General features: G+C 38.3%; 40 protein-coding genes, 5 pseudogenes and 3 CRISPR repeat arrays (1 of these 48 running past the window's edge). Of the genes and pseudogenes, 36 read left to right on the forward strand and 9 right to left on the reverse strand.

Annotated features, from left to right (window positions below):
* The first annotated feature begins 331 nt into the window (after positions 1–331).
* From IPO27_07630 to cas2, 4 genes are all read left to right on the forward strand, one after another.
* Complete coding sequence (locus IPO27_07630; protein ID MBK8846404.1) at positions 332–829, forward strand: hypothetical protein; 498 nt, start codon at positions 332–334, stop codon at positions 827–829.
* Between the two features lie 122 nt (positions 830–951).
* The gene (locus IPO27_07635) at positions 952–1,557 is read left to right on the forward strand and encodes a hypothetical protein (protein MBK8846405.1); all 606 of its coding nucleotides are present in this window, start codon (positions 952–954) and stop codon (positions 1,555–1,557) included.
* A 72-nt stretch (positions 1,558–1,629) separates the two neighbouring features.
* Entirely contained in the window at positions 1,630–2,559 is a 930-nt protein-coding gene (cas1, locus tag IPO27_07640) for a type II CRISPR-associated endonuclease Cas1 (protein ID MBK8846406.1), read from the forward strand.
* A gap of 260 nt (positions 2,560–2,819) precedes the next feature.
* Positions 2,820–3,158 (forward strand): CRISPR-associated endonuclease Cas2, encoded by a 339-nt coding sequence (cas2, locus tag IPO27_07645; protein ID MBK8846407.1) that lies wholly within the window; start codon positions 2,820–2,822, stop codon positions 3,156–3,158.
* Positions 3,159–3,712: 554 nt separating this feature from the next.
* Positions 3,713–4,137: direct repeats of the CRISPR family, unit length 46 nt; unit sequence ACTGTTGATGATATTTCAAAGATACAAACTGAAAGCAAATCACAAC.
* A gap of 95 nt (positions 4,138–4,232) precedes the next feature.
* A CRISPR array of direct repeats spans positions 4,233–4,882; the repeat unit is 46 nt; unit sequence ACTGTTGATGATATTTCAAAGATACAAACTGAAAGCAAATCACAAC.
* 270 nt (positions 4,883–5,152) lie between these two features.
* A CRISPR array of direct repeats spans positions 5,153–5,719; the repeat unit is 46 nt; unit sequence ACTGTTGATGATATTTCAAAGATACAAACTGAAAGCAAATCACAAC.
* Positions 5,720–5,943: 224 nt separating this feature from the next.
* On the opposite strand, the gene IPO27_07650 is transcribed toward cas2, so the two are convergent.
* Positions 5,944–7,299 (reverse strand): peptidoglycan synthetase, encoded by a 1,356-nt coding sequence (locus IPO27_07650; protein ID MBK8846408.1) that lies wholly within the window; start codon positions 7,297–7,299, stop codon positions 5,944–5,946.
* A gap of 131 nt (positions 7,300–7,430) precedes the next feature.
* Here IPO27_07650 and IPO27_07655 point away from each other — a divergent pair.
* The 4 genes and pseudogenes from IPO27_07655 to IPO27_07670 all read left to right on the forward strand — a co-directional run bounded on the left by IPO27_07655 (position 7,431) and on the right by IPO27_07670 (position 11,906).
* Positions 7,431–8,272 (forward strand): annotated as a pseudogene (locus IPO27_07655) (MBL fold metallo-hydrolase).
* Between the two features lie 42 nt (positions 8,273–8,314).
* A complete protein-coding gene (locus IPO27_07660) occupies positions 8,315–8,845 on the forward strand; it encodes an RNA polymerase sigma factor (GenBank protein MBK8846409.1) in 531 nt (176 codons plus the stop codon).
* Positions 8,846–8,859: 14 nt separating this feature from the next.
* A complete protein-coding gene (locus IPO27_07665; GenBank protein MBK8846410.1) occupies positions 8,860–9,462 on the forward strand; it encodes a hypothetical protein in 603 nt (200 codons plus the stop codon).
* A 368-nt stretch (positions 9,463–9,830) separates the two neighbouring features.
* Positions 9,831–11,906: a T9SS type A sorting domain-containing protein gene (locus IPO27_07670; protein ID MBK8846411.1), complete on the forward strand. Its 2,076-nt coding sequence runs from the start codon at positions 9,831–9,833 to the stop codon at positions 11,904–11,906.
* A gap of 448 nt (positions 11,907–12,354) precedes the next feature.
* Here the strand turns inward: IPO27_07670 and IPO27_07675 are convergent, their stop codons facing one another.
* The 3 genes and pseudogenes from IPO27_07675 to IPO27_07685 form a co-directional block, all read right to left on the reverse strand.
* Positions 12,355–13,335 carry an NAD(P)-dependent alcohol dehydrogenase gene (locus IPO27_07675; protein MBK8846412.1) on the reverse strand — a complete coding sequence of 327 codons (981 nt, stop codon included), beginning with the start codon at positions 13,333–13,335 and terminating at the stop codon, positions 12,355–12,357.
* Positions 13,336–13,609: 274 nt separating this feature from the next.
* Positions 13,610–15,718, reverse strand: coding sequence for a T9SS type A sorting domain-containing protein (locus tag IPO27_07680; protein MBK8846413.1), 2,109 nt, complete (start codon positions 15,716–15,718; stop codon positions 13,610–13,612).
* 201 nt (positions 15,719–15,919) lie between these two features.
* Positions 15,920–16,947, reverse strand: a pseudogene (locus IPO27_07685) (fumarylacetoacetate hydrolase family protein).
* Between the two features lie 158 nt (positions 16,948–17,105).
* Here IPO27_07685 and IPO27_07690 point away from each other — a divergent pair.
* From IPO27_07690 to priA, 24 genes and pseudogenes are all read left to right on the forward strand, one after another.
* Positions 17,106–18,998 carry an ABC-F family ATP-binding cassette domain-containing protein gene (locus tag IPO27_07690; GenBank protein ID MBK8846414.1) on the forward strand — a complete coding sequence of 631 codons (1,893 nt, stop codon included), beginning with the start codon at positions 17,106–17,108 and terminating at the stop codon, positions 18,996–18,998.
* A 5-nt stretch (positions 18,999–19,003) separates the two neighbouring features.
* Positions 19,004–19,600, forward strand: a complete 597-nt coding sequence (locus IPO27_07695; GenBank protein MBK8846415.1) for a sugar transferase — start codon at positions 19,004–19,006, stop codon at positions 19,598–19,600.
* A gap of 2 nt (positions 19,601–19,602) precedes the next feature.
* Positions 19,603–20,496 carry a diacylglycerol kinase family lipid kinase gene (locus IPO27_07700; protein MBK8846416.1) on the forward strand — a complete coding sequence of 298 codons (894 nt, stop codon included), beginning with the start codon at positions 19,603–19,605 and terminating at the stop codon, positions 20,494–20,496.
* The gene (locus IPO27_07705; GenBank protein MBK8846417.1) at positions 20,493–20,846 is read left to right on the forward strand and encodes a translation initiation factor; all 354 of its coding nucleotides are present in this window, start codon (positions 20,493–20,495) and stop codon (positions 20,844–20,846) included. The genes IPO27_07700 and IPO27_07705 overlap by 4 nt, the downstream gene beginning before the upstream one ends.
* Positions 20,847–20,955: 109 nt before the next feature.
* Positions 20,956–21,528, forward strand: a complete 573-nt coding sequence (locus tag IPO27_07710; protein ID MBK8846418.1) for a hypothetical protein — start codon at positions 20,956–20,958, stop codon at positions 21,526–21,528.
* 89 nt (positions 21,529–21,617) lie between these two features.
* A complete protein-coding gene (locus tag IPO27_07715) occupies positions 21,618–23,702 on the forward strand; it encodes a hypothetical protein (GenBank protein MBK8846419.1) in 2,085 nt (694 codons plus the stop codon).
* 27 nt (positions 23,703–23,729) lie between these two features.
* Positions 23,730–24,974, forward strand: coding sequence for a M48 family metallopeptidase (locus IPO27_07720; GenBank protein MBK8846420.1), 1,245 nt, complete (start codon positions 23,730–23,732; stop codon positions 24,972–24,974).
* Positions 24,975–25,156: 182 nt separating this feature from the next.
* Positions 25,157–26,646, forward strand: a pseudogene (gene atpD / locus IPO27_07725) (F0F1 ATP synthase subunit beta).
* A gap of 39 nt (positions 26,647–26,685) precedes the next feature.
* The gene (gene atpC, locus IPO27_07730; GenBank protein ID MBK8846421.1) at positions 26,686–26,931 is read left to right on the forward strand and encodes an ATP synthase F1 subunit epsilon; all 246 of its coding nucleotides are present in this window, start codon (positions 26,686–26,688) and stop codon (positions 26,929–26,931) included.
* A gap of 181 nt (positions 26,932–27,112) precedes the next feature.
* On the forward strand, positions 27,113–28,285 hold the full coding sequence (locus IPO27_07735; GenBank protein MBK8846422.1) for a formimidoylglutamase: 1,173 nt from the start codon (positions 27,113–27,115) through the stop codon (positions 28,283–28,285).
* A 344-nt stretch (positions 28,286–28,629) separates the two neighbouring features.
* Entirely contained in the window at positions 28,630–29,556 is a 927-nt protein-coding gene (locus IPO27_07740; protein ID MBK8846423.1) for a type IX secretion system membrane protein PorP/SprF, read from the forward strand.
* A 151-nt stretch (positions 29,557–29,707) separates the two neighbouring features.
* Positions 29,708–30,973: an SUMF1/EgtB/PvdO family nonheme iron enzyme gene (locus IPO27_07745; protein MBK8846424.1), complete on the forward strand. Its 1,266-nt coding sequence runs from the start codon at positions 29,708–29,710 to the stop codon at positions 30,971–30,973.
* 171 nt (positions 30,974–31,144) lie between these two features.
* Positions 31,145–31,906: a gliding motility protein GldL gene (gene gldL, locus IPO27_07750; GenBank protein ID MBK8846425.1), complete on the forward strand. Its 762-nt coding sequence runs from the start codon at positions 31,145–31,147 to the stop codon at positions 31,904–31,906.
* A 53-nt stretch (positions 31,907–31,959) separates the two neighbouring features.
* The gene (gene gldM, locus IPO27_07755; protein ID MBK8846426.1) at positions 31,960–33,567 is read left to right on the forward strand and encodes a gliding motility protein GldM; all 1,608 of its coding nucleotides are present in this window, start codon (positions 31,960–31,962) and stop codon (positions 33,565–33,567) included.
* A gap of 13 nt (positions 33,568–33,580) precedes the next feature.
* Positions 33,581–34,429 (forward strand): gliding motility protein GldN, encoded by an 849-nt coding sequence (gldN, locus tag IPO27_07760; GenBank protein ID MBK8846427.1) that lies wholly within the window; start codon positions 33,581–33,583, stop codon positions 34,427–34,429.
* A 150-nt stretch (positions 34,430–34,579) separates the two neighbouring features.
* Positions 34,580–35,398: a 3-methyl-2-oxobutanoate hydroxymethyltransferase gene (gene panB / locus IPO27_07765; GenBank protein MBK8846428.1), complete on the forward strand. Its 819-nt coding sequence runs from the start codon at positions 34,580–34,582 to the stop codon at positions 35,396–35,398.
* A gap of 33 nt (positions 35,399–35,431) precedes the next feature.
* Positions 35,432–36,133, forward strand: a complete 702-nt coding sequence (locus tag IPO27_07770) for an RNA pseudouridine synthase (protein MBK8846429.1) — start codon at positions 35,432–35,434, stop codon at positions 36,131–36,133.
* 59 nt (positions 36,134–36,192) lie between these two features.
* Positions 36,193–36,615 (forward strand): azurin, encoded by a 423-nt coding sequence (locus tag IPO27_07775; protein MBK8846430.1) that lies wholly within the window; start codon positions 36,193–36,195, stop codon positions 36,613–36,615.
* Between the two features lie 171 nt (positions 36,616–36,786).
* Entirely contained in the window at positions 36,787–37,128 is a 342-nt protein-coding gene (locus tag IPO27_07780; GenBank protein ID MBK8846431.1) for a hypothetical protein, read from the forward strand.
* On the forward strand, positions 37,073–38,323 hold the full coding sequence (locus IPO27_07785; GenBank protein MBK8846432.1) for a hypothetical protein: 1,251 nt from the start codon (positions 37,073–37,075) through the stop codon (positions 38,321–38,323). The genes IPO27_07780 and IPO27_07785 overlap by 56 nt, the downstream gene beginning before the upstream one ends.
* Before the next feature lie 8 nt (positions 38,324–38,331).
* Positions 38,332–39,072 carry a T9SS type A sorting domain-containing protein gene (locus IPO27_07790; protein ID MBK8846433.1) on the forward strand — a complete coding sequence of 247 codons (741 nt, stop codon included), beginning with the start codon at positions 38,332–38,334 and terminating at the stop codon, positions 39,070–39,072.
* A 517-nt stretch (positions 39,073–39,589) separates the two neighbouring features.
* Positions 39,590–41,080, forward strand: coding sequence for a hypothetical protein (locus IPO27_07795; GenBank protein ID MBK8846434.1), 1,491 nt, complete (start codon positions 39,590–39,592; stop codon positions 41,078–41,080).
* 100 nt (positions 41,081–41,180) lie between these two features.
* Positions 41,181–41,612, forward strand: coding sequence for a hypothetical protein (locus IPO27_07800; GenBank protein MBK8846435.1), 432 nt, complete (start codon positions 41,181–41,183; stop codon positions 41,610–41,612).
* 53 nt (positions 41,613–41,665) lie between these two features.
* Positions 41,666–43,657, forward strand: coding sequence for a primosomal protein N' (priA, locus tag IPO27_07805; protein MBK8846436.1), 1,992 nt, complete (start codon positions 41,666–41,668; stop codon positions 43,655–43,657).
* A gap of 70 nt (positions 43,658–43,727) precedes the next feature.
* On the opposite strand, the gene IPO27_07810 is transcribed toward priA, so the two are convergent.
* Positions 43,728–45,056 (reverse strand): amino acid permease, encoded by a 1,329-nt coding sequence (locus tag IPO27_07810; protein ID MBK8846437.1) that lies wholly within the window; start codon positions 45,054–45,056, stop codon positions 43,728–43,730.
* 368 nt (positions 45,057–45,424) lie between these two features.
* Here IPO27_07810 and IPO27_07815 point away from each other — a divergent pair, with 368 nt between their 5' ends.
* Positions 45,425–46,756, forward strand: a complete 1,332-nt coding sequence (locus IPO27_07815) for an MATE family efflux transporter (GenBank protein MBK8846438.1) — start codon at positions 45,425–45,427, stop codon at positions 46,754–46,756.
* Between the two features lie 40 nt (positions 46,757–46,796).
* A pseudogene (locus IPO27_07820) lies at positions 46,797–47,746 on the forward strand (methionyl-tRNA formyltransferase).
* A gap of 64 nt (positions 47,747–47,810) precedes the next feature.
* On the opposite strand, the gene IPO27_07825 reads toward IPO27_07820, so the two are convergent.
* The 4 genes from IPO27_07825 to der all read right to left on the reverse strand — a co-directional run bounded on the left by IPO27_07825 (position 47,811) and on the right by der (position 55,272).
* Complete coding sequence (locus IPO27_07825) at positions 47,811–48,461, reverse strand: NAD(P)-binding domain-containing protein (protein MBK8846439.1); 651 nt, start codon at positions 48,459–48,461, stop codon at positions 47,811–47,813.
* A gap of 8 nt (positions 48,462–48,469) precedes the next feature.
* Entirely contained in the window at positions 48,470–51,907 is a 3,438-nt protein-coding gene (locus IPO27_07830) for a PQQ-dependent sugar dehydrogenase (GenBank protein ID MBK8846440.1), read from the reverse strand.
* Between the two features lie 97 nt (positions 51,908–52,004).
* Complete coding sequence (locus IPO27_07835) at positions 52,005–53,870, reverse strand: M1 family metallopeptidase (protein MBK8846441.1); 1,866 nt, start codon at positions 53,868–53,870, stop codon at positions 52,005–52,007.
* A 73-nt stretch (positions 53,871–53,943) separates the two neighbouring features.
* A complete protein-coding gene (gene der, locus IPO27_07840; GenBank protein MBK8846442.1) occupies positions 53,944–55,272 on the reverse strand; it encodes a ribosome biogenesis GTPase Der in 1,329 nt (442 codons plus the stop codon).
* A 157-nt stretch (positions 55,273–55,429) separates the two neighbouring features.
* On the opposite strand from der, the pseudogene asnS reads away from it, so the two are divergent.
* Positions 55,430–56,815 (forward strand): annotated as a pseudogene (gene asnS / locus IPO27_07845) (asparagine--tRNA ligase).
* Positions 56,816–57,299: 484 nt separating this feature from the next.
* A protein-coding gene (locus tag IPO27_07850; protein ID MBK8846443.1) for a serine hydrolase crosses the window boundary here: on the forward strand, positions 57,300–57,671 show its beginning. 654 nt of this gene lie beyond the right edge of the window; only the first 372 of its 1,026 coding nucleotides appear in the window; its start codon is at positions 57,300–57,302; the stop codon falls past the right edge of the window.

Genomic DNA, 57,671 nt, shown 5'->3' on the forward strand with positions numbered 1-57,671 from the left:
TTTGATAAAATCCAATTTATTTAGATAAACATCAGTCTTATAAAATTTCTGATAAAGCAAAAAATTTTTCTGCTTGAACCAGTATATACTATTCGAAAAGATGTTACACCTGAACTAAAATTAGAAAAGGTGATTGACCTCGAATTAAATTAGCTTTAGAATTACGATTAAAAGAGTTTAATAATGATGCAAAGGCAGCATTCTCAAATCTTGCCGATAATCCAATTTGGCTGAATAAAGAAAAAGGTATCTCGATTAAGCGAGTAACTATTGAACCTGAGATTAAGCAATTCCTTTAAGAGACAAGAAGGATCATAATGGTAATTTTATTTTGGATCTTAATGGTAATACAATTCCTGTAGATTTTGTTAAAACTGGAAACAACCATCATGTAGCAATTTACAAAAATGAAATTGGCGATTTACAAGAAATGGTTGTTTCTTTTTATGAAGCAGTCGAGCGGGTTAATCAAGGACTATCGGCAATAGATAAAAGCTTTAAAAGAGAAGCAGGCTGGGAGTTTCAGTTTACTATGAAACAAAATGAGTGCTTTGTTTTTCATGATGAAAAGACAGGATTTAATCCACATGAAATTGATTTACATAATCCTGATAACTATCATTTGATAAGCCCATATTTGTTTAGAGTCCAGAAATTGGCAAGCAAGAACTATATGTTTAGGCATCATTTAGAAACCAACGTGATTGACAGGAATGAGTTAAAGGAGGTTGCTTTTATAAATATTAGAAGCCTTTCCCCAATGTCAAAAACTATAAAAGTTCGAATTAATCATTTGGGTAAAATTGTTACAGTTGGAGAAGAAGATTAATTGCTGTAGCAAACCTCCGAGGTTTAAAAAACCTCGGAGGTTTATCAAGAGGAGGATTAGAACGATTAGGTTTAGAACAAGGAACTTTATAATTGAAGTAACAAATTGAAAAACATTCTACCATGCCACAAAAACTTGAACCCTTATTGCCCGGCTGTTATTACCACATTTATAATCATGCTAATGGTAACGAAAATTTATTTAATAGCGAGGCCAATTATTTGTATTTTTTGGAAAAATATGTTGAGTACATCCATCCAATTGCCGATACATTTGCTTACTGTTCAATGCCAAATCATTTTCATTTTTTTGTTCGTATAAAGGATGATATAGTTGTCGAGCAGCAGCAAACCTCCGAGGTTTTAAAAACCTCGGAGGTTTTTGTATCGCAGCAGTTTTCGAATTTTTTTAACGCTTATTCTAAAGCAATTAATAAAGAGCGTGGTCGAATGGGTAGTTTATTCAATCACCGCTATAAACGCAAACAAGTTTTTACAACCGATTACTTTATCAACCTTATTCATTACATACATCTAAATCCAATTGCGCATGGTTTTGTAAAAAGTGCCCATGACTGGAAATATTCTTCGTATCATTCCTTTCTTACCAACCATCCTACAAAAATAAATCGCGATGAAGCATTGAAGTGGTTTGATGATTTAAATAATTTTAAAGCATTACATCAATCACCTGTTAGCGAAAGATTTATACTTGATTTAGAGTTGTAGATGCAGTATATCCCTTCAAGGGTTTCAAACCCTGAAAGGATTAATCAATGGTACAGATTAAATAAAACCGTTATGATAAAACGAACATTGTATTTTGGCAATCCAGCTTATTTAAGCATAAGCAAAGCGCAATTGGTTGTACAAGTACCACCCACTGCACAAAAGGAAAGCGCAAGCCAATTGCTAACCTTTGTAACTGCTGCATCTATACCTGTTGAAGATATTGGCGTGGTGGTATTCGACAATTATCAAATTACATTATCGCATGCAGTATTGCAATACCTGCTCGATAATAATGTGGCAGTAGTATCGTGCGATGCCCGGCATCACCCGGTAGGATTGTTGTTGGCATTGCAAAGCAATACCATACAAAACGAACGCTACCGCACACAATTGGAAGCAAGCGAGCCATTGAAAAAACAATTGTGGGCGCAAACCATAGGGCAAAAAATAAAAAATCAGGCAGCATTGTTAACGCAATTGGGTGTCGATAACGGCTACCTTATACCATTGTACCGCAATGTAAAAAGTGGCGATAGCGATAATGTGGAAGCAACAGCGGCCGCCTATTACTGGCAACACATTTTGCAGCATGTGATGGGCTTTAGACGACACCGCGAAGGCATACCACCCAACAATTATTTCAATTATGCCTATGCTATATTGCGCGCCACCATGGCACGCAGCATAGTAGCCGCAGGTCTGTTACCTACATTAGGCATACACCACGCCAACCGCTACAATGCCTATTGCCTTGCCGATGATTTGATGGAACCCTACAGGCCATTTGCCGATATACTAGTAATGCAATGGATAGCAGCCAACGGAATAAAAGAAGAATTGGAAAAAAGCGATAAAGCCGAACTGCTAAAAGTTCCGGTGATGGATGTAATAATTGATGGCGAAAAAAGCCCACTCATGATAGCAACACAACGCACAGCCGTAAGCCTTGTAAAATGCTTCGAAGGCGAATGGCGCAAATTGCTTTATCCAGAAATGTAGTTGGGGAAGTTTTCAGTTTTAAATGCTGTTTTCAGTTGAGGAAGTTTTCAGTTTGGAATACAGTTGTCAGTTTTAATTTCAGTTTACAGTTGAGGAAGTTTTCAGTTTGGAATATAGTTTTCAGTTTTAAATACAGATTTTAGTTAACGACTTATAAACAAATAAATGCTCAAACTTCGCCAGGCATCCATACCTTAGTGTCTGGACTATTAAACTTTCTCAACCTTCAAAACCTTCTCAACCTTCAAAACTAAATAAAAATGAACCTCGAACGCCTAAACGCCTATCGCATTATGTGGACATTTGTAATGTACGATTTGCCAACCGAAACCAAGGCAGAACGTAAAGCTGCAGCAAAATTCCGTAAAGATTTGTTGCAAGATGGTTTCAGCATGTTTCAATTTAGCTCATACATTCGCCACAGTGCAAGCAGCGAAAATGCCAATGTGCACAAAAAACGTGTAACCAAAAGCCTGCCCGAACATGGCAAGGTGGGCATACTGCAAATTACCGATAAACAGTTTGGTGACATGGAAATATTTTATGGAAAAAAACCTGCAAAGTTGCCCAACATACCACAGCAGTTAGAATTGTTTTAGAAATAAAAAATCCCGCACAGGGCGGGATAATTTTACTCAACAGCTACCATTTTTTTAATCCTAATTATCATCAAAAACGCCTACAATAAAGGGTTTAAGCCAATATATACTGTTGATGATATTTCAAAGATACAAACTGAAAGCAAATCACAACATATCAAGCAAAAGGAAGCGGAACAAGGTTACTGTTGATGATATTTCAAAGATACAAACTGAAAGCAAATCACAACCAACTTCAACCCCAACCCAAACGCGTTGATGATATTTCAAAGATACAAACTGAAAGCAAATCACAACCATGTATATTCAATTGGATAACCTACAAACTGTTGATGATATTTCAAAGATACAAACTGAAAGCAAATCACAACAACTTATCTGTGCGTGAAGTGCGAAGTTGCGACTGTTGATGATATTTCAAAGATACAAACTGAAAGCAAATCACAACCAACGTAAGGCAGATATGCCACATTGAATTACTGTTGATGATATTTCAAAGATACAAACTGAAAGCAAATCACAACAACTGGTTTAGTAATATCAAGACCATTATAACTGTTGATGATATTTCAAAGATACAAACTGAAAGCAAATCACAACACAAGGCTGGTTACTTGGTAATGTGAAACTGTTGATGATATTTCAAAGATACAAACTGAAAGCAAATCACAACTAATTTTTGGAAATAGATAATTTTGCCACAAACTGTTGATGATATTTCAAAGATACAAACTGAAAGCAAATCACAACCAATAATTGGAGTGATCAGGAGCGAGTTATACTGTTGATGATATTTCAAAGATACAAACTGAAAGCAAATCACAACATAGAATAATTTATATCCTCTCTTAAAAAATACTGTTGATGATATTTCAAAGATACAAACTGAAAGCAAATCACAACTAATGTCTTGTAGGAAGAACGTTGCTGTGGACTGTTGATGATATTTCAAAGATACAAACTGAAAGCAAATCACAACTCAGGATTTAGCCAAGTTTGAAAATGTAATACTGTTGATGATATTTCAAAGATACAAACTGAAAGCAAATCACAACCACTGAATGGAATACCGTTACTGTTGATGATATTTCAAAGATACAAACTGAAAGCAAATCACAACACTGATGGCTAGCTGCTCCGATCAGACTGTTGATGATATTTCAAAGATACAAACTGAAAGCAAATCACAACGTAGATAGTTACGTCATTAAATATTTTTCGACTGTTGATGATATTTCAAAGATACAAACTGAAAGCAAATCACAACAGCATCCTACACTGCCCAAACATTAAAAAAACTGTTGATGATATTTCAAAGATACAAACTGAAAGCAAATCACAACACTTCTGTTCTAATTATAGGCGGTGCCTTAACTGTTGATGATATTTCAAAGATACAAACTGAAAGCAAATCACAACAAAGAATAATTTAATCCTCTCTCCTTAAATACTGTTGATGATATTTCAAAGATACAAACTGAAAGCAAATCACAACCCCGAGCGGGCCCCTCAGCGGGCCCCTCAGAAACTGTTGATGATATTTCAAAGATACAAACTGAAAGCAAATCACAACCTAAAGATGCAAGTTGACTTTATTTATTTACTGTTGATGATATTTCAAAGATACAAACTGAAAGCAAATCACAACCGGTATACCATTTTTTAATTTCCTTCAATCACTGTTGATGATATTTCAAAGATACAAACTGAAAGCAAATCACAACTGCAGTGCACACGATACAATGACAAAACTGTTGATGATATTTCAAAGATACAAACTGAAAGCAAATCAAACCAGACAGTTGATGATTTCAAAGACACAGCAAACAAATCGTGAAAATTAACTAACTGTTGATGATATTTCAAAGATACAAACTGAAAGCAAATCACAACCATAACTGTTGATGATACTTCAAGTGAAAGCACAGTCTAATACTGTTGATGATATTTCAAAGATACAAACTGAAAGCAAATCCACCAACTGAAACAATTGCACTGTTGATGATATTTCAAAGATACAAACTGAAAGCAAATCACAACGCCCACATCTCACGACCCTCGCGCCTAAGCACTGTTGATGATATTTCAAAGATACAAACTGAAAGCAAATCACAACGCCCACATCTCACGACCCTCGCGCCTAAGCACTGTTGATGATATTTCAAAGATACAAACTGAAAGCAAATCACAACTATTGTAGGCATCAAGAACGCCAATAACCAACTGTTGATGATATTTCAAAGATACAAACTGAAAGCAAATCACAACTGAGTCGCGGACTTATGCCTTAACTGTTGATGATATTTCAAAGATACAAACTGAAAGCAAATCACAACGGTAGTCAACGGAGGCATAAACACTTCATGACTGTTGATGATATTTCAAAGATACAAACTGAAAGCAAATCACAACAATAATTGGAAATCAGGAGCGAGTCATATACTGTTGATGATATTTCAAAGATACAAACTGAAAGCAAATCACAACTATTAATGACTATCGGGCAGATGGCAAAACTGTTGATGATATTTCAAAGATACAAACTGAAAGCAAATCACAACACGTTTGCGGCCTTAAGCCAAAATTGATAGATGAAAGTATAAACAATATTTTTTAATAGACAAGCTATGAGGCAATTAAATTTAATGAATATCCAAAATCAAAATTTATTGACCTGTAACCGAGCAGGCAATTAGCTGAATTGATATTAATGTATTTGAGACAAAAAGTATCACACAATTTTTGATGCAAAACATCAATCAAATTGAATAACGTGTGATTATTATTATATCTCAAAAAATTCATCCATCAATTTATTTAAATTTATTCCATCAAAAGTGCCACTGCTCATCATTAGCAATACCGTATTTGATTTAGGAGCATCTAGTAGCATTTGTTTCAGCATGGCAGAGTCGGTAAGCACAGTTACTTTTCCACCAAAACAAGTGGTTACAAATTCTTCGCTTAGTGCTTCTAATTTTTTATGTGCAATGGTGTGATGATTAAAGTACACCACTGCTGTATCTGCATTGTCAAGACATCCACGGTAATCAAGCAGGAATGTTTTATTCAAACTGCTAAATGTGTGCAACTCTAAACAGGCTATTAATTTATGTTTTGGAAATTGCTCACGCACTGCATCAACAGTAGCTTTTACCTTTGATGGTGCATGGGCAAAATCTTTATAGAAAACAAAATCATCTTTACGGCCAACCAACTCAAGCCTTCGTGCTGCACCGGTAAAGTCTGCTATCAATTTATAGAATTCGTGCGTATATATTCCTGCTTCTGCACAGGCAAGTATAGCTGCCTCCCTGTTGATCACATTATGTTTTTCAAAAATAGAAATCGGATATTTTATATTTTCATAAATGATATAAGTAACATCGTCTTCTGTTTCGTAAGCGGGCAAATTATAAGTAATGCGCATGGCATGTATAGCATCGCTTTTCATCAATTGTGCTACTTGTTCATCCTCAGCGCAACCAATTAATTTTCCATCAGCTGGAATTTGTTTTGCAAATAGTTCAAACTGCTCATAGTAATTTTCAAAAGTTGGAAACACATTAATATGGTCCCAGGCAATGCCCGAAATAATTCCAACATCGGCTTTGTATAGATGAAACTTGGGCCTGCGGTCGATGGGAGAGGCAAGGTATTCATCACCTTCAATTATGATAACGGGGGCATCGGATAGTCTCACCATGGTATCAAATCCTGTAATCATACTTCCTACAAGGTAGTCAAAATTTTTGCTTGCTTTTTTCAGCACATGCATGATCATGCTGGTAATGGTTGTTTTGCCATGACTACCACCAATCACAATACGTTTTTTATTTTTCGATTGTTCGTAAATGTATTCGGGATAAGAAAATATGGGTAGCCCCAACTGCTGCGCACGCAGCAGTTCAGGATTATCGATGCGCGCATGCATTCCCAAAATGATAGCATCCAGGTTAGTCGAAATTTTTTCAGGAAACCAACCAATTTTTTCAGGGAGCAAGCGGTAGGTGGCCAATCGCGAACGCGATGGCTCATTTATTTCATCATCACTACCGGTTACGGTCAGTCCCTTATGATGCAGGGCTAACGCAAGATTGTGCATGGCCGCACCTCCTATCGCTATAAAATGTACATTCATATACGTTTACTTTCTGTATGCAATAGTAGCACATGTATGGTAGTTGCAGCGCATGGTTAGTTCCAAATAAAGTTGAATTCATCAACATACTTTTGTGAGCATTTATTTTATTACTTCGCTAAAAAAAAGCAATGAAATTATTTACCATAAATACAGGAATGTTTAAACTTGACGGAGGTGCTATGTTTGGTGTGGTGCCTAAGAGTATTTGGCAAAGTCTTAACCCTGCTGACGAAAACAATATGTGTAGCTGGGCCATGCGTTGCCTGCTGGTTGAAACCGGTAACCGCCTGGTACTTATTGATAATGGAATAGGGGAGAAGCAGGGCGATAAATTTTTCAGCTATTATTACCTTCATGGCGAAGATACTTTGCAAAAATCTATTCACAATGCCGGATATGATTTTAACGATATTACCGATGTGGTGCTTACGCATTTGCACTTTGATCATTGCGGAGGCAGTGTAAAATATAATGACGACCGAACCAAATTGGAGCTGTCGTTTCCTAACGCTACTTACTGGAGCAGTGAGGCACATTGGAACATGACCAGGAATCCTAATGCTCGCGAAAAAGCAAGTTTTTAAAAGAAAATATTGAGCCTATTGAAGAAAGCGGGCACCTTAAATTTTGTAGTGAGGGAGATGAAATAGCTCCGGGTATAAGCATACTTGTTAGCAACGGTCACACCGAAGGAATGATACATCCCGTAATTAAATACAAAGAAAAAACAATCGTGTATGTAGCCGATATGATTCCATCATCGCATCATATACCAGTGCCGTATGTTATGGGTTACGATACCTTTCCGCTTACTACCATGATAGAGAAAGAGAAGTTTCTGAATGAAGCTGCTGCCAATAATTTTTATCTCTATTTTGAACATGACCCAACCGTAGAAGTTTGTAGTTTAAAAATTACACCCAAGGGGGTTCGCATGCAAGATGCATTATACCTGCATGATATTTTGTAACAAAAGTGATAGTAAGCAATCAATAGAGTAAACCACCCACGTATGCAAGGCGACAAGCGCGAAATGTTTGACGATATGTATAATGCAAATAAAAGGCGCATTTACAAATTGTGCCTTGGCTATACAGGCGATGAAGACGTAGCACAGGACCTTATGCAGGATGTGTTTGTAAAGGCATGGAACAACCTGGATAAATTTCGTGAAGAGGCCATGCTCAGCACCTGGTTATATAGGATAGCAGTGAACACCTGCCTTGCACATTTACGCAAACAGAAAAACAGACCGAGCGATGAGCTAAATGATTTTATAATTGAAACACATCAGGAAGAAAAATCCGATAAGCACGTTAAAGTTAAAATGCTCTATAAGAGTATTTCGTTACTCGAGGAATCGGAAAGGATCCTTATAAGCATGGTGCTGGACGATGTGCCGTACCCCGAGATTGCAGCCATAGCAGGCATTAGCGAGGGTAATCTGCGTGTAAAGATTCACAGGATAAAAAATACGCTCTCAGAAATTTATAAAAAAGTAGAAACCACCTATGAGTCAACCTTTATAAAAAACGGAATGTAAAAAAAAAACAAAAGATGACCGGAGAATTTGAAGATATAAAAAAGATATGGGAAGATCATCAACCCGAATCGCTGCCAGATGTGCAACGAACGTATATGCAAATTGGCGAGGTACGCAGTCAGCTTGCACGCAATATATTCCGCATGCTTGCCCAGCTATTAATACCGGTAGTGGTTTGTTTGGCGTTGCTTATTACAATCGATTTTCAATCGCAACTTACCTACATCGGAATTTGTATTATGTTGGCAGCAATGCTTCTTTACATGTATTTTGAATATACACATTACCGCATGCTTACTGCCGATTATAGTACATTACCTGCAGCTGAGTATTTGCAAAAAGTAAGAGCACAACACCTGAGTAGAAATAAATATGCTACATGGGGTGCCATAGCTTACATGCTAATTTTGTTTTTTGGATTGGCGTTATACTTACGTGAGTTAACATCGTCTTTAATACCGGTTTATCGCATCGCAACGTATACTGCCTTGGTTGCATGGGGTTTGTTTGTATATTTTGTTCTTAATAAGCGTGTCCGTGCTCGCGAACGCCAGTTCTTTGAGCAGATAATTGGCAAACTCGACAACATAGCTGGGCAGATGGAAAAGGCTGCATAGATGCTTTTGCTAAAGCAAAAGGGAAATTTGTTTTAGTACTACCAATGCTAGGCATATACCATAGTATCACATTCTTAATTTTTTACAACTCAACAATTTCAACACGTTTGCATTTTCTTACATTGCATTAAAGTAAGTAGGAGTAGAAATGTTGATGTTATAGGCAACTGCTTTCCGCTCCGATTGACCGTCATTGCTATCCGAAAGTGACACGCTCCGAACACTTCGGCAAAAAAATTCCATCGTCAATGTTTTTAAGAAACATTTCTCCATGATATAAATCATGAATGGGTATGTCGTAAGTCAGAAATATTTTTTTTTACAGGAATACCTTTGTAAGTAGAAAGTAATTCTAAAACAAAATCATCATGAAAAAAACTATCATTCAAATATGCAGTATATTAATTACACTACTGGCAATTCCTCATTGTGGATTTACACAGATTGACTTGCAAAAATATTGTGGAACAGTGCAATCAACTACTACATCGGCTTCTAAAATTGACACGCTTGTAAATGGTGATTCGGTTATTATTATTCCCACAGTTTTCCATGTTCTTACACAGGGTGGTGCTGAAAACATTTCAAAAAGTCATATACAAAGGACGCTGGAAATTCTGAATCAGGATTTCAACAGTCAGAACCCTGATACGTTTGATATTCCTGCAGCCTTTCATCCGTTGCGCGGAAATCCTAAAGTTGAATTCCGGCTGGCTCGAATTGATCCACAAGGGAATTGTACCGATGGAATTGACAGGGCTTATACTCCTTATACTGCCGCTTATCAAAACGCTTCCCTAATGTCTGGATTTACATGGGATCATACCAAGTATATGAATGTCTATGTGGTAAAGTTTATTGACGCATTTTCTCCAATGATATTTGGAGTAGCATACCGGGCATCTGCTGATAGCGGACAAACTGATCCTCCCGGTCTTGATATATTGATGGTGAGTTATCATGCGCTTGCTGATGGATTCAACGGACTGCTCCCCGGTCAGCGTGGCCATATATTGTCGCATGAAATAGGACATAATCTTAGTTTGGGTCACACATTTGGTTCAGGGCCGGGATGCGGTGATGATGATGACGTAGCAGATACACCGTTACAGGACGAAGCAAGTGCAGGTTGCCCGGTTTTCCCTCATATCTCTTGCGGAAACGGACCTGATGGAGATATGTTTAACAATATGATGGACTATTCACTTTGCACGAATATGTTTACCCAAGGGCAGGCAGACCGGGTACGAACATGTCTTGCCAGAAATGAATGGCGTGCTGCACTTTGGACACCTGCAAACCTTGCTGCAACCGGAGTTGATACAATACTTCCACTTTGTCAAAATGCACCTGTGGCTGATTTTGGTTACGGCAATTTTGCAGGATGGCTTTGTGCAGGTAATCCTGTTCAGTTTTATGAGGCTGCATCTGTTAATGCTACTTCCTATCAATGGGAATTTACCGGTGGAATTCCTGCCATGTCAACTGATACTTTTCCATCTGTAGTTTTTCCTGATAGTGGTTATTACAGTGTGAAGTTAATTGTGAGTAACAGTTTTGGTAATGACACTATTTTAAAAATGATACGGATTGAACCTGCTGAAGTAACTTACAATTCTTCTAATACAGAATCTTTTGAAGACACTATATTAAATGCACAAATTGCAAAATGGGGTTTGTTAGGAAAAAAATGGTCGATTACTAACTTGGCCGCTGATTCAGGTACCTACTCAATAAAACTGGATAGCAGTTTATACTATTTAAGTACCTTTTTTACCCACAATTTCGATTTGAGTCAGGTGCCGGCACCTGGTCGTAAATTAGAATTCAGGGTGGCATTGGGAATGAGTGCAGGTGGCTTGCCTATAAACGGTGGACTTCGGGTTACCTGGAAAAAACCATGCGTTTATGATCGCACCGATATGCAGGGAAACCCAGAATATAATTCAGAGAGCAATGCACTTCATCCAGAACCGGGCTTATTACCCGATTCCTTAAAAACAGCAACCACCAATGTTGCATTTATTCCGAATTCAAGTCAATGGAAAACAATTAGGCTTGATATACCGGATAGCCTCACAGGAGAAGTTCAGATAGGCTTTGATTGGGTCAATTTTACTCTCACTACTAAATTCAAAGGCATCTATATCGACAACATAAAAGTGCTTTCGGGGCTGGTTGGTCTTTCAGAAAACACTTTCGAAATGGATTGGAAGTTATATCCCAATCCTGCCACCAATCAGCTTACCATAGTGTTGCCAAATAATCTCAACGAAGTAACAGCAACTATTTCTGATATCACCGGAAAAATTATATACAAAACCGCCAACATCAATTCAGAAAAGTTAGAAGTAAGCACAACTGATTTCGTAGATGGAGTTTACCTCGTTCAAGTTCAAACTTCTGCTTTTGTAAGTACAAGAAAACTTATTGTTATAAAATAATAATTATTAAACTCCAACGCACTTGCAAGCTCTTTTTTATTTTTCCTTTCTTATTTTTTAATGGAAGAAGAATAAAAAAGAGCTGGCAAGTTTGCGTATGCGACAGTACGTAACAGGTTCGTGCCAACTAGATACGACAGAGCAATAAATGTAAATCGTTTCTACAAACATTCGTACGAACTTGAATCTACTTATCTTCGTGGCAAGAGTAGCAGTATGCATATAACAGTAAGATTAAAAGAAATAAAAAAAAGAAGGGCTTTGAGAGGTAATCAAACAATTGAGCTTCTAATAAACAGTGTAGGTAAACGAACAGTAGTGCTTCTAAACCCTTCTTTTTTTTACTTCTTTAATCCCTTCTTCGTTAACTGAAACTATGTTCACTCAAGAAAATAGTTCGTTGATTTTCTGGTACAAGTTTCTGGCTACTAACGTATTCAAATCTTTTTTAAAGATTTGTATTGGTCAAAGCAACTTTTAAAATAACGTTGCCCGTTTTTTGTCCTGTTTCAACATATTTGTATGCTTCCACAATTTGATCTAATTTGTATTCGCGGTCAATAACAGGGCTGTATTCACCTTTTTGAAAAAGTTCTTTTAAGAATATCACATCCTGTTTGGTTATTGAAGGCAATGGGAATAAAAGTTTTTTACCACCCCAAAGTGGAGTGGTAAGTGCAAGGAGTATGTTCTCTCCATTTTTTCCCAGTTCGGTCGAGATGTAAATTCCTTTTTTTGTTAGCAGCGGCTTGCATTCTCCAAATGAACTTTTGCCAACTGCATCAAAAATAAATTCATATTTTTTTTCGGTAACTGTAAAGTCCTGAGTTTGATAATCAACTACCGTATCGGCACCTATAGATTTTACAAGAGCAACATTTTTTGTGTTGCATACGGCAGTTACCACTGCTCCAAAATGTTTTAATAGTTGCACAGCTGCCGAACCAATAGCTCCTGTGGCACCATAAACTAAAACATCTTGTCCATGCTTAACTTTTGCTGCTCGTATATCAACCAGGGCATAATGTGCTCCTTCTGTAAGGGCTGCCGCTTTTTCAAAGCTAATGTCCTCAGGCATTGTTGTAAGAGCGCTTGTTTCTGCAATTGCCATGTATTCTCCATGCCCACCAAATGTTTGTTCATTAAACCCAAAAACTTTGTCTCCTTTTTTAAATAGTGTTACACCTGGCCCAAGGGCTTCAATTATGCCTGCAAATTCGCTACCCAATATTTGATACTTTGGTTTAAAAAGGCCACTCCAAAATCGGGAAACAAAATATTCGGCACTTCGAAAACCAGAGTCTGTGCGGTTTACTGTAGACGCATAAACCTTAACCAATACTTCTTTGGCTTTTGGTGTTGGTTTAGGAACTTCCATTAATTGGGCAACTTCGGGTGGTCCGTATTTCGTATATACAATTGCTTTCATATTTAATAATTTCTATTGATTTTGGTTTGTGCGCTGGTCCCTTCGCAATCTTCTGAAAATGTAACGTAATTGCATCAACTACTGCGCAAGTTAATTGCACGTGTTAAAGTTAGTAATATAACTATTGCCAGAGATTAGTCGAACGAAATGTTTTCAGAAAGGAAATGCTTGCCAAGGACTTCAAGCAGCAACACCCCCATTTTGAGAAAGTGTATCTATAAAAAAACCGGATACTAGATGCATCCGGTTTTTAATTAAATCAATTTTCGTTGCTTTAATTTACTTTAATGAGCTTATAGGTTTCAACTTTATCCCCATCGGTAAGGCGGATAATGTACACACCTTGCTGCAATTCGTTTCCGAATATAAGCTGCTCATTTAATTGGTTGGTGTATATAGTTTTGCCTGTAACATCAATTACATTAACTTGTTGCGCCTTTCCAGAGAAGTTCTGCACCGTAAATGCATTGTTGCTAGGATTTGGGAAAATTGCAAAATCTGCATCAGATTCCATTCCTTCGGCATCATCATCTCCAAAACGCTGTGTGCCGCATCCTTTAACTCTTTTCTTTACTGATCTGGTGCAACCATTCTTGTCTGTAACGGTAATAGTATACATTCCATTGCAAAGATTTATTATCTTTTTAGTTGTTGCTCCGGTCGACCATAAATAGGTGTATGGCGTTACTCCATTAGTTGGATTAGCTGTAAGCTTTCCTTTGCAATTAGCAAGACAAGAGTCAACAGCAACAGCAACATTAATTTTTTGCGTGCCGGTTAACAAGAAGGTTCCAGTAACAGTGCAGCCATTAGCATCAGTAACTGTTACCGTATAATAACCTGAACATGCGTTTTGATTGTTTTTGCTTGTCTTTCCATTACTCCACAAATATGAATATGGAGCTGTGCCGGCATGTACAAACAAAACAATAGAGCCATTACAATATCCACATGTAGGATTTACATAGTTTGCTCCAAATTTAACTTCGCAATTTACAGGGGCAACAACAACTACGGCAACACCTGTACAGCCATTCTTGTCAGTAACTGTTACGGTATAGGTTCCTGCTGCAACATTGGTAAGGGTGCTGGTAGTAGCGCTATTGCTCCATAAGTAAGTATAAGGAGCCGCTCCACCGTTTACTGTAGTCGATACATCGTCTTGCAAAGCAGTTGCTGTTACATTTACACTACCAACATTAATTGTATAAGTAAAAACCTGCACACCGTTGGTTGGGCAGGCATTATCTTTAACTTCTACTGTAAATGTATTTGCACCAATATCATTAGAGGTGGGATACCAACTAAAAGTTCCTGTTGGGCGGTTGCCTCCACTTATGGTATATACAGCGGCAGGTATAGATTGTGCTACATTGGACGACATGGTTACCACTTGTGCTTGCTCAGCATCGGTACTGTTAACAAAAAATGTAACTGAATCGCCTAGGCATGTATTCACGGTATAAGTGGTGGTACCATTTACTCCCGAGGCACCGGGTAATGTATTGTTTGCACATGATACGGTTTGAAACTGCATGTCGCGAAGTACGGTTGCTATTAACAAACCATTACGAAATTCTTTCACACGTACAGCCAAAATACCTACCGCAGCTGCATTAGGAGTGAAATTTAGAGTGCCGTTAAATGGGCTTAACGCAAATGAAGTGCTTGATGGCAATGGGTTGGTGGTTGTAAAAGGAGCTATAAAGCTTACATTATTTGGAACAAGCGGATATGAAATTTGACCACCGCTGGTATTACAGCCCTGAGGTGTAACTAATTCATATACCAACGAATCGCCATCAACATCCACTGCACCCTGATTATACGTAAATGGCTGACCAATGCAGGCAAACCCAACCGGGTCGTTTGTAAAGGTAGGGCTGTTATTATTAAGGGTTCCGGTATTATTAATCTTGGCCTCTACATATAATGCAGTATTATTAGGATTATTAATAGTAGTGATAGGAAGATTACGGGCAAAGTCAGCAACACCAATCTTCCAGTCGGCACATTGAAATGGCAAGGTAAGGTCTATGGTATAAACATAACGCTGAATGCCTGGAGCACTGCCACCATTGCAAGTTGTAACCGCAGTAGCGCATACATCCGAAATTTCGGTAACCGTACCATCAGGATAAATACTGATAGTATCGCTAAATTGGCACGCAGTGCTTGTGTATTGCAATATTAAACTTGGACGGGCCGCGACACCACCACAATCACGATAATAGTTCACCTTAATACGATACGTTTGACCGCTAAGATATTCAAATACCATTTCCATACCTGCAAGGTGAGTAGCCTGAACGCCTGTTATAGCTGTTATGCCAAGGCATGTCAACATTAAAAGACGCAGTAAATTCATAGATTTTTTTTTCATTTTTATTATTGGTTTAAAATTTAGATTTTTTTTGATGAGAATAACCCCACAAGGGTTAAAGGATATTAGGTACAAATGTAATCGTATTAACCTTATTGCGCAAGAATATCCTGTATTGATTTTCTGGAGTCTGCTTTAAGTTACGGTTGATTAGGAAAAAATGTTAGCTGGAAGGCGAAATTTATTCTTCCAATTTATTTATCATAAGCCTTTCTTCTGCCCCAAAATAGAAAAGTCGGTATCGTACTTTCGTATAGTATTGGTTAATTTTCCAAGACCCTCAATTTCCATTACTACTACATCACCATCTTGCAGCCATTGTGCCTGGTAGCTTGGGTCGTTAAGTTTTCCGGTGCCGTTTAATTCAAGAAAACATCCGGTTCCAACAGTGCCGCTACCAATCACATCTCCGGGTAATATGGGGGTGCCATAAGCACATCGTTCAAGTATTTCGGCAAAGGTCCAATCCATTGAGTTTGTATTGCCGCGCGATACTTCAATTCCATTTACGTGGCAGGTCATTGTTAAATTATGATTGTTGCCTTCATGATTTTCTTTGGCCTTTTGTAATCTGCTTTGTAAAAAATCATCCTCTGGAGTAACCAACATAGGCCCAATTACAGTACTAAAATCTTTTCCTTTAGCCGGGCCCAGGTTTAGTTTCATTTCTTCCATCTGCAATACGCGGGCACTCATATCATTCATAATCATGTACCCTGCTATATAATTATCGGCCTCAGCAGCTTTTATATTCATTCCTTTTTTGCCCACCACAATAGCCACTTCCAGCTCAAAGTCTAATTGTTGAAAATGATCGGGCATACACCAGATTTCGCCCGGGCCCTGAATGGCATTATGATTCGTAAAATAAAAATCGGATATTGATCAAACTCTTCAATCATCTCAACTTTGCGGTTTCTGCGCGCAGCAGCAACATGCTGTCTGAATGCATATCCATCGCGGCATGAGGTAGGGTTTGGCACAGGAGCCATTAATAGCAAATCATCGTACTTTTCACTTGGCATGGTAAGTTCGCCACTTATTAGTTTTGTTTCAAGAGTTTTGGCATACAGGCTTAGCGTTTCGCTATCCTGTAAATATTCGAACATGGTTGATGGAAAGTTACGCATTCCATTGTGATAGGCTGCCATGCTCAGGTCGTATATCTGATTATTGATTACAATGCCTAAGCGTCCGTTTGAATTAACTTTGTAGGTTACCAGTTTCATTTTCCTATTAATTTTAAAAGTTGCGAATGTATTAAAGGAATTTTAAATAGCGTGTTCATTATTTGCTGCAGTAAGTCAAAGTGTGATTGAAGTTAGTGTAATTTTCATTCCACAAAGTTTAACTGCATATTCGCACATGTTTTTTTAAATTTTTCTGAATGATTAATTACCTAACCGCTGAGCGATTGGCAAAGAGTTACAGTGAGCACCCGCTCTTTACTGATATTTGGCTTTCGTTGCAGGAAAATCAGAAGGCAGCTTTAATAGCAGCAAATGGCACAGGTAAGAGTACCATTTTAAAAATTTGTGCTCAAAAGGAGCAACCTGATGAGGGAAAGGTTATCGTACGTAGTGATATTGTAGTGGGATATCTGCCGCAGGAACCTGAGATGGCGTTGCATCTGAGCGTAAAAGAAAACATATTTATATCGGATCATAAGGTATTGCAACTTATTGGAGAGTACGAGCGATTGCTCAATCTTACTCCGTATGAAAAAACAAGTGATTTCGACAAGCAGCTCGAAGAGGTGATTGCGCAAATTGACAATAATAAGGCTTGGGATTATGAAGCCAAGGTGGCAAGTATTTTAGGCAAATTAAATATTCACAACCTGGAGCAAAAGGTAGAAAGCCTAAGTGGTGGGCAACGCAAGCGCCTTGCGCTTGCCCGGTTACTTATCGAAGAACCCGACCTGATGTTGCTCGATGAGCCTACCAATCACCTAGACCTCGATATGATTGAATGGCTGGAGCAATACCTTACGCGATTAAATAACACCGTACTATTAATTACCCACGACCGCTATTTTCTGGATAATGTGTGCGATACTATCTATGAACTTGATAATGGAAAGATGTATCAGTATAAGGGCAACTATTCTTATTTTCTTGAAAAAAAGCATGAGCGTGAGACCGTACAAGCTGCCGAGCTTGGTAAAGCGCAAAATCTATACAAGCGTGAGCTAGACTGGATGCGCAGACAACCTAAAGCGCGCACAACCAAGCAAAAGGCACGTATCGACAGCTTTTATGAGACCGAAGAAAAAGCCAAGAGTGGTAAGGTTGAACAAAAGGCAAGTATGACTATGCAAATGCAACGCATGGGCAGCAAGATTATGGAGTTTGAAAATATCTGCAAGAGTTACGGTGACCATATACTTTTTGATAATTTTAGTTATACATTTAAACGTGGCGAAAAAATTGGAATAGTAGGCCGCAATGGCACCGGCAAAAGTACGCTGCTCAAAATGATTATGGGCGAGGTTGCCCCGGACCGGGGTCGCATCAAGAAGGGAGATACCATCTCCTTTGCTTATTATAGTCAAGATGGGTTGCAGCTAAAAGAAGATATGCGGGTGCTTGAGTATCTGCGCACCTTTGCAGAGTATGTGGATACCGGAAATGGCGGTTATATAAATGTGAGCCAGTTTTTAAATCATTTTAAATTTGATTATAGCAAACAACATAGCTATGTAAGCAAGCTTAGCGGTGGCGAAAAGAGGAGGTTGTATCTCTTATCGCTATTAATTCAGAATCCTAATTTTTTGATTTTAGATGAGCCAACCAATGACCTCGATATTGTTACACTTAATTTGCTCGAAGAATTTATTGAAGGATATGAGGGATGTATGTTGTTGGTTACCCACGACCGCTACTTTATGGACCGAACCGTTGACCATGTTTTTGTGATGAATGGAGACGGAAAAGTGAGCGATATCCACGGTAATTATACAGCTTATCGCCTTAGCCTAAATGAAATTACTGCACCAAAGCCTGCAAGCATTGAGAAGAAAAAAAATGATACCCCGCAAGATACAAAGCCTAAAACACGCAAAGGATTAAGCTTCAAAGAAAAGCGCGAATACGAAACACTCGAAAAAGAAATTGCCAGTTTGGAAGCGCGTAAAGCAGAGCTGATAGCAAAAGTAAGTACTCCTGATTTAGCACATAGCGAAATAATGCTTGCTTCTAATGAGTTAGCCCTTCTTGAATCGTATATGGACGAAAAAACCATGCGCTGGCTCGAATTGTCGGAATTAGAAAATTCATAAGTTGCATGCTCACTCGGGTAAACGATATCATTTGGTCAGTTGTTGGTTTGATAGTATTGTCTCCCATGCTTTTGATTATTTCAATATTGATAATAATAGATAGTCGTGGAGGAGTATTTTACAGGCAAGTGCGAGTAGGTAAAAACAATGTTGATTTTAAAATTTTCAAGTTTCGAACCATGTACACCGATGCGGATAAAAAAGGCTTACTTACAGTAGGTATGCGCGATTCGCGAATTACCCATATAGGCTACAAGTTGCGCAGCTATAAGTTAGACGAGTTGCCTCAATTGATAAATGTACTTTTAGGAGATATGAGCCTGGTAGGACCTCGCCCGGAAGTGCGTAAGTATGTTGACCTCTATAATATTGAGCAATTAAATGTGCTCAAAGTTAAACCCGGTATTACAGATTATGCATCTATACAATATGCCAATGAAAACGAAATATTAAGCAAATCTGCTGATCCCGATAAAACGTATATTGACACCGTTATGCCCGAAAAAATCCGGCTTAATTTGAACTATATAAATCGTAAATCGCTGCGTGAAGATTATTTTATTATTTGGCTCACGATAAAAAAAATAATTAGCCTTGATTAAGCATGTTGAACGCTGTTTATATTATAATTAATCCCAATGCAGGTCAAGGCAAGGGCAAGCTGATAGGGCAGGAGTTGCGCTTTTATCTTAACAAAGCAGGACGAAGTTTTGAATATAATACCACAGAATATGCGGGACATGGAGCACTGCTGGCAACAGAGGCAGTAGCTAAAAAGTTTAAATATGTACTTGCTGCAGGAGGTGATGGTACCGTAAACGAAATTGCTCAGGCACTTACGGCTTCTGATTCATGCTTAATTATAATTCCTCTTGGTTCAGGCAATGGATTGGCAAGACATCTTCACTTACCCTTTCATGTAAAAGATGTGGTTGAATTAATTACCAGAGGGCGCATAATAAATTGCGACACCATGCGAATTAACCAACAATTTTCTATCAATGTTTCAGGCATTGGATTTGATGCGCATGTGGCCTCACTATTTGGCAAGAATGGCAAACGTGGATTGTTCAATTATATTAAGCTCGTACTTTCTGAATATGCACAGTATGGAGAGTCCGGGTTTCAAATAAAAATTGGCAAGCAGCAAATCGACCGACAAGCCTGGATGATTTCGGCAGCTAACTCAGCTCAATTTGGCAACGAATTCAAAATTGCTCCGGCAGCATCTGTCACCGATGAACTTATTGATTTGTGCATCATACGAAAACCACACATTTTTGGCGCACTCATGCTTGCATGGGATGTTTATAGATCAAAGGTAGATAAGAGTTCTTTAGTTGAAATAATTAAAACAGCCGAAGCTGAAGTAACTTGTGCAAAGCCAATAGCCTTGCATATTGATGGTGAACCTGCCGGTGAACACCTCCAATTTCAAATTCAAATTGCGCCACAAAAAGTAAAAATTTTGGTACCGAAACAAACTCCTGCATTATGAGTAAAAAAAAGAATAGCATCGAAGATCTTAAACAACTTGGTAGCATTGTTTTTTCTACCAACCGGGAACTGCCGCTTGGCAACCAACCTGAACAAACACCTTCTTTGCACAAGAGCAGGCAAGTGCTCAAACTAAGGCGAGAAGTAAAGCACCGCGCAGGCAAGCCGGTGACCATCGTATATGGTTACTTGGGCACAGCAGCGGAGCTCGAAACGCTTGCCAAATGGCTCAAAACAAAATGCGGAGTGGGTGGAAGCGTTAAGGATAATGAAATAATCTTACAAGGCGAAGTAGCCGAAAAGGTGAGAAAACTGCTAAGTGAGGATGGGTATATAGTAAAGGGAATTTGATAAAATTTGGAGAATAGAAAAATAATCATCACCTTCGTATAGTGTAATAGTTACACAAGCATTAAAAAATTATCCTAAATCCAATTTTAATAACTTAAAATTAAAAAAAATGGCTACAAAAAAAACCGCTAAAAAAGCTGCAGCTAAGTCATCAAAACCAATTGCCAGTTTGCCTGGCGAGCGTTGGTCTAAAGTTGCAAAATCAGACACGCATTACATGATCAGTAACATGGGGCGTATGAAAAGTTTTTTCTACGATAAGGAAAATGGAAAAATCGTAAAAGGCAAGTTAGTCAATGGTTACATAGCTGTAGACATAGTGCATAAGGGAGTTCGCAAGAATCACTACCTGCATAATCTGGTAGCTGAATATTTCGGAAAAAAGAATTCGCCTAAGCATATCAAAGTAGTACACCTCGATTGGAAAAAACTAAATAACAAAATAAGCAATCTTAAGTACGTTACTCTAATTGAGTTGTATAAGCGAAATGCAGAATACAATGCCAAAAAATTCGGCTCCGAAAATTCGGTAAATGCAAAATTGAATAAAGTAAAAGTGCAGTCGATACGCAAGGAACTTAAAGGCGGAACTACCCAACGTGCATTAGCAAAAAAATATAAGGTGAGTCTAATGACCATCTCTCGTGTTGCCCTGGGCAAGAGCTGGACAGCAGTTAAGTAAACACTGTTACTTCACAATCTTTTAACGCCAAATTGAGTATGGTCTTTATACTTTTGGCGTTTTCTTTTTTATCATAAAGCTTATACATTTTGGAATTAATAACTGAAAAGCCGCTTTGGTTTATCATATTTTGCATTGGGCTTGGGATAGGCTATGCCTGGTTTTTCTATAATAAAGAATCGCGTTTTGCCGAGCACCCACAATGGTTGCAAAGAACCATGGCCGCTTTGCGTGCCATATTTATTTCTTTACTTTCTTTCCTTTTATTGTCGCCACTTATTAAATCTATTCAGCGTGAGGTTGAAAAACCCTTAATCATAATTGCACAGGATAATTCGCAATCTATCCTATCTACCAAAGACTCGGCTTATTATAGAAACGAGTATGTTCAAAATTTGAATTCGCTTCAGGCTGCCTTAGGTAAGGATTACGAAGTAAGGCAATACAGTTTTGGGAGTAAAGTGAACGAAAACGTGGCGTTTACTTTTGACGAGAAACAAAGCAATGCGCAGCAATTGTTTGATAACATCAATGTGCAATATAGTTTCAGAAACCTTGGTGCTATCATATTTGCAAGCGATGGTTTGTACAATGCAGGTAGCAGCCCAGCTTATGCTCCCGAGCAATTGAAAGTTCCATTTTATACCATTGCTATGGGCGATACCATGGTGTATAAGGATGTCTTATTAAGTCAGGTACGGTATAACCGCACCGCTATAGTTGGCAACAGCTTTGTTATGGAAGCAGAAATTGACGCCCGTCAATGTGCGGGCAAAAACATTACATTAAACGTCACTGACGATTCAGTCAAAGTATTTTCTAAAACCATAAGTGTGCCATCAAACAAATATCGCCTAACGGTACCGGTATATGTCGAAGCCAAAAGGAAAGGAATACATGAATATAAATTTTGGATAGATGCGATTGATGGAGAAGCCAGCTATACAAATAATGAACGCAAAGCATTTGTCGACATTATTGAATCTAAACAAAAAGTATTGTTGCTTGCCAATGCCCCGCATCCGGATATTTCAAGTTTGAAAAATGCGATAGAAACAAGCCCTAATTATGAATTGAAAATCGTAAATGTAAAGGATGCACCTTCAGGCTTTTCTGAGTATGAGATGGTGGTGCTTCATGATATTCCATCTTCTAAATTTAATGCCGAAAGCCTGCTCACAAAATTACGCACTTCGGGAGTATCGGTACTACATATCATTGGTGCGCAAACGGATGTTGGCAGTTTTAATAAAGCTCAGAGGCTGATAAACATTTCAGGAAGCAATGCTAAAACGAACAACGTGCAGGCACATATCAATCCTAATTTTTCGCTCTATAGTATTAGCGATGATGAGCGCAAATACCTGGCAACATTGCCACCACTGATTTGTCCATTTGGTATTTACAAAGCTCAAGGCAATAATGCAACGTTACTTACTCAACGTGTAGGAAATGTTACTACCGACCAGCCGTTGCTTTTATTTGGTCAGATGGATGAACAAAAATACGCCATCCTCTGTGGCGAAGGTTTATGGAAGTGGCGATTGAAAGAGTTTCAGGAAAAGGGTAGTCAGAAAATTACAGATGATTTTATTTTAAAAATTGTTCAATTTTTATGTGTCAAAGATAAGAAGGAGCCTCTAAAAATTAAGTACAAAAATAACTATGCAGAAAATGAACCTATACATATGGATGCTGAGATGTATAATGAAAGTGGAGAGCTTATAAATACTTCAGATATTCAATTAATAATTACTAATAATGAAGGTAAAAACTTTTCGTACACGTTTTCAAAAACAGAAAAAGCATATAGTCTCGATGCCGGATATTACACAGTTGGAAAATACAGTTTTAAGGCAACAGCCACTGCCGGAGAGCAAAAGTTATTCAAGACCGGGCAATTTACGATAAGCCCTTTGCAGATAGAAAATTCAGAAACCGTTGCCAATCATCAACTGCTTAACCTGATGGCTAGCAAAAGCGGAGGAGTCATGGTTTATCCATCCGAATTAAATTCGTTAGTAAGTAAAATCAAAGCTCGAAAAGAGATAACTTCAGTATCTTATCAGAAAAAGCAATTAAAGGATTTAATAAATCTTAAGTGGGTTTTCTTTTTGCTCATGGCCCTTGTTAGCCTCGAATGGTTTATTCGTAAACGTAGTGGTGCTTATTAATTTTTATTAAGAGTAAAAGGTCGGAGTATGCTTGCAACGTTTATAGGTATCGTTATAGTTGGTTTTATCTTGGATTTAGTTCTCAGCTATCTTGATATACAATCCTGGAAAAATGAATTACCTGCCGAAGCCGAATCGCTTTTTACGACTGACGAGTATCAGAAAGCATTGCGATATGCTCGTGCTAATTATAATTTTGGCTTAGTAACAGGTATCTTTAGCTTCACAGCAATGTTAGCCTTGCTTATCTCAGGATTAACGGGTAAGATATTTGATGCGTGTTTGGCTTTGTCTAATAATGAATGGTACGCAACACTTATGTTTGCAGCAGTAATGGGAATAACAGCCGACTTGCTTAACACGCCATTCCAACTATACAACACCTTTGTTATCGAGCAAAAGTTTGGATTCAATCAATCTACTTTGTTAACCTTCTTTGCAGATAAATGCAAAGGCTATCTGTTGGCTGCTGTTTTGGGTGGACTAGTTCTTTCGGCATTTTACTTTTTTTATGCTGCAACGGGCAGTTTTTTTTGGCTGTATTGCTGGATGGCGGTCACGGTATTTTCTTTACTAATGATGATGTTTTACACATCATGGATTTTGCCGCTTTTTAATAAAATTACACCCCTTGGAGATGGTACTTTAAGAAAATCAATAACCTCATATTGCGATAAAGTTGGTTTTACCTTAAATAATGTTTTTGTTATGGATGGCAGTAAGCGAAGTTCAAAAGCCAATGCATTTTTTAGCGGATTTGGGGCAAGAAAAAAAATTGTATTGTTTGATACTTTAATAGAACAACAAACCGAAGAAGAATTGGTAGCAGTGCTGGCTCACGAAGTTGGACATAACAAAAAGAAACATACGACCACCTTTTTTATTGCATCGGTTTTTCAGACGGGACTCATGCTTTTTATTTTGTCTTTCTTTATTAATAGGGAGGAAATTTCAATTGCGCTTGGCAGCTCACAACATCATTTTGCATTAGGACTAATAGGATTTTTTATTTTATATGAGCCTGTTTCACTTTTAACCGGAGTCTTCACGAGTTATTTCTCGCGCAAGCATGAGTACGAAGCCGATGCATTTGCTGCTTCAACATATAATGGCGAACTATTGATAAGCGCATTAAAAAAATTGACTTCAAAAACGCTTTCAAACCCGTTTCCACATCCATTGGTAGTTGCTTTAACATTTTCTCATCCTACTTTAATGCAAAGAATTGCTGCCATTAGATCTATTAAAGCATGCCGCCAAAAAGGGGATTAATGGAATTTAAAGCAGCCATAACTAACAACTGTTTATAAAAACTTCAGATTATGGAGCTATTTACCGAGGCAAATTTTTTGTTGCGAATAAAATTTCTACCTTCGCGCTCGATTTTTCAAGCCCTTATACATAAGTAATTGAAAGATAGATATTTAGAGCAAATCACAATTAAAAAATAGAATATGAGTAAAGGTAAAATTGTACAGGTGATAGGTCCGGTAGTTGACGTTTCATTTGATACAACTAGTACTAAACTACCAAACATTTTAGAGGCTCTTGAAGTAACCAAAAACAATGGACAGGTGGTTATTCTTGAATGTCAGCAACACATTGGCGAAGATACCGTGCGAGCAATTGCCATGGACAGCACCGATGGTTTAGTTCGTGGTCAACTGGTAACAGCGATGGGCACTACCATTTCGATGCCCGGTGGCGAAGGAATTAAAGGACGACTGTTTAATGTAGTGGGCGAAGCAGTTGACGGCATGACCCAGGTGAAAAAGGATATTAAACTTCCTATACACCGCGATCCACCTAAGTTTGAAGACCTTAGTACCGAAGCACAGGTGTTATTTACAGGTATTAAAGTTATCGATTTGCTTGAACCATATGCCAAAGGAGGAAAGATTGGTTTGTTTGGTGGTGCCGGAGTAGGTAAAACGGTATTGATTATGGAACTCGTAAATAATATTGCAAAGGCTTATTCAGGTCTTTCTGTATTTGCTGGTGTAGGCGAGCGTACGCGCGAAGGGAATGATTTATTGCGCGAGTTTCTTGAGTCAGGCGTTATAAACTATGGTGACGAGTTCAAGCATAGTATGGAAAAAGGCGGCTGGGACTTGAGTAAAGTAGATTACAATAAATTGAAAGATAGTAAAGCTACCTGGTTTTCGGACAGATGAATGAACCTCCGGGAGCACGTGCTCGCGTTGCATTAAGCGGACTTACTGTAGCAGAACATTTCCGCGATGGTGATGGCACAGCAAGTGGTGGTCGCGATATCTTATTCTTTATTGATAATATCTTCCGTTTTACGCAAGCTGGTTCAGAGGTGTCTGCGTTACTTGGTCGTATGCCTAGTGCTGTGGGTTACCAACCTACCTTAGCAACAGAAATGGGTGCCATGCAAGAACGAATTACTTCTACTAAGCGTGGTTCAATTACATCAGTGCAAGCGGTTTATGTACCTGCCGATGATTTAACGGATCCTGCCCCTGCAACCACGTTCGCCCACCTTGATGCAACTACCGTATTGAGTCGTAAAATAGCTGAGTTAGGAATTTATCCTGCGGTTGATCCACTCGATTCTACCTCACGAATCCTTTCTCCTGCAGTTTTAGGTGATGAACATTATGGTTGTGCACAGCGAGTAAAACAAATTCTTCAGCGATATAAAGAGTTGCAGGATATTATTGCCATTCTCGGTATGGACGAATTAAGTGATGAAGATAAATTAATCGTTCACCGTGCCAGACGTGTACAGCGCTTCTTATCACAACCTTTCCATGTTGCTGAACAATTTACCGGACTAAAAGGAGTTTTGGTTCCAATAGAGGAAACCATCAAAGGATTTACTATGATCATGAATGGCGATGTGGATGAATATCCGGAAGCAGCATTCAACCTGGTAGGAACTATAGATGATGCAATTGAAAAGGCAAAAAGCTCTTAGCAGAAGTTAATTAATACAACTAAAAATTAAACGTTAAGCATGAACTTAGAACTAATCACACCTGAAAAAAAAGTTTTTGATGGGGAATGCACTTCGGTGATGGTGCCGGGTATTGACGGCAAACTTCAATTTTTAAATAACCATGCACCATTGATTTCAGCTCTTGGTAATGGTAAAGTAAAAATCAAGGCCTCATCAGGCAATAAAGAATTTACAATTAAAGGTGGAGTGGTTGAAGTATTAAAAAATAAAGTGATCTTGCTTGCTGAGCAAGTAATAGACTGATTTTTTCCTAGCATAGAACAAGCAATCCCGCAACAAGTGAACCTGTTGCGGGATTTTTCTATTGTTGACAATTGAAAAGAAATAACTGTTCAAATCTTTTCTCCTTGCTATGCCATGTTTAGAGGTAATACAACCATTTTTGAAATCTGAAATCAAAAGTAATATTAGTTAAACTATTCCTATGTCTTTATCCGAATTAAAACATTTTATTAAGCCTTCAGCTATTTATCGTAAACACGATTTCGAAAAGGGATCTATCGGTCAGCTCATCTTGCAGTTTGGTCAGGATAGTATAGATCTCGATTCAGGCAGGCATCAGGTTGCCTTACTTGGCATAGACGAGGGTAGAGGGTGTAAATATCAATGCGATTATGCCTTAAGTGCAGACAATATACGTTATGAGATCGCTAACCTCATGCAGCATTATGGTCAAAACAAAATTATCGATTTCGGAAATATTGTAGTCGGAAAAACGCTGGAAGATACCTACATGGCAGTTGCACTATTAAGTGCTGAATTAATTCGTAATAACATAACTCCGGTTATATTTGGAGGCAGTCATGATATTATGTATGGACAATATGGAGCCTACAAGCAACTAGCGCAAATCATTAATATTTCAAATATTGATGCAAGGTTTGATTTGGGAGATCCTGACGAGGCTATGAATTCGCAATCATACCTTGGGAAAATTATTGTCGAGCAACCGAATTACTTATTTAACTATAGCCACATAGGTCATCAGACTTATTTTACAGGAGAAGATGCTGTAGAGCGCATGAGCAAAATGTACTTTGATGCTTACCGCCTTGGACATTTACGCAAAAACATTGACGATATAGAGCCTGTGCTGCGCAATAGCGATATGGTATCCTTCGATATTTCGTCTATACGTAATTGCGATGCCATGGCTAGCTATCTAGCAGCTCCTAATGGGCTTTATGCTGAAGAAGCTTGTCAGTTAACTTATTTTGCTGGCTTAAGCGAAAAGGTTACATCCTTAGGCATTTACAATTATGTTACCTCGCTTGATAGCAATAATTGCACAGCCAAACTAATAGCCCAGATGATTTGGTATTTCGTTGATGGATTTAATAAACGCAAGAATGAATTTCCGGCCTATAACAAGAATGGATATTTGAAATACATTGTTACTATTAGCGAATTGGAAAACGAGTTGATTTTTTTGAAAAGCTTAAGCAGCGACCGTTGGTGGATGGAAATTCCAATTTTTGACTCGCAAAATAAATTCAAAAGACATCACATTATTCCTTGCAGCTATAATGACTATACCTTAGCATGTAAAAACGAAATGCCCGATCGATGGTGGCAAACTTTTAAAAAGCTAACGTAAACTTATTCTAAAAGCAAATTCAGATTTCTACATATCATTAGAAGAAAGTGTCTTAGATTATATTATTGAACCTTAAAGGATTTTGCAAATGTCTGCTGATATGTCAAATTATAACGACACAATACACAGCATGTTAAAAAAAAAGTGCTTCATAGCCGCTTACAATTTATACAAGATGTGCCTGAAACTATTGATTATTAAAGCTTTCTTATAGTCTTTGTTGGCTTATTTTCAGAATTGTTAATTAACCAGAACTCTTAATTAAAATATTTTGTTGTTAAATTTTAATTTTATTTCTTTACCGCCTCTTAACGTTCCCATTCCAAAAAATCAAATTATTTTATATGAAAAAAATTACTATTTTAATCTTTGTAGTAATCGCACTAAGCCAATCATCGAAAGCACAACAAGATCCACAATTTAGCCAGAACATGTTTAACAGACTATTTGTTAATCCTGCAAGCGCAGGTGCCTCGGGAGCTTATTGCGGTTCTTTATTGTATCGCTCACAATGGGCAGGGTATGATCCTTCTGGTCAGCCTAAGACAGGTGTGCTAAGCTTGGATGGTCCGGTTAAGTTTCTTCATGGTGGTTTAGGATTAAATGTTCTGTCAGATCAGCTTGGCTTCGAAAAGACCATTGGAGTTAAATTAGCCTACTCTTTTCATTTAAATGTTGGTGAATCAGGAAAACTTGGAATTGGTTTAGATGCCGGCTATATGCAGAAGTCAATTGATGGTAAAAAATATAAGCCAAATGATCCAAATGACCCTTTCGTTCCTACACAAACCATTAAGGGTAGCATTATTCCAGATTTAGGTGCTGGTATTTATTATGCTGGCAATAAATTATATGCTGGTATCTCAGCAACGCACCTAACCGAAGGTGAAATTGATTTAACTGTTACCAAATACAATCTGGCACGCCATATTTATGGAACACTTGGATATAGATTTGATCTTTCTCCTACAATTGGACTTACTCCTTCCGTTTTTGTTAAGAATGATGGAGCTACTACTCAATTGGATGGTAATTTAATGGCCATGTTCAATGATAAATTCTGGTTAGGAGCCTCTTATAGATTGGAAGATGCCATAGTAGTGATGGCAGGATTTAATGTGATGAACGGTTTAAGAATAGGCTATTCATATGATATTACTTCATCACAGCTAAAGAATTATAGCGATGGTTCGCATGAAGTTACTTTGGGCTATTGCTTTAATCCAAAGAAGAAACCAATCTTGCGTAATATCAACGTACGCTATCTATAAAATAACGGTATAGGCTTGGAAATAATGTGAGGCGAATAAATTCTGCATAAGTGAATTTATCGTGGAACATTTTTTGCTAATGCAATAATTTGGTAAAATTATCGTAATTGACTATAATTATATAAATTTACCCGCCTTAATAAAAGCGAAGATGAAGAAACTAATTTTAATTTTCTCCTTAGCAGTAGTGTTGGCAGGTTGCGGGGGGGGCAATAAGGGACAACTTACCGGTGTATTAAACCGACCAAGTTGGTATCAGCCGGATCCTTATGGTATGGTGTTTATTCCTTCGGGAAGTTATACCATGGGACCCAGCGATCAAGATGTACCTTATGCTTTAACATCACAATCTCGAACAGTTTCTGTTCATGCCTTTTATATGGACGAAACCGAAATCACTAATAATGAATACCGTCAGTTTGTTGATTGGGTTAGAGACTCGATAGCGCATAAATTAATTGCTGAAGAACACATTGTAAATGAAGGTGAATACGGTGAGATGATTAATTGGCGTAAGCGAATTAAATGGGATGATGAAGATAATGAGGAAAAACTTGCAGAGATGTTTTTGCCTGAAAGCGAGCGTTTTTACAAAAGAAAAGAGATTGACAGTCGTAAATTAAACTATGAGTATTATTGGATAGATTTAAAGGCTGCTGCTCAAAAATTTTCTGCCAGAGAGCAGGGGAAAACTGATCGAAGTGTGTTTATTAAAAAGGATATCATAAATGTATACCCTGATACACTTTCCTGGATGCATGATTATACCTACTCATTCAATGAGCCAATGACCGAAAAATATTTTTGGCATCCAGCATATGATGACTATCCGGTAGTTGGGGTTTCATGGAAACAGGCAAGGGCTTTTTGCATCTGGCGTACAAATTTTGAGACAGATTACCTGGATGCCATCGAAGAGCCATTTCATCAAAATTATCGACTACCAACCGAAGCAGAGTGGGAATATGCAAGTAGAGGTGGACAGGAGTTAAATCCTTATCCATGGGGAGGTCCTTATATCAGAAATAGCCTTGGCTGCTTTTTGGCTAACTACAAGCCTATGCGTGGTAATTATACGGACGATGGCGGCTTTTATACTGTAAAAGTAACCTCATACTGGCCCAACGATTATGGCTTATACTGCATGTCGGGCAACGTTGCTGAATGGTGCAGGGATGCTTATGAAGCTTCAGGTTATAACATTACACATGACCTTAATGCGGACTATGAATATGATGAAAAAGAAGGAGATTTGCCTTCAGTGAAGCGTAAGCTTATTAGGGGCGGTTCATGGAAGGATATAGGATACTACTTGCAAACAGGTACGCGTTCATGGGAATTTTCGGATACAGCCAAGTGTTATGTTGGATTCCGATGTGTGCAAAGCTTCTTGGGGCGTGACAAGTCTGACTTTTAATAAATAAATAGAAAATCAAGGATTTTAAAAGAAATAAGATATACTGGTGTGAATAAATTCAACATTAGTATTTCCCTCGTTTGATATCAATAATCACAAATAATAACAAATTAAAAACAGAAAAAAATGGCATCTGGCGGATTCACTCAAACAAAAACATTTAAGAATTTAATGGCAAAGCTCTACGGAATTGGAGCTGCAATCGTAATCGTAGGAGCGTTATTCAAAATTCAGCACTGGCCCTTTGCCAATGAAATGCTTATTGTAGGTTTAGGTACAGAAGCAATTATATTTTTATTTTCTGCGTTTGAACCACCCCATGAAGAAATTGATTGGTCTTTAGTTTATCCTGAGTTAGCAGGTATGCACGAGCCTGGAGCGCAGCGTAAAAAGGTAGCACAAAAGGCAGGAGATCCTGTAGCACAGCAATTGGATAAAATGTTATCAGATGCAAAAATTGGCCCTGAATTAATACAAAGTCTTGGCTCTGGTTTGAAATCATTAGGCGACAATGCCGGTAAAATGGCGGATATAAGCAATGCAACCGTAGCTACAAACGAATATAGCAATCATATTAAATCTGCTTCTAAATCAGTTGCTGATATGACCAATGCTTATGGTAAAGCAACAGAAACTATGAATAGCTTTAACTCGTCATCAGCTGATTTGAAAACTTACAATGAGCAAATGGGCAAGGCATCCAAAAATCTTGGAGCTTTAAATGCAGTTTATGAATTGCAATTGCAAGATTCAAATAAGCACTTAAAAGAGACTTCTAAATTTTATGAAGGTATCAATACATTGATGTCAACTTTGAATGCATCAGTTACTGATACACAGAAATATAAAGAGGAAGTTGCAAAACTTTCGACCAACCTGACCAAGTTGAATACCGTATATGGAAATATGCTTTCAGCTATGAGCGTTAAATAATAATAGAAACGCGATTAGATTAATTAGTAAAACAATATTAAGAAGAAAAGAAAATGGCAGGTGGTAAACTGACTCCACGTCAGAAAATGATTAACATGATGTACCTGGTATTAACCGCCTTGTTGGCGCTTAATATTTCAAAGGAAATCATTAACGCATTTGTTACTGTTAATAGTAGCTTAGAAGCAAGTAACAAAAATACGGATATAAAGAACAACATGTCAATGATGGCTTTTCAGAAATCGATGCAAAACGATCCTGTAAAGACTAAACCGCATATGGACCGCGCTACCAATGCTGTTAAATTAAGTGATGACTTTATTAAGTATATGGATGGGTTAAAGGATAAGCTTATTAGAACCACTGAAGGATTAGCAGATCCATCTAAGGCGGCTATAAAGACTCCAACCATGGAGGACATAGGACGCAAAGATGATTATGACGGACCAACCAATATGATGTGTGGTGATGATGATGCTAAGGGACAAAAGGGGGAAGCGATAAAATTGAAACAGGCAATTGCTAAATTTAAGGTGGATATGACCAATAATCTTGACCCTAAAGATCAGGCAGAGTTTAAAAAGCGTTTTGATGAAATGTTTAATTTAAATGACCCAGATCCCAAGTCAAAACTTGCAACAGAGGAAAAGAAGCGCACCTGGGAGATGGCTAATTTTTACCATAGTCCGGTTGTGGCAAGCGTTGCACTCTTGACAAAACTGCAATCAGATGTTAAAAATGCGGAGTCTGAAGTAATAACTAAATTACTAAATAACATTAACGCGAGCGACTTAAAGTTTACAGATGTTGTGGCTAAAGTTGTGGCTCCAACAAGTTATGTATTAACCGGTCAGCAGTATAAAGCAGATATATTCTTAGCAGCGTATAATTCGACTTCTGACCCTGAAGTGTACATAGGAGGATCTAAACTACCAGTTGAAGGTGGGATGGCAAAGCTTACGCAAACTGCGTCTGGCGAAGGCTTGAAAAAGTATGCTGGTGTGATAAAAGTAAAGCAACCTGATAATACATTTAAGGATTATGAATTTAGTGGAGAATATATCACGGCTAAACCAGCTGCTGTAATTTCACCAACCAAAATGAATGTAATATACATTGGAATAGATAATCCGGTATCAATTTCTGTTCCCGGAGTACCCAATGATAAAGTATCGGTTAATGCTACAGGTGGTGGCTTGTCATTGAAGAAAGTAGGAGGTGAGCAATGGATAGCAACAGCTAAGACACAAGCGCAAGATGCAGCAATCACTTGTATTGGCGAATTTGATGGTAAAAAAATCACCATGGGTTCTCAGGTATTCCGTGTAAAAAATGTTCCTGATCCGGTTGCTAAAGTTGCCAACCTGAAAGGTGGTCCTATACAAAAAACTACCCTTCTTGCTCAGGCGGGTATTATTCCTGTAATGGAGAATTTTGAGTTTGAATTATACTTTAAGATAAATAAATTTACTTTTAGTATGTATGGAAAAGGACGTGACCCAATCGATTTGAGTGCTTCTTCTAATCAGATTACTCAACAAATGAAGGATGCAATGGCCAAAGCTAAAGCTGGAGATAAGATATATTTTGAAAATATATACGCTACTGGCCCTGATGGAAGTTCACGTAAGTTAGCTCCTGTAAATTTTACCATTCAATAAAAATAAACATAATATGAAAAACAGCATTAAGGTACTTTTGGCATTGTTGCTTGGCGCTGCAAGTTTGGGCAATGCACAAAATGTATTGGACGGAGCATATCTCCGCGAAAACGCGCCTACCCTTAAAGTTGTTCCTCTTGCTTACATCCGTGAAGCTGATGTAATGTGGTCTAAAAAAGTTTTACGTTTCATTGATTGTACCGAAAAGATTAATCTTCCGTTACGTTATCCGCTTGAAGATGTTACAAATGAGCGTAAAAGTTTGATGCAAGTATTTTTAACTAATGTAAACGAAGGAGCCTTGGATGCCTACGATGCAATTGATGATGAGTTTACAAAAAGGATGACATTGGATGAAGTTAAAGAAAAATGTGGCAGCAAAAAGGATACACAACGAGTTACTTCTCCCGATCCTCCTTATATGGAGTACGACACTGTAGTTGAACGAAAATTTTCAACTGACAAAGTTGTTGGATATCGCATAAAGGAAGAGTGGTTTTTTGATAAGCAAAGATCTGTGGTTGATGTTCGTATTATTGGCATAGCTCCAATGGTTTATGCGGAGGACGAATCTGGAAACAAAATTGAAGGTGGAATTAAGAAACCTTTGTTTTGGGTATATTTTCCAGCTGCAAGAAACTTGCTTGTCAATTTTGAAACATTCAACCGAGGAAATGATGCCGAGCGTAGAACATTTGACGATATCTTTATGAAACGCATGTTCAATAGTGTGATTATTAAAGAATCAAATGTTTTTGACAGGCGTATTGCAGATTATGCCGAAGGTATAAATGCCCTGCTTGAGTCAGAGCGCATCAAAGCCGAAATCGTAAATCTGGAACATGACTTGTGGGAGTATTAATTTTTTTTAAAGATTTAATTGTTATATAGAGTGGCAGGTTAATAATTTAACCTGCTTTCTTTTTTATGTGGCATTCATAGAATTTATTTGTCGTGAACCGAATTATGAGCCATTTTAAATCCTATTTTTACACCTACTAAATTAGTATTAATGAGTATACATCAATCTGAAATGAAGCGCGTTACTACTCACCGGCTGCAAGAAATGAAAGTTAAAGGTGAGAAGATTGCAATGCTAACTGCATACGACTTTAGTATGGCGGGTATTATTGACAAAGCCGGCATTGATATTATTTTGGTAGGTGATTCGGCAAGTAATGTTATGGCGGGGCATGAAACAACCCTGCCTATTACGCTCGACCAAATGATTTATCATGCATCAAGTGTAGTGCGTGCAGTATCGCGTGCTTTAGTGGTAGTTGATTTGCCTTTTGGTTCCTACCAGGGAAACAGCAAAGAGGCTTTAAATTCAGCTATTAGAATAATGAAAGAATCTGGTGCCCATGCCGTAAAACTCGAGGGGGGCAGGCAAATAAAGGAATCTATTGAAAGAATATTAAGTGCTGGAGTTCCTGTAATGGGACACCTTGGCTTGACGCCACAGTCTATTTATAAATTCGGAACTTATGTAGTTCGTGCAAAAGAAGAAGCCGAAGCACAACAGTTGATAGAAGACGCCCAATTATTAGAAAACACGGGTTGTTTTAGTGTAGTGCTCGAAAAGATTCCCGCAACGTTGGCGCAACAAGTTGCAAGCAATTTGAAAATTCCAATTATTGGAATTGGTGCAGGAAACGGAGTTGACGGGCAGGTATTAGTATTACATGATATGGTTGGAATAAATAATGAGTTTCATCCGCGATTCCTGCGCAAATATGCCAATGTACACGATGTTATGTTGAATGCAACCGAAGCTTATATCAACGATGTGAAGAGTGGCGATTTTCCCAACGATACTGAAAAGTATTAAATGATATTTTCTAATTAAATTCTAACTAAGAGTATGTATCCGCTTATAGATACAGACATAATTTACGAAGACAACCACATTGTTGGAATAAATAAACACCCGGGTCATATAGTGCAAGGCGACCGAACAGGTGATATGCCTTTGTCTGAACTTCTGAAAATTTATTTACGCAAAAAGTACAATAAACCGGGTAATGTATTTGCCGGAGTTATACATCGGCTTGACAGGCCTGTAAGTGGTGTGGTTTTGTTTGCAAAAACAAGTAAGGCTCTTGCGCGCATGCATATGCTGTTTAAGGAGAAAACAATTCAAAAAACATATTGGGCCATTGTAAAAAACAAGCCTGTAAAAGATTCGGGAACGATAAAGAATTACTTGTTGAAAAATGAAAGGCTTAATAAAAGTTTTGTTGTGCCCGCAGATACGGTTGGCGCTTCATTAAGCGAATTGCATTACAAAATTATAGCGAGTTCGGATAATTATTATTTAATCGAAGTTAATCCTATTACCGGTCGGCATCATCAAATTCGTGTTCAACTCTCTAATCTGGGGTGTCCTATTAAGGGAGATCAAAAATATGGAGGATTTAGAAGCGAGCCTGATGGGAGCATTTTTTTGCATGCTCGAAAAATTCAATTTTTGCATCCTGTTAAAAACGAACCGGTTGAGGTAATTGCTAATCCTCCTAAAAATAGTTTATGGGATTTCTTTATGTCAAACCTTCAAAACAAATGATAATTAGATACAGGTATTTGATTCTTGTTGGTTTTGTTTTATTTATTACCGCTTGTAATATGAACGGCAGTTCCTATGAGCTTAAAGAGATAAATCCTGAAAACCCATCAATAGAATTGTCACTAGCTGCCAAAGGCAATTCCATGGACAGTATTCGTTTTGATAAATCTGAATTGCGGGTTCGTGAGCATACAACCATTAGGTTAACGCTGATCAATGAATCTAATGATAGTAGCATGAAGCATAATTTTGTTTTGGTAGAAGAGGGTAGTGGACCTGAAGTTGCTTCTGAAGGAGTTTCAGCAGGAATGGCATATGACTTTGTTCCAAAAAGCAATAAAGTGCTGATAAAGACTTCACTGTTGGGACCTGGCGAAGTTTGTTCTATAACTTTTACCGCCCCCCAAAAAGGCAACTATGACTATATATGTTCCTTTCCGGGACATGCTGAAAAGATGGCAGGAAGGTTTATAGTAGAGTAAAAAATTTTTTTTCACAAGACTTCAATATTCTGTTTTTTTAGTTATTTTTGGTTAAACTTAATTTCAATGAAAAGTATTCTTATCGTTTTATTTTGCTCCCTTTTTTTTTACGCTCAGGCACAAGATTGCCAACATAATAAAAGGAAAAAAAGAGGAACAAGTTTTTCCAAATTGAAAAGTGCCCCGGGAGATTCAATAAATGTGGAGCATTATCAAATAACCATAGACAGCATTATAAATAATGCTGTTAAAGCAATCTATGCAGATACCGAACTTAAGTTGCGCGCTACAACTAATGGTGTTACCCATATTGATTTATCCTTACTTAAGCTCACTATAGACTCAATCACGAGCAACGGTAGTACCTTGCCTTATACCTATAATGACACTACAATCCACATAACTTTGCCTTTTACCATGAATAGTGGAGATTCTGTAACTATAGCTATATACTATCATGGTAAGCCTTTTAACAGATGCCTCCGGCTGGGGAGGGTTTTATTTTACAACTAATCATGTTTTTAACCTTGGAGTAGGTTTTGCTGCAGATCCGCATGTATATGGCAGAGTATGGTTTCCATGTATTGATACATTTGATGATAAAGCACTTTACGATTTTTTTATAGCCACCGATTCAACGAAAAAAGCATTTTGCAATGGGATGCTGCTTGACTCTTTATTGTTACCAAATGGTAAACGGCAATGGCATTGGAAGATGAATCATCCCATTCCAACCTATTTGGCATGTATGGCTGTAAGCGGTTATAAAACATATAAGCAAACCATAGCGGGTATACCGGTAGAAATAGCCGGCCAAATAGCAGATAGTAACCGCATTAAGAATACATTTACGCATCTGCCTGATGTTGTTAATGCTTATGTTGATGCATATGGGCCTTATCCTTTTGATAAAATCGGATATAGCCTGGTTCCATTTAATTCGGGAGCAATGGAACATGCTACGCAAATTACCATTGGTAGTGCATTTATAGATGGTACCACCACTTACGAAACACTATGGGCGCACGAACTGGCCCATATGTACTGGGGCGATATGGCAACCTGCAAGACGGCCGAAGATATGTGGCTAAACGAGGGTTGGGCATCATTTAACGAAGCTTACATGACCGAAAAAGTATATGGGTTGCAGGCATATAAAGATCACGTTTCAGCAACACACAAATATGTTTTGCAATTTTCGCATATAGACGATGGCAGTTATTTAACCATGAATAACATTCCACATGCATACACTTACGGCACTACAGTGTATAGGAAGGGTGCTGACCTTGCGCACACCCTGCGTCACTATTTAGGCGATAGCCTTTTTAAAATTGGTGCTAAATATTATTTCAATAACCGGGCCTATGGCAATGCAAGTTCTGCAGACTTTCGCGATGACCTTACAACAGCTACCGGGGTAGATATGACTCGCTTTTTTAACGATTGGGTTTTTACTCCCGGATTTCCTCATTTCTCTATTGATTCTGTTGTTTTCGTTCCGGGCGGCCTCGATCACTATTTTGTTTACACCCGTCAACGCAGTAAAGGAAACAATCACATCTACAACATGCCTGTTGATATAACCCTCAGTAATGGTGTTGATGATACAACATATACCATCGTAATAGATAGTGCTACCAACTCTTTTCATATTGCAACCTTGGGTGTTTTTGATCACTTTATGCTCGACCTCAACGAAAAATAAGCGATGCCATGACCGATGATTTAGTTATTATTGATACAATTAAAACGATTAGTCTGCCCGAAACATTTACTTTCATTTCTGCTCTAAATGTTCCTACTCCAAAGAATAAAATTCGTATCGAACATAATTGGGTAGCTGCCGATCCATTCAAAAAATCTAATCCCGGAATTCGAATTTCTAATTACCGGTATTGGAATGTAGTAGGTAAATTGCAAAATGATTTTCATGGAACTTTAAGATTCAACTATGATGGACGCACCGTGAATGGAGCAGGATATCTTGATAATACACTAATCTCAGCAACCGAAGATAGCCTTGTGCTGCTGTATCGCAAAAGTGTGGCTGACGATTGGCAAGTGATTCCTCATACAATAAATTTTAATGGCAGCCATATAGATAAAGCTGGCACAATTACAACCGATAGTATCCGACTAGGAGAGTACGCACTTGGATATTATGATTATACGGTCTCTATTGCAATACCAATAAAGAAACCAGATTACAAGTTAACGGTTTCCCCAAACCCGGGTAAGGGTGAGGTTTCGGTTTCGTTTGCAATTGAAAGCGCACGATCAGCTGAAATTATTATTTGCGATAGCAATGGAAGACAAGTATTTGCTACAAAAATTTTCCCACACCAGGAAATGATCAAGTGGGATGCTGGAAATTGCAGTATTGGAAAGTACTTAATTACTTTAGTTATTAATGGCCAAACTGCTCAAACAGAAAAGTTTATATTGACCAGATAAAATTGAATTTGATGTCTTTCTATCAAGTCGCAATATTTTACTTTTCAACACGAAAGGTGAATAGTAAAGTTTAGTATTATTCTTTTGTTCGTTTACTGGCAAATTGATTGGCGAACATTGAAATTACTTCGGTAGTATACTTTTCAATTCTGTTGAAAATAAATAGCCTACGCCTGCTTCAACCGATTCCAATTATAATTTTAAGTTTTCACTTTTGTTTGGTAAAAATGTTTGAGATTGCAAGAGTTCAAATTCTATCTTTCTTTAATGTTTCGTACAGGCAAATATCATGAAATTTGCATAACCATAATTTCTTGTGCACAGTAGCTAACAAAGTAAATTGTATTTGACTCATTAAGCTGTACAAGAATAAATCACAAAACGAATGATGAGTAGTGCCATCGTAAGTTTTAATGATTGAGGCTGACGTAAATTTAATTATTAAAATAGGTATCTAAGGTAATAAAATACCAAAGGTTAACAAAAACGCTCTAATCGTTTAGAGCAAAAACACTTTATGCATTCAATTATTTTGAAAAGGAAAACATATATAATTCTCTTCTTAATTACGTTGATAAGCAATGCATCTGCACAAAGTTATCAAACTACCAACCTTGTATTCGATTCAAAAGTTTTTGGTGATTATCGTAACATAAGCGTTTATCTGCCTCCTTCGTATTTTGCAAGTAATGCAACAAATTACCCGGTGCTATATGTTCTAGATACTGAAGTTACAAACGAAACCGTGTTAAGCTATTTTGAATCAGAAGCCCGATTGGGCACCAATATTCCAGAACATATTATTGTAACGGTAACGCTATATCCTCCTTCTAAATTCAAGCCTGATTTATTACCCGCTGTATCTATCGCAAGCTCAACGAGCAGTCAGAAAGTTATTGATTTTTTCGAGAGCGAATTAGTTCCATTTATTCGTAGAAACTATCGAGCCAGCAGCTATAAGACAATTGGTGGGCAACAGTATGGAGGATTATTTGCAGCATATGCCTCACTAGTAAGACCTGATTTGGCAAACGGCTTTATTGCCATAAGGCCGAATTTAGAATGGAATAATTCCTTCCTAAAGGGACTGGCAAAGCGCACGTTAAAAGAGCAAAGGGATTTTAAAACCAACTTGTTTATTACAAGCAATCAAAATAAAAATAAGGAAGCTGAGGATTTTATGTATGCAGTTGCAGGTGGCTTCCTTTCCCGTAAGCATACTTCGGGATTTATTATTCTATTTGTAATGTTAATGCTGTTAGTTATGCGAATGGAGTTGCGTTCGCGCAAGTTCGGTTCGGTTACTTACAATGGTGTTCCTTTTGCATTGGGCGTGCTTGCTATGCCGGTGTGTTTATATTTAATTTCAAATTATATTCCTTCCAATAGCAACTTCCAACTCAGGCAATTTAAAGAAGAAAGTAATGCAACAACAGAAGTTGCTAGTTATAAGTGGGCCATGTACCGAATTTTTGAAAATAGCAGAATTCCCGATGGCAGAATTAACAAACCTTCGGATGTTGTAAATTACAAATCGAAGGTGTTGAATTATTACGGACAACTATTACCAATTCCTATGGAGGTTTGGAAAAAGACAATATATGCGAATCAGGATAATCATCCATTGCTTTCTGCAATTGAGTATCAGGTAGAGCAACATTTGCCTCAAGCCCATGAGGATTTCAATTACCTTTTTTGTAATTTGCTTATCCAACAAAATAAATTACAAATGGCCGAAACAGTGGCAGTGGCTTATCTTCGTAAAAATCAATATTCTTATCGCAATCGCGAAGTGATGGCACGAATTAATTATGAAAAAAAATTATTTGACGCAGCCTTATCTGATATACAATTTTCTATAAGCATGGCAAAACAGCAACGAGCTCGAACGTATATTCTTTCTGAATTAGAAGAAATTCAAAGAAGAATAGAGAATAGGAGCACTTTGCAGTATAAACCCGAGAGTAATATTAAGCGTAATTACAGTGCGGGTTTTGAGCCTATTTAGAAGGATTTCAATTGGGAATTTTTGCCATTGCATGGAAACTGATATTATCATACCTAAATCCTTTAGGTTTAATTGATGCATATTTTTCATATTTGCCCAAATGTTTGTCAACGTTATATTACCACTGTACCTCACCCGAGAGTATTCGTATTCGGTGCCTGAGGCCATGCAACCTGCTATTGCAGTGGGTATGCGAGTTTTGGTATCGTTTGGCAAGCAAAAAATTTATGCCGGTATTGTAAGTAAAATGCATAATGATGCTCCTGCTAACTACGAAGCAAAACCAATACTAGAGCTTACTGATGATACCACTGTGGTAAACAAATACCAGTTGCACCATTGGAAATGGATAGCAGAATATTATCTCTGCACCCTGGGCGAAGTAATGTCGGCAGCATTACCCTCTTCGTTAAAAATAGAAAGTGAATCAACCTTGTCGCTTCATCCTGATGCTGAACTGGATGCCCATAGGTTAAACGATAAGGAGCATTTACTTATTGAAACACTGCAAAAGAAAAGTCGCTTGCCTTAAAAGACGCAACTAAATTACTTGAGCTAAAAAGCATTTTGCATGTACTTAAAAAATTGACAGGATTAAAATTGGTAGTTGTTAATCAAAATGTGGATGCTGAAAGCCGAGGTCGAAAAATTAGTTATGTCAAATTGGGTAGTGCATGTTTTGATGAGGTAGCTATAAATGATATATTTCAAAAACTAGAAATTAAATCACCTAAACAGTTTGAGTTATTGCTACATTTTTATAATCAAACTTTGGATGAAAAAGAGACGAAGTATGTAGCAAAAACAAAATTGTTGAAGGCTTCAAAATCGAGCAGTGCCATTCTTGCACAATTGTGCAAGAAGAATATTCTTGAAACTTTTGAAAAACCGGATTTTGAAATTCCCTTGCTTAATACAAGTGCCATACCACCTAAGCCCCTTTCGCAGGCGCAACAAGTGGCCTATGAAAACATTAACAGGGAGTTTTTGACCCATGAAATAGTGTTGCTGCATGGAGTAACAGGAAGTGGAAAAACTGAAATTTACATTCACCTCATTGAGCAACAAATAAAGCAATGCAAACAAGTGCTTTACCTTTTACCGGAAATAGCTTTGACTACGCAGATTATTCAGCGTTTGCAATTACACTTTGGTGAACAATTGTTGGTTTATCACAGTAAGTTAAATGAGCATGAACGTTTAGAAACCTACAACCGCATATTAAAGTATGAACGCGAAAAATTAGAGAGCAGATTCGATTATCAGATAGTGATAGGGGCGCGCAGTGCAACCTTTTTGCCTTTTAGCAATTTAGGATTGGTAATAATTGATGAGGAGCACGAACCAACCTACAAGCAGCAAGACCCTGCACCACGTTATCATGCACGCGATAGCGCCATTGTGCTTGCACATGCGCACAATGCTAAAGTTTTGTTAGGCAGCGCTACTCCTGCAGTAGAAACGTATTATAATTGCCTCGAAAATAAATATGGCCTTGTTAAACTAAATACGCGGTACAACGATATTCTCTTGCCTTCCATTGAATTGATAGATTTGAAGGAAGCGTACAAGCGCAAACGAATGAAAAGTATTTTCGAAGAAAAGTTTTTGGCAGGAATAAATAATGCATTGCAAAAAGGTGAACAAGTAATTTTGTTTCAAAACAGGCGAGGATATGCGCGCATGCTTGAGTGCAGTCAGTGCGCCTATGTGCCACAATGTATTAATTGCGATGTTTCGCTTACCTATCATAAATATAGCGCCAAGATTATATGCCACTATTGCGGATATAAAACGGATATTCCAAAAAATTGTAAAGCATGTGGCAACCCGTTACTCAAAATGAAAGGAACAGGTACCGAGAAAGTGGAAGATGAACTATCTGTATTTTTTAATAATAGTAACATAGCGCGATTAGATTTAGACGCTGCGCGAACGCGCAACGCATATCAGTCTATACTGAATAATTTTGCTGATGGCAGTACCGATATTTTGGTTGGCACACAAATGATAAGTAAGGGCCTCGACTTTGAAAATGTTACCACCGTTGGAATAGTAAATGCCGATAGCCTTTTAAACTTTCCTGATTTTCGTTCGGTGGAGCGTAGTTTTCAGTTAATGGTGCAGGTGGCAGGGCGCGCAGGACGTAAGCATAAGCAAGGACATGTGATGATTCAAACATATAATCCTCAGCATAAAGTTTTTGAGTGGGTGGTTAATAATGATTATGCTTCTTTTATAAAACATGAACTTGCAGAGCGTAAAATGTTTCATTATCCGCCATTTTACCGATTGCTATATCTTACACTCAAACACAAAGATTTTAGTAGTGTAGATGCAGGGGCATTAAAGTTTGTAGCATTATTAAGAGAGCAGTTTGGCGGTCGCATTTTAGGGCCGGTAACTCCAGATGTTTCCAGAATTAACAACATGTATATTCAGCAGATTGTAATGAAAATTGAACGCGATGCATCCATGAAAAAAGTTAAGCAAATGCTGCATGCTATTCAATCCTTGTTTTTTGCTGATGAAAGATTCCATCAGATGATTATTATTGCCAACGTAGATCCATTGTAAGTATCCTTATCGAAATTGGTTTTACAAATAGTAAGGGTCTGGCACCGTGTTTACTTGATAGCCATAGTAGTTACACTCCCTGGTTTTTATTTTGATTGATAAAAATATAATACAAAACTAATCCTGAAATAATGATGCTGAATGCTCCCAGAATAAATTTCCATTCGGAGAAAGTAAATATATATAGCCAAATAGAAATGCTAATGATGGAAGGAATAGGAAAAAATAACATTTTGTATATAGAAGATTTGCCATCTGCTGCACGGTTGTAAAGCAACCCTGCTGCCTGCGAAACAAACTGTATTAAAATGCGCACTACCACAATGGCCGAAATAATATCGCCCATCCGATTAAGCAGGCTGAAGCAAAAAGCCACAGCACCTAATATCAAAAGTGAGTAATGGGGGAAGTTTAGCCTTGGATGTAATTTAGCGAAAATGCGAAAGTAATTTCCTTGGGCCGCAGCAGCATAAGGTATGCGCGAATAGCCAAGTACTACAGCAAACAAGGATGCAAATGCAACAAGCAAAATGCAGCAAGTTGCAAATGCAGCTACGGTTGGATTGTAGATGCGCTCGAAAAAAAGGCTGATGACAAATTCGTTTTTTGCAGCTTCTTCAAAACCGACTACCCGCAACACGCTCCATTGCATTAACAGATACAACATGGTAATGATGACAATGGATATAAAAATACTGCGTGGTATATTTTTTTGAGGTTGTCGAATTTCGCTGCCTAGATGACAAACATTATAATAACCTAAAAAGCAATAAATGGTTTTGAGTGATGCGGTATTCAGATTTTTTAAAAAATCATAATTCCAGTTAATGTCAAATAATGAGCTGAGTTGCTCTACCTGCACCAATGGCTGGGTATAAAGCAAGCCCGAAATGATAAGCCAACTCATTAGTCCAAAAACTAATATCGAAAGTAAAATAGAAATATTACCCACCGTAGTTACTTTGCGAAATAGCATGGCCACAACCACAATAACAAGTGCACCACTTGTTAACCGTTGCCATATACCATCAAGAGGAATGAGATATTGAAAGTATTTAGAGAAACCAATAGCTCCGCTTGCTATAACCAGTGGGGCTTGTATGGTGGTTTGCCATAGGAAAAGAAAAGCCATGAGCCTGCCAATGCCAAACCGCTTGTAAAGCTGTTGATTGAAAGCATAGGTGCCGCCAGCTTCGGGGTGTGCAGCGCCAAGAGCGCTCCAGGTAAACCCATCCATAAAGCTTAACAATGCACCCAGCAACCAGGCAAGCATACATTGCACGCCTCCCATAGCACTCATCACAAATGACAAGGCTATGAATGGCCCTATGCCAACCATATCAATTACATTGATTGCAGTTGCTTGTGTTAGGGATAGCGCACGATTTAACCCGCTCATAATTATTTTATGTTCAAAGAAAGTTATTTTTATCGGATGTGTGGTCTGCTATTTAAACACGTGCAATGGCATTTGCAAGATAGTTCGGTGTTTGGTTTTGCAAATTATTTAATGAAGTTTTTAAAGAACAATATTTGGCATATAGGTCAATGTTCTGCAGCTATATGTATTTTTTTGGAGTAATTGAATAAACGGAGGAATAACTAAATAGTCACTAGCCCTGATAGTAGTGGAAATCCTTTTTTTTACTATTAAAAAACAAACTCAAAAAAAGATTGCAACGGATAGCAGGTACTTTGGTTATTAGTACCATTAAGTGAGGCTCCAATTAATTATGATGCTGTAAAAAAATTGCACCTTTGCCGGTAATGAAAGTAGAAGCCACGTATGCACAAGTTTGGAAAATTGCTTTTCCTATTATGTTGGGAAGCATAGCTCAAACTATTTTGAATGTTACTGATACGGCCTTTATGGCTAGGGTGGGAGAGGCGCCACTTGCTGCAAGTGCAATAGGTGGCGTGTTTTATTATGTGCTGGTTATGGTGGGTATTTCGTTTTCGATAGGAGCACAAATTGTGATGTCGAGGCGCGCAGGCGAAGGCGACCGCGAGGGTTTGCGTACCACCTTTCAGCAAGCATTTATATTGCTGTCGCTTACTGGGTTGCTATTGTTTTTTGTGGGACACTTTGGTGTGCATTGGTTGTTTGAGTATACCATAAACGATGCTGAGGTGCGCGATCAGGCTGTAACCTTCGTAGTGTACCGCTCGTATGGATTGTTATTGCTAGTGCCGTTGCTAAGTGTACGTGCTTTTCTTGTTGGAATTTCTGAAACAAAATTGATAACGGTGCAATCGGTTATTAGTTGCGTAGTGAATGTGGTGATTGGTTATGTGCTTATTTTTGGCAAAGGAGGATCTACTGCAATGGGCATTGCAGGTGCCGGTATAGCTAGTGCAATAGCTGAGTGGGTATCGAGCTTGTTTGTTTTGTTTGTGGTTCGTTATTACAAAAAATTCAACGCTTATCAACTGTTTTATAAGCTTGCATCACATGGCGCAGTAATTAAGAATATGCTCCATGTTTCGTTTCCGGTGCTGATGCAAAATACACTCAGCATGGGAGCTTGGTTGTTATTTTTTATGCTGATAGAAAAACTGGGCACACATGAGTTGGCTATATCTAACGTGGTGCGTGCAGTATATATGATATTGATGACGCCTGTGTTTGGGTTTTCGAGCGCTGCCAACGCCATGACTGCTAATTTGATAGGACAAGGAAGAACTGAGGATGTACGTGGGCTGTTAATAAAAATCACGATTTTTTCGGTTAGTATAATTTCGGTGCTTGCACTTGTCTCGGTGCTGTTTACCAATCAGATATTAGGGGTAGTGACCAACGATGCCGCTACGATAATTGATGCGCGACTAAGCTTTTACATTGTTTGTGCTGCAAGCGTTTCGCTGGCAGTATCGCTAGTACTATTATCTGCGGTATCGGGCAGCGGAGCTACGCGTGCTGCCCTGGTTATTGAGTTTGTAAACATAGCCATATACGTTGCGTTTATTTATATATGTTGTATACACCTTAAGACGAAAGTAGAGATTGTATGGCTTAGCGAAATTCTCTATTGGGTACTTATGGGTGCAATGGCTTATTTTTACCTCCGTAGCGGAAAGTGGAAGTCCATTAAAGTGTAGCGAGATTTTTATTAAGGTGGCTTTGATAATGATATAGCAAATGAGAATAATATTTTACGGAACACCGGAATTTGCTGTGCCTTCTTTGGAGGCACTTGCAAACCAAGGGTATGAGGTAGTAGCAGTAGTAACAGCAGTAGATGCACCTGCAGGCCGTGGCTTGCAATTAAAGCATAGCGCTGTTAAAGAATGTGCTTTGAAATTCGGCATAAAAATACTTCAACCTGAAAAATTAAAATCACCCGAATTTTTAGCTGAGATTAGGAACCTGAATGCCGATTTGCAAATAGTGGTTGCATTTAGAATGATGCCATACGAGTTGTGGAGTATGCCGCCCAAAGGAACATTTAATTTACATAGTTCGCTGCTGCCGCAATATAGAGGTGCGGCACCAATCAATCATGCAGTAATGAATGGGGAGAAAGAAACAGGAGTTACTACATTTTTTTTGCAACAGGAAATTGATACAGGGAAGATTATTTTTCAAGATACGATAAGTGTTGGAGATGAAGATACAGCTACATCGGTACATGACCGCCTAAAAGTTGTTGGAGCACAACTTGTATTGATAACTGTAAAGGCTATAGAAAACAATACGGTGCAGGCTATAGACCAATCGCAAATGATGAAAGGCGAACTAAAGTTGGCACCTAAAATATTTAAGGAGGATTGCAGAATTGATTGGACGAATAATGTAGAGCAGATTCATAACAAAATAAGAGGCTTATCGCGCTACCCAGCTGCTTTTACAACATTGCGTGATGCCAACAACTACGTGCATAGCGTGAAAATTTATACTTCACAAATAGAGAGAGCACCACACAGCTATAAACCGGGAAGAGTAATAACCGATGCGCGCACGTACTTAAAAGTAGCTGCCACCAATGGTTTTGTAGTAATTAGCGAATTACAACTAGCCGGAAAAAATCTATGAAAACAGAAGAGTTCTTACGAGGTTATAAGTTTAGCGATGAGCAGTATTTTTCTTAAACCGTATTAACGAGCTTGCCAATAAGGCTAATTGAAACGAAGGCATGCAACAGAAAAATGCCGATTACTTTTTTAGCAGTTTGAAGGCATGCGTCCATTTATTGTTTATGAAACCCGGAATACACCATAGCATACATAGTGGTTCAATAGCACGGGCTGCTTCTGCAGCACCCATATCTTCGGTTTCCCAACCAAATGCATCAAGAATGGATTTTACTTCTGATTTTGCATTTTCATTATTTCCACAAATAAACATGGATGGTTTAGTGCCTCCAAAATCAGGATTTACCATAAACGCACTACCTACACTGTTGAAGCATTTTACAAAGTTCGCTTCGGGCGTCATGCGCTGCAATTGCTCCATCAGCGAATCATCAAGTGTTGTAAAAAATTTTAATACTCCATTTTGTGGTGGTGCATCGGCAATTGGATTAGTAGCGTCAATAATAGTTTTGCCTTTAAGGTTTTCAAGCCCTACCATTTGCAATGCCATAAGAGCTGCTCCACCTTTAATGGCAAGTACAATCAGTTCTGCGTGTTTAGCAGTTTGCTCAAAGGTATCTATGCGTATGCTATCGGTTAGCTTTGGCTTTAACTCTGCATGCTTAGCTGCATTGTTGGTGCCTAGCACTACATCATATCCAATTTTGCAAAGCCCATTTGCCAGCACCTGACCTACAATGCCACTTCCAATTACTCCTGCTTTTTTCATCATTTTAATTTTTATCTTTTTAAAATAAATTTTCGTTGCGTGTTTTTATACAATCCGCGAAGGTAAACAAAATAAACACCTTGCTCCATTTTATTTATATCCACTTGAAGGTAATTGTACCCCTCTTCCGAAATAATTTTATCAGAGGTATAGACTAATAATCCAATAGAGCTGTAAATCTCTGCATACACTGGTTCTGCTTTGTCATGTTCGAATTCGATAAAGACCTGCTGAGAAGCTGGATTAGGATAGATGCCCGAAATAAAAGGATACAGCTCGCTTAACTTAATTCCATAGCACTCGGTAGAAGAGATTTTTACTACCGCACTAGTTCGTGTGCAGCCCAAAGTGCTTGTTACTCTAACCTTATACTTTCCGGGTTGTTTGGAAAAATAGTTTGACAGGGTGGCACCCGAAATGTTGTTGCCATTTTTTATCCATTGATAGGTATAATCAGCACTATAATGTGCTGAAAGTAACATGCTGTCGCCTTCGCAAAGTTTGGTAATGCCGTTAAAATATAAATCAATTCTTGGTTCGGCACTTATTACGCGGTTGCGACTGTATTCAGTGCACCCATTAAAGTCGGTTATTAAAACTTTATAAACGCCTCCAGTAGTAAACACACTTTTATATCCTGTTACTCCCGTAAGCGGGCTGTCTTTTTTATACCATTGGAAAGTAAAATTGCTATCGCTTTTGCTGGTTAGCATGCAGGAAGTTCCATTGCAAAACAAGCCATCGGAAGGTGTGGATATGATTCCCGTATCTATGTTGTTGTAATAATTAATGGTGATGGCGCTACTTGTATCACTACAACCAAGGGTGTCGGTTATTACCACTGAATAGTTTCCTGCAATATTAATAGTTGCGTTTGGTTGGGTATAACCCATTAGCACTTGATTGTTAATGAGCCATTGGTAACCCAACGCATTGCTAATGGTGGCATTGAGTGTAATGGTGCCATTGTTTTTGCAAATGCTGGCCTGATTGCCTTGCACAATGGCAGGTAAGGGAGCGTTTACAAAAACAGCATTACTTATTGTTATGCTATCTACACCTAGGTAATTTGAAATTTTAAGTTGCACTTTTTTAAATCCATAGCTATTAAAACGTACCACAGGGTTTTTGTTAGTTGAGGTTGCAGGAGTGCCGTCTTCAAATATCCATTGAAACGTAAGCCCCGTGCCTTTACTTGTATTCGTAAAAAGTACAGTATCACCGTTACAAATAGAATCGGCTGATACGTTGAACGAAGCTGAAGGAGTAAAGCATTCAGGCAATAGATTTAATGAGGTACTGCTTTTTAATCCTAGTGGGTTAGTCACTGTCAGCATTAATTTATAAAAATAATTTTCGCCACATCCTGCGGGACCAATTAGCGACTGGGTTATTTTATTGGTATCTGCTTCTTCGGGATGGCTGTGATTGTTGTGATATAAAGCCGTAACCCATTCATATTTTAACTGGTGGTAAGAGAAATAGTTATCGGTCACTGTGGCTTGCAGCGGCAATAGGGTTTGAACATTGGTACTGTAGTAATCGCTATCTGCAATGCTGGTAATAGTTATTGCCGAGGGCAAACAGTTTAAATAGATAGGTACAACTACGGTATCAGATAATCCGCTAAGATCGGTAGCAACCAGCCTCACATCAATACGCGATGGAATGTTACTTGTATCTGTGAATGTATACGTTGCTGTTATTCCGGATGAGGAGTTGCCATCGCCCCATAGCCATTGATAAGTAATTGGGTTATCATCGGGGTCGATGGTATTGTTGGCATCAAAGTTAAGCGTAAGTGGAGCGTTGCCATAGCTAGTGTTTACCGTAGCCTGCGCTTGTGGCGGATTGTTAACATTAAGGGTGTAGAATATTCTGCGTATTTGCCCTCCATAATTGATATAATAAATACCGCCTTTGGCGGGATTTGTCGCTATGCTTAAAAGTGGATAGGTGCTGGTAGCAAAATTTGAAAACGATACCAATTCATATTGATTGTTGATCTCAAAACATTTTATCCATTTGTTATCGTAATCCAGAGCAAATAGCTTACCCTGATATTGAATAGGGAAATCGTAACGGTTATAAAATATACTGCCTGCTATGCATTCACCGGCAAAGGGTGTTCCGGTAACAGTACAGTTGGTGTCGCCTACATTTAAGGTAATTGCATTGTTACCATCGAATGAACCAATACGAACCCCTGCAATGGCATGCCTGTAATCGAACACCGGACGATGATGCATTTGACGTTTAGCGGCAGCTGGAATCTGCACATTGGTATCACATGGATTTTGCCACTGTGGAATCGGATTCTTAGTATCTTCAATTAGTAGACTCTTGAACATAAAATGCGATGGGCAATTACCACCCGACAGCGGATTGGGTTCGGTAAGGTTGCGGGTAGTAGCATTGTAATAACTCGGGTATGTGTCATAACCCTCGTATAAGGGCCATCCAAAATTTGCTCCATCCTCGCTGCAAATATTTACTTCTTCGCGTTTGTTGTAGCCAACATCATTTATTACAATATCGCCCGGCTCACCGGCAGTAATATCTGTACTTCCGGTTCCTGGAATAACAAAGCAGCGAAAAGGGTTTCGCAAACCCATTGCCCAAATGCGCGATTCCGCTGCGCGGGGCTGTGCAGCATTGTAATATGGGTTTGTACTTAAGCCATCGCCCGTACTTGGGTCTATGCGTAATATTTTTCCGCTTAGCGATTGTACTAACTGCGAACGAAAGGCTCCTATATTTTCAAATGAATTCAATATCGTATCTGCCAATGCTTGACTCCAATAGGTTCCACTATAAGAACCGGTATCAGCATTACCTCCAGAAGCCAATGAATTGTCGCCAACAGCAATCAATAACGAACCATCGTTACCAAACATAAGCGAACCTCCGGTATGAAAACCGGTTGAAACAGGAATGCCTTTTGTTTTGTTTTCTCCAATTAAAACGAAACGGCTTCCCGGTAGGGTGGTGGTGTAATTGGTTGACACATCAGCCTTATAGCGCGTAACCCGAATGATAGTAGCTGCATTGTGCCAATTTGTGTTTGTATTATAGGTGCCGGTTCCAAAGTACAGCAGATGGTGTCGGTCCACTGTATAGTATAAATAGAAAAATCCGTTTTGGTAAAATTGTGGATCTAATACAAAGCCAATTAATCCATGTTCATTCCAGTTGCCAACTTCTTGCGAAATATCAAGAAGTGGTGAATTTTGTTTCACTCCATTGCTATCAATAATCCAAATTTTTCCTACTTTTTCCCAGGCATAACAACGACCGTTACTATCAAAGGTAAATCCGGTAACATTGGTTAAGCCACTACAAAACAATACATCATTAAATCCGGAAGGAACAACAGTTTGTGCGGCTCCATCTTTAGCAATTAAACTAAGGATGAATGAAAATATCAGCACTAATTTGACTATACGCATAGTGGCAAATCTAATATCTCCAATTTGAATTTAAGTTTATTTGCCAACTTGGCTTACGAAATTTTTATAGCAAATAAGCTACCGTTGCTATGCGAAATTATTTGTTTAATATTTCCTCAACCGATATGGCTGTAACGCTATGGTAACCAGTTTTTGCTTTAGCAAAAATGGATACTGCCCTGGCTTTGCCTTCCGGGGTTTTGCACATTTGTGCAAACAATGGACGCACAAATTTTCTACGGCCTACTTGCAACAGGTAGCGTTCAATGGCCTCATCAGCTTTGCTATAATTATTTTTTAGGGCGGCCATGTACCAGGCAAATTGAATTTCGGCATTCGTACTGTTCGTAAATTTAAATTGCGCATCTAGAGCCTTCATTTTTTCGATGCCCGTAGTTTGGTCAAGTTGATTAAGCAATTGCAACCAGTGATGTGTTGTAAATCCTGTGGTATCAATACCGGCTGCATTTCCGGTTGCATTAAATTTTTCAAATTCCTGACCAACACGGCCAAGTTCGTCACTCACCGTTAGTATCGCATTGTCAGGAATTCCCGGTTGATTAATCCATTCGGCTATCTTATAGTTCTTATACAAGGATTCGTCATTATTTAACAAATCAGTTTTTAACCTTTGCAAAAAACCCGCGGTGTTCATGCTTTTAAATTTATTTTCGGTAAAATACTTTTTTAGGAAAGCATCAAATTTTTCACGTCCTGATTTTTTCTCAAGCATAATCAGGAATAATCTTCCTTTTTCATAAGCAATATCACTCATCCCTTCGTCAGGGTCGCGCCCTGCCAGGTTTAACAACAGATGTTGATCGTTGGGTGTTTCTTTAAGTTCTTCGATTGTGTTTTTTAAGTCGCGATAGCCAAGTACCAGCAACATATCGCTATAGCGCTTACCGTATACCTTCTCCATTATTCGGTTTTCGAAATAAGTAGTAAAGCCTTCATTAAGCCAGAAGTCGTTCCACGTTTGATTGGTAACTAAATTGCCCGACCATGAATGTGCCAACTCGTGCGCTACTAGGGCAGTAAGCGAGCGATCACCGGCAACAACCGTAGGTGTTGCAAAGGTGAGACGCGGGTTTTCCATCCCTCCAAAAGGGAAACTCGGTGGCAACACGATAACATCATATTTTCCCCATGCATATTTTCCATATAGATTGCTGGCTTCCGTAATCATTTGAGGCATCGATTCAAATTCGTACGATACGCGTTCAATCATGCCCGGCTCGGCATATACCCCACATTCAGTATTATAAGGATGATATACAACATCGCCCACCGCTAGTGCCATTAAATAGGGTGACACCGGTTGTTCCATAGTAAAGTGATAAACACCGCCTTCATTTTTTTGGGTAGGATTGCTCGCACTCATCAATGCAAGCAAATTTTTTGGGCATGATATTGTTGCCGTGTAGGTAATTTTAATTCCCGGACTATCTTGTATCGGTATCCATGTACGTGCTAAAATGGCCTGTGATTGTGTAAACAGAAAGGGGTATTTTTTGTCGTGCGTTTGTTCGGGTTGCAGCCATTGCAAGGCCTGCGCGTTATCGGTTGTCTTATAATATATGCGCACTAGTCTAGTTTCGCCTGTAATGGGAATACGGAGCGGTGTGCCTAGTATTTTATCTTCTTCGCCTAAAGCGAAGGTTACACGCTTGCCATTTGCAAGCGATGAATCTATTTGCAAATAATGGGTATCGAAAATAATTTCAGTAGCTGTAGATTTGGCTGTTATCTCATATTCTGCATAACCCGCCAATTCTTTTTTTTCAAAATCCACATTCAAATTCAGGTTCAGTTTATTTATCAAAGCCATTTCTGGTTTGGCATACGAGTGTGGATCTTCGACTGCGCCTGCAGCCGCATCTGTAGTTTGAATACCGGTAGTGCATGCTGCTATTAGCAGCATGATAATTACAAGCGTAGCGTTATGTTTACAAATTGACATTTTTTATTTTATTGATGAAATTAATGAAAACGCAAATAATGAATTGTAGCAGGTTTTTTTGAAACAAGCTATTCTAATACTCTTTTTCGCCTTTAGTTGCTTTGCTGCTGCGAAAGAATACTTCGATGGGAACACCACTGAGTTTAAAATGTTCGCGGAGTTTATTTTCAAGGTATCGTTTATAATTTTCTTTGATGTATTGCGGGTGATTGGTAAAAAATCCAAACATGGGAGTGCGGCCCGGCAATTGAGTAATGTATTTGATACTAATTAGTTTTCCTTTCATAGCCGGTGGTTGGTTAATCTCTATAAAAGGCAACATGATTTTATTAAGCTGAGAGGTTGGAATGCGTTGCTTGCGGTTATTGAAAACATCGATAGCTGTTTCGAGTGCCTTGTGTATGCGTTGCTTTGATGTTACCGATGTAAATAGAATAGGCACATCTGTGAATGGTTCTAATCGCTTCTTCAGATAATCGGTGTAGTTTTTGGTTGACATGGTGTCTTTTTCATACAAGTCCCATTTGTTGATGAGGATAACTACTCCCTTGCGGTTTGAATTAATCAGGTGAAAAATATTTAAGTCTTGCGAAGTAATGCCCTCAACTGCATCTATCATGAAAATACAAACATCACTTTCTTCTACTGCTTTAATGGTGCGCAGCACAGAGTAAAATTCCAGATCCTCGCGCACGCGCTTTTTTTTGCGTATACCTGCTGTGTCTACGAGATAAAAATCAAATCCAAAACTCTTGTATCGCGTATAAATGGAATCTCGTGTTGTGCCGGCCACCGGAGTTACAATAGCACGTTCTTCGCCAATCAATGCATTCATAAGTGACGACTTGCCAACATTTGGCTGTCCTACAATGGTAATTTTGGGAATATCGTCTTCGATTTTCTTAACAATCTTAACATGCTTCACTAGCTCGTCAAGCATTTCTCCGGTTCCTGCTCCATTTATTGCACTTACAGGAAATACATCGCCAAGTCCCAGCGAATAAAAATCTGAAATATCATTGGCTCGCTTATTATTGTCGGATTTGTTAATCACCACTACATAAGGCTTTCCCGATTTGCGAATAAGTTTCGCTACCGCATCATCCAAATCGGTGATGCCCGTTTCAACATCGAGTACAAACATGAGAATATCACATTCTTCGATGGCCGCTTTCACCTGCCTGTTGATGGCTTCTTCAAAAACATCATCACTTCCATACACATAACCTCCGGTATCTATTAGCGAAAAATCTTTTCCATTCCACTCGGCTCTTCCATAGTGGCGGTCGCGGGTAACACCCGAAGTTGGATCCACAATGGCAGCCCTTGATTCGGTAAGGCGGTTAAACAGGGTTGATTTTCCAACATTTGGTCGGCCAATTATGGCAACAACGTTTGACATAGTATATTTAAATTAAAGCGCGAAGGTAATTAAAAAGCCCTGATTAGCCTTGCTAATCATGCACCTTGCTAAAAGGTGCCATTCCAAATGAATAAAGAAAGCTTAGGTTTAGAAGAACCGAAAAAAATTCCATTTTTGCACCCTCAAAATTATAGTTATGGCAAAACAAAGGATAAAGCAATTGTTAGATGCAGGTGTGGCAGATACCACAGTTTTCGTGCAGGGGTGGGTACGTACCAGGCGTGGCAATAAGAATGTGCAATTTATTGCTTTAAACGATGGCAGTTGCATGGCTAATATTCAGATTGTGATTGACCCCAATAAGATAAGCGAAGATGTGCTTAAACTGGTTACCACTGGCAGCGCAATAGGAGTGAGCGGCAAGATGGTGGCATCGCAAGGTGCCGGACAGTCAATGGAAATACAAGGCGACACGGTGATAGTATATGGTACTGCCGATGCAGAAACATACCCTTTACAAAAGAAAGGGCACTCGCTTGAATTCTTGCGCGAAATTGCTCATTTGAGACCTCGAACCAATACATTTGGTTGTGTATTTCGTATTCGTCATGCGTTAGCTTTTGCTATACATAAATTTTTTAATGATCGCGGTTTCAACTACTGGCACTCGCCCAATAATTACGGGTAGCGATGCCGAGGGAGCAGGCGAAATGTTTCGTGTTTCAAACCTGTCGCACACCAATCCTCCTAAAAATGATAAAGGTGAAATAAATTATGCCGAAGATTTTTTTGGCCACGAAACTAATCTTACGGTAAGCGGGCAATTAGAAGGTGAACTTGGTGCTATGGGATTGGGGTTGATATACACCTTCGGCCCAACCTTTAGAGCCGAAAATTCTAACACGCCTCGCCACCTTGCCGAGTTTTGGATGATTGAACCTGAAATGGCCTTTTACGATATTCATGATAATATGAATCTGGCCGAAGATATGCTCAAGTATTGCATCAATTATGCCTTAGAGCATTGTCGTGCTGATATTGATTTTCTGACCAACTTATATGATAAGGAATTGCTTGGCAGGCTGCAGTCAGTTGCTGCAACCCCATTTATGCGTGTATCGTATACAGAAGCCGTTAGTGTGCTCGAAGGCTTTAATGATAAATTCGAGTTTAAGGTTTCATGGGGGCAGATTTGCAAAAGGAGCACGAAAACTTTTTAGTTGAACATTATAATTCGCCTGTTATTATTACCGATTATCCTAAGGTGATCAAGGCTTTTTATATGAAACAAAATGATGATGGAAAAACCGTGCGCGCTATGGACATTCTCTTTCCATGGATTGGAGAAATTATAGGAGGCTCGCAACGTGAAGATGACTATGATAAACTATTAACGCGAATGCGCGAAATGCATATACCCGAAAAGGAGATGTGGTGGTACCTTGATACACGCAGGTTTGGTACCTGCCCCCATGCTGGCTTTGGACTTGGCTTTGAGAGACTTGTGCTTTTTGTTACTGGCATGAATAATATACGCGATGTAATTCCATTTCCACGAACTCCGGGTAGTGCCGAATTTTAGAAATTTGGTTTTGCACTAGTTGCTTGTTAACCTTTTTAACTGCTTAGTATTTTTTCAATTTTTTTTTATTTCTATCAACCGTACATTTTTTTCATGTGTTAAGTTTGATAGTTTATTATGCGAGTTCAGTTGCCGTATAATCTTGCTTAGATGTTTATTCTTGTAGATGCTTAGATTAATGCGCTCATTGCAGCCCCCAATTAAATAGGGCATCGAAAACAAAACGAACAGACAACTGTTACTCTTTAAGTATCGTTCTCATCTGTTAGGCATTAAACTTAATTTGGTAGAATAAAAATCTATAGACCTAGCTCATCTGGCATTTAATATTAAATATAATTGAAAACATGAAAAACGTAACCGCAAAAAACAAATCACCACAGCAAGTCCATCGTTATCTACTTAAATCAAAAATCTTTCTTGTAATACCAGTTATTGGTATCGCTATTATTTAAACTAATAACCTAACTATTAAAAATTGGTTATGAAAAGAGTATTGCGATTCAGGATACCTATATATACCGTTTTACCCATATTGGTGTTGCTTATGCTATTAGTGTTTTTCTTAGTTCATCGTCTCATGGGAAATGAGCACAATAGCATCGAAACCAAAGCTGCAGTGCAAACAAGCAAGACCTTTTGCGATTATGATATCAAGCGCTTGAGCGGCTATAAATACATTGAACCCACTATGTTTATCGAATCTGAGTGTGAGTCGGATGATTATGCAGTGCTAAAAACTCAAATGGTTGATCAAATTCAAAAATTCAAAAATGAAGGATTATTGCTAACGGCTTCTGTCTATTTTAGAGATTTAAAATCTACTCAGTGGTTTACCATTAATGAAAATGAACCT

The organism is Bacteroidota bacterium, assembly GCA_016714535.1.
Taxonomy (GTDB): Bacteria; Bacteroidota; Bacteroidia; order AKYH767-A; family OLB10; genus JADKFV01.

Coding starts and splice junctions, on each gene's coding strand:
- IPO27_07790 (MBK8846433.1), top strand. CDS start 38,332: ATGACCGATGATTTAGTTATTATTGATACAATTAAAACGATTAGTCTG.
- gldM (MBK8846426.1), top strand. CDS start 31,960: ATGGCAGGTGGTAAACTGACTCCACGTCAGAAAATGATTAACATGATG.
- IPO27_07815 (MBK8846438.1), top strand. CDS start 45,425: ATGAAAGTAGAAGCCACGTATGCACAAGTTTGGAAAATTGCTTTTCCT.
- IPO27_07670 (MBK8846411.1), top strand. CDS start 9,831: ATGAAAAAAACTATCATTCAAATATGCAGTATATTAATTACACTACTG.
- IPO27_07710 (MBK8846418.1), top strand. CDS start 20,956: ATGGCTACAAAAAAAACCGCTAAAAAAGCTGCAGCTAAGTCATCAAAA.
- der (MBK8846442.1), bottom strand. CDS start 55,272: ATGTCAAACGTTGTTGCCATAATTGGCCGACCAAATGTTGGAAAATCA.
- IPO27_07745 (MBK8846424.1), top strand. CDS start 29,708: ATGAAGAAACTAATTTTAATTTTCTCCTTAGCAGTAGTGTTGGCAGGT.
- gldL (MBK8846425.1), top strand. CDS start 31,145: ATGGCAAAGCTCTACGGAATTGGAGCTGCAATCGTAATCGTAGGAGCG.
- IPO27_07740 (MBK8846423.1), top strand. CDS start 28,630: ATGAAAAAAATTACTATTTTAATCTTTGTAGTAATCGCACTAAGCCAA.
- IPO27_07735 (MBK8846422.1), top strand. CDS start 27,113: ATGTCTTTATCCGAATTAAAACATTTTATTAAGCCTTCAGCTATTTAT.
- IPO27_07680 (MBK8846413.1), bottom strand. CDS start 15,718: ATGAAAAAAAAATCTATGAATTTACTGCGTCTTTTAATGTTGACATGC.
- atpC (MBK8846421.1), top strand. CDS start 26,686: ATGAACTTAGAACTAATCACACCTGAAAAAAAAGTTTTTGATGGGGAA.
- IPO27_07830 (MBK8846440.1), bottom strand. CDS start 51,907: ATGCGTATAGTCAAATTAGTGCTGATATTTTCATTCATCCTTAGTTTA.
- IPO27_07720 (MBK8846420.1), top strand. CDS start 23,730: ATGCTTGCAACGTTTATAGGTATCGTTATAGTTGGTTTTATCTTGGAT.
- IPO27_07635 (MBK8846405.1), top strand. CDS start 952: ATGCCACAAAAACTTGAACCCTTATTGCCCGGCTGTTATTACCACATT.
- IPO27_07660 (MBK8846409.1), top strand. CDS start 8,315: ATGCAAGGCGACAAGCGCGAAATGTTTGACGATATGTATAATGCAAAT.
- cas2 (MBK8846407.1), top strand. CDS start 2,820: ATGAACCTCGAACGCCTAAACGCCTATCGCATTATGTGGACATTTGTA.
- IPO27_07825 (MBK8846439.1), bottom strand. CDS start 48,461: ATGATGAAAAAAGCAGGAGTAATTGGAAGTGGCATTGTAGGTCAGGTG.
- cas1 (MBK8846406.1), top strand. CDS start 1,630: ATGATAAAACGAACATTGTATTTTGGCAATCCAGCTTATTTAAGCATA.
- IPO27_07650 (MBK8846408.1), bottom strand. CDS start 7,299: ATGAATGTACATTTTATAGCGATAGGAGGTGCGGCCATGCACAATCTT.
- IPO27_07665 (MBK8846410.1), top strand. CDS start 8,860: ATGACCGGAGAATTTGAAGATATAAAAAAGATATGGGAAGATCATCAA.
- IPO27_07775 (MBK8846430.1), top strand. CDS start 36,193: ATGAACGGCAGTTCCTATGAGCTTAAAGAGATAAATCCTGAAAACCCA.
- IPO27_07795 (MBK8846434.1), top strand. CDS start 39,590: ATGCATTCAATTATTTTGAAAAGGAAAACATATATAATTCTCTTCTTA.
- IPO27_07690 (MBK8846414.1), top strand. CDS start 17,106: ATGATTAATTACCTAACCGCTGAGCGATTGGCAAAGAGTTACAGTGAG.
- IPO27_07835 (MBK8846441.1), bottom strand. CDS start 53,870: ATGTCAATTTGTAAACATAACGCTACGCTTGTAATTATCATGCTGCTA.
- IPO27_07675 (MBK8846412.1), bottom strand. CDS start 13,335: ATGAAAGCAATTGTATATACGAAATACGGACCACCCGAAGTTGCCCAA.
- IPO27_07695 (MBK8846415.1), top strand. CDS start 19,004: ATGCTCACTCGGGTAAACGATATCATTTGGTCAGTTGTTGGTTTGATA.
- IPO27_07700 (MBK8846416.1), top strand. CDS start 19,603: ATGTTGAACGCTGTTTATATTATAATTAATCCCAATGCAGGTCAAGGC.
- IPO27_07705 (MBK8846417.1), top strand. CDS start 20,493: ATGAGTAAAAAAAAGAATAGCATCGAAGATCTTAAACAACTTGGTAGC.
- IPO27_07770 (MBK8846429.1), top strand. CDS start 35,432: ATGTATCCGCTTATAGATACAGACATAATTTACGAAGACAACCACATT.
- IPO27_07785 (MBK8846432.1), top strand. CDS start 37,073: ATGGTAAGCCTTTTAACAGATGCCTCCGGCTGGGGAGGGTTTTATTTT.
- panB (MBK8846428.1), top strand. CDS start 34,580: ATGAGTATACATCAATCTGAAATGAAGCGCGTTACTACTCACCGGCTG.
- IPO27_07810 (MBK8846437.1), bottom strand. CDS start 45,056: ATGAGCGGGTTAAATCGTGCGCTATCCCTAACACAAGCAACTGCAATC.
- IPO27_07800 (MBK8846435.1), top strand. CDS start 41,181: ATGTTTGTCAACGTTATATTACCACTGTACCTCACCCGAGAGTATTCG.
- gldN (MBK8846427.1), top strand. CDS start 33,581: ATGAAAAACAGCATTAAGGTACTTTTGGCATTGTTGCTTGGCGCTGCA.